This is a genomic window from Kitasatospora sp. NPDC004272 (assembly GCF_053603035.1).
This window is the reverse complement of sequence record NZ_JBSGET010000004.1, coordinates 50,838-102,500: the sequence shown is the minus strand read 5'-3', so window position 1 is coordinate 102,500 and position 51,663 is coordinate 50,838. Positions and strand designations below refer to the sequence as shown.

At 73.5% G+C, this 51,663-nt stretch carries 76 protein-coding genes (2 of these 76 running past the window's edge); 20 read left to right on the top strand and 56 right to left on the bottom strand.

Annotated elements, in window-relative coordinates:
- The 29 genes from ACWEO5_RS02945 to ACWEO5_RS02805 form a co-directional block, all read right to left on the bottom strand.
- On the bottom strand, positions 1-302 hold the 5' portion of the coding sequence (locus ACWEO5_RS02945; RefSeq protein WP_452159571.1) for a hypothetical protein. The gene continues 118 nt to the left of window position 1, outside the view; the window shows 302 of its 420 coding nt (coding positions 1-302); it begins with the start codon at positions 300-302; its stop codon lies off the left edge, out of view.
- Positions 303-327: 25 nt separating this feature from the next.
- A complete protein-coding gene (locus ACWEO5_RS02940; protein ID WP_452159569.1) occupies positions 328-498 on the bottom strand; it encodes a hypothetical protein in 171 nt (56 codons plus the stop codon).
- 72 nt (positions 499-570) lie between these two features.
- A complete protein-coding gene (locus ACWEO5_RS02935; protein ID WP_452159567.1) occupies positions 571-768 on the bottom strand; it encodes a hypothetical protein in 198 nt (65 codons plus the stop codon).
- Between the two features lie 71 nt (positions 769-839).
- Positions 840-1,028, bottom strand: coding sequence for a hypothetical protein (locus ACWEO5_RS02930; RefSeq protein ID WP_452159565.1), 189 nt, complete (start codon positions 1,026-1,028; stop codon positions 840-842).
- Entirely contained in the window at positions 1,007-1,483 is a 477-nt protein-coding gene (locus ACWEO5_RS02925) for a hypothetical protein (protein ID WP_452159563.1), read from the bottom strand. The genes ACWEO5_RS02930 and ACWEO5_RS02925 overlap by 22 nt, the downstream gene beginning before the upstream one ends.
- A 137-nt stretch (positions 1,484-1,620) precedes the next feature.
- Complete coding sequence (locus tag ACWEO5_RS02920) at positions 1,621-1,938, bottom strand: hypothetical protein (RefSeq protein ID WP_452159561.1); 318 nt, start codon at positions 1,936-1,938, stop codon at positions 1,621-1,623.
- Complete coding sequence (locus ACWEO5_RS02915; protein WP_452159560.1) at positions 1,935-2,189, bottom strand: hypothetical protein; 255 nt, start codon at positions 2,187-2,189, stop codon at positions 1,935-1,937. Before ACWEO5_RS02915 ends, ACWEO5_RS02920 begins: the two co-directional genes overlap by 4 nt.
- Positions 2,190-2,295: 106 nt before the next feature.
- Entirely contained in the window at positions 2,296-3,000 is a 705-nt protein-coding gene (locus ACWEO5_RS02910; RefSeq protein WP_452159558.1) for a hypothetical protein, read from the bottom strand.
- Positions 3,001-3,159: 159 nt separating this feature from the next.
- Positions 3,160-3,651 carry a hypothetical protein gene (locus tag ACWEO5_RS02905; protein WP_452159556.1) on the bottom strand — a complete coding sequence of 164 codons (492 nt, stop codon included), beginning with the start codon at positions 3,649-3,651 and terminating at the stop codon, positions 3,160-3,162.
- Positions 3,648-4,223, bottom strand: coding sequence for a hypothetical protein (locus ACWEO5_RS02900; RefSeq protein WP_452159554.1), 576 nt, complete (start codon positions 4,221-4,223; stop codon positions 3,648-3,650). Before ACWEO5_RS02900 ends, ACWEO5_RS02905 begins: the two co-directional genes overlap by 4 nt.
- Positions 4,216-4,455 carry a hypothetical protein gene (locus tag ACWEO5_RS02895; protein WP_452159552.1) on the bottom strand — a complete coding sequence of 80 codons (240 nt, stop codon included), beginning with the start codon at positions 4,453-4,455 and terminating at the stop codon, positions 4,216-4,218. Before ACWEO5_RS02895 ends, ACWEO5_RS02900 begins: the two co-directional genes overlap by 8 nt.
- A 295-nt stretch (positions 4,456-4,750) precedes the next feature.
- Positions 4,751-5,065, bottom strand: a complete 315-nt coding sequence (locus ACWEO5_RS02890) for a hypothetical protein (RefSeq protein WP_452159550.1) — start codon at positions 5,063-5,065, stop codon at positions 4,751-4,753.
- Positions 5,066-5,190: 125 nt separating this feature from the next.
- Positions 5,191-5,724: a hypothetical protein gene (locus ACWEO5_RS02885; protein ID WP_452159548.1), complete on the bottom strand. Its 534-nt coding sequence runs from the start codon at positions 5,722-5,724 to the stop codon at positions 5,191-5,193.
- Between the two features lie 233 nt (positions 5,725-5,957).
- On the bottom strand, positions 5,958-6,359 hold the full coding sequence (locus ACWEO5_RS02880; RefSeq protein ID WP_452159546.1) for a hypothetical protein: 402 nt from the start codon (positions 6,357-6,359) through the stop codon (positions 5,958-5,960).
- Positions 6,360-6,828: 469 nt separating this feature from the next.
- Positions 6,829-8,163, bottom strand: coding sequence for a hypothetical protein (locus ACWEO5_RS02875; protein ID WP_452159544.1), 1,335 nt, complete (start codon positions 8,161-8,163; stop codon positions 6,829-6,831).
- Complete coding sequence (locus ACWEO5_RS02870; protein WP_452159542.1) at positions 8,163-8,966, bottom strand: ParA family protein; 804 nt, start codon at positions 8,964-8,966, stop codon at positions 8,163-8,165. The genes ACWEO5_RS02875 and ACWEO5_RS02870 overlap by 1 nt, the downstream gene beginning before the upstream one ends.
- Positions 8,967-9,265: 299 nt before the next feature.
- Complete coding sequence (locus ACWEO5_RS02865; RefSeq protein WP_452159540.1) at positions 9,266-9,547, bottom strand: hypothetical protein; 282 nt, start codon at positions 9,545-9,547, stop codon at positions 9,266-9,268.
- Positions 9,548-9,669: 122 nt separating this feature from the next.
- Positions 9,670-9,915 (bottom strand): hypothetical protein, encoded by a 246-nt coding sequence (locus tag ACWEO5_RS02860; RefSeq protein WP_452159538.1) that lies wholly within the window; start codon positions 9,913-9,915, stop codon positions 9,670-9,672.
- Complete coding sequence (locus tag ACWEO5_RS02855; RefSeq protein WP_452159536.1) at positions 9,912-10,199, bottom strand: hypothetical protein; 288 nt, start codon at positions 10,197-10,199, stop codon at positions 9,912-9,914. Before ACWEO5_RS02855 ends, ACWEO5_RS02860 begins: the two co-directional genes overlap by 4 nt.
- Positions 10,200-10,239: 40 nt before the next feature.
- Positions 10,240-10,917 carry a DciA family protein gene (locus ACWEO5_RS02850; protein WP_452159534.1) on the bottom strand — a complete coding sequence of 226 codons (678 nt, stop codon included), beginning with the start codon at positions 10,915-10,917 and terminating at the stop codon, positions 10,240-10,242.
- Between the two features lie 73 nt (positions 10,918-10,990).
- Positions 10,991-12,205 (bottom strand): hypothetical protein, encoded by a 1,215-nt coding sequence (locus ACWEO5_RS02845; RefSeq protein WP_452159532.1) that lies wholly within the window; start codon positions 12,203-12,205, stop codon positions 10,991-10,993.
- 974 nt (positions 12,206-13,179) lie between these two features.
- Entirely contained in the window at positions 13,180-13,992 is an 813-nt protein-coding gene (locus ACWEO5_RS02840; protein ID WP_452159530.1) for a hypothetical protein, read from the bottom strand.
- 140 nt (positions 13,993-14,132) lie between these two features.
- A complete protein-coding gene (locus tag ACWEO5_RS02835) occupies positions 14,133-14,855 on the bottom strand; it encodes a hypothetical protein (RefSeq protein ID WP_452159528.1) in 723 nt (240 codons plus the stop codon).
- 48 nt (positions 14,856-14,903) lie between these two features.
- Positions 14,904-15,209: a hypothetical protein gene (locus ACWEO5_RS02830; RefSeq protein ID WP_452159526.1), complete on the bottom strand. Its 306-nt coding sequence runs from the start codon at positions 15,207-15,209 to the stop codon at positions 14,904-14,906.
- A 40-nt stretch (positions 15,210-15,249) separates the two neighbouring features.
- Complete coding sequence (locus ACWEO5_RS02825) at positions 15,250-15,729, bottom strand: helix-turn-helix domain-containing protein (RefSeq protein WP_452159524.1); 480 nt, start codon at positions 15,727-15,729, stop codon at positions 15,250-15,252.
- Positions 15,722-15,994: a hypothetical protein gene (locus ACWEO5_RS02820; protein WP_452159522.1), complete on the bottom strand. Its 273-nt coding sequence runs from the start codon at positions 15,992-15,994 to the stop codon at positions 15,722-15,724. The genes ACWEO5_RS02825 and ACWEO5_RS02820 overlap by 8 nt, the downstream gene beginning before the upstream one ends.
- Before the next feature lie 96 nt (positions 15,995-16,090).
- A complete protein-coding gene (locus ACWEO5_RS02815) occupies positions 16,091-16,378 on the bottom strand; it encodes a hypothetical protein (RefSeq protein WP_452159520.1) in 288 nt (95 codons plus the stop codon).
- Positions 16,375-16,689 (bottom strand): WhiB family transcriptional regulator, encoded by a 315-nt coding sequence (locus ACWEO5_RS02810; protein WP_452159518.1) that lies wholly within the window; start codon positions 16,687-16,689, stop codon positions 16,375-16,377. Before ACWEO5_RS02810 ends, ACWEO5_RS02815 begins: the two co-directional genes overlap by 4 nt.
- Positions 16,690-16,821: 132 nt before the next feature.
- Entirely contained in the window at positions 16,822-17,277 is a 456-nt protein-coding gene (locus ACWEO5_RS02805; RefSeq protein ID WP_452159516.1) for a plasmid partition protein ParG, read from the bottom strand.
- Positions 17,278-17,707: 430 nt separating this feature from the next.
- On the opposite strand from ACWEO5_RS02805, the gene ACWEO5_RS02800 reads away from it, so the two are divergent.
- From ACWEO5_RS02800 to ACWEO5_RS02750, 11 genes are all read left to right on the top strand, one after another.
- On the top strand, positions 17,708-18,349 hold the full coding sequence (locus ACWEO5_RS02800) for a hypothetical protein (protein WP_452159514.1): 642 nt from the start codon (positions 17,708-17,710) through the stop codon (positions 18,347-18,349).
- Between the two features lie 3 nt (positions 18,350-18,352).
- Positions 18,353-18,988, top strand: coding sequence for a hypothetical protein (locus ACWEO5_RS02795; RefSeq protein ID WP_452159512.1), 636 nt, complete (start codon positions 18,353-18,355; stop codon positions 18,986-18,988).
- A gap of 2 nt (positions 18,989-18,990) precedes the next feature.
- Complete coding sequence (locus tag ACWEO5_RS02790) at positions 18,991-19,365, top strand: hypothetical protein (RefSeq protein ID WP_452159510.1); 375 nt, start codon at positions 18,991-18,993, stop codon at positions 19,363-19,365.
- Positions 19,362-19,766, top strand: coding sequence for a hypothetical protein (locus tag ACWEO5_RS02785; protein ID WP_452159508.1), 405 nt, complete (start codon positions 19,362-19,364; stop codon positions 19,764-19,766). The genes ACWEO5_RS02790 and ACWEO5_RS02785 overlap by 4 nt, the downstream gene beginning before the upstream one ends.
- Positions 19,763-20,182, top strand: coding sequence for a hypothetical protein (locus tag ACWEO5_RS02780; RefSeq protein WP_452159506.1), 420 nt, complete (start codon positions 19,763-19,765; stop codon positions 20,180-20,182). Before ACWEO5_RS02785 ends, ACWEO5_RS02780 begins: the two co-directional genes overlap by 4 nt.
- Positions 20,179-20,640: a hypothetical protein gene (locus tag ACWEO5_RS02775; protein WP_452159504.1), complete on the top strand. Its 462-nt coding sequence runs from the start codon at positions 20,179-20,181 to the stop codon at positions 20,638-20,640. Before ACWEO5_RS02780 ends, ACWEO5_RS02775 begins: the two co-directional genes overlap by 4 nt.
- Before the next feature lie 111 nt (positions 20,641-20,751).
- Positions 20,752-21,543: a hypothetical protein gene (locus ACWEO5_RS02770; RefSeq protein ID WP_452159502.1), complete on the top strand. Its 792-nt coding sequence runs from the start codon at positions 20,752-20,754 to the stop codon at positions 21,541-21,543.
- Between the two features lie 54 nt (positions 21,544-21,597).
- Positions 21,598-22,071, top strand: a complete 474-nt coding sequence (locus ACWEO5_RS02765; protein ID WP_452159500.1) for a hypothetical protein — start codon at positions 21,598-21,600, stop codon at positions 22,069-22,071.
- Positions 22,072-22,114: 43 nt separating this feature from the next.
- Complete coding sequence (locus tag ACWEO5_RS02760) at positions 22,115-22,924, top strand: hypothetical protein (RefSeq protein ID WP_452159498.1); 810 nt, start codon at positions 22,115-22,117, stop codon at positions 22,922-22,924.
- The gene (locus tag ACWEO5_RS02755) at positions 22,921-23,130 is read left to right on the top strand and encodes a DUF6011 domain-containing protein (protein WP_452159496.1); all 210 of its coding nucleotides are present in this window, start codon (positions 22,921-22,923) and stop codon (positions 23,128-23,130) included. Before ACWEO5_RS02760 ends, ACWEO5_RS02755 begins: the two co-directional genes overlap by 4 nt.
- A 154-nt stretch (positions 23,131-23,284) precedes the next feature.
- Complete coding sequence (locus ACWEO5_RS02750; protein WP_452159494.1) at positions 23,285-23,452, top strand: hypothetical protein; 168 nt, start codon at positions 23,285-23,287, stop codon at positions 23,450-23,452.
- A gap of 7 nt (positions 23,453-23,459) precedes the next feature.
- On the opposite strand, the gene ACWEO5_RS02745 is transcribed toward ACWEO5_RS02750, so the two are convergent.
- Complete coding sequence (locus ACWEO5_RS02745; RefSeq protein WP_452159492.1) at positions 23,460-24,608, bottom strand: protein-L-isoaspartate O-methyltransferase; 1,149 nt, start codon at positions 24,606-24,608, stop codon at positions 23,460-23,462.
- 654 nt (positions 24,609-25,262) lie between these two features.
- Entirely contained in the window at positions 25,263-25,748 is a 486-nt protein-coding gene (locus ACWEO5_RS02740; protein ID WP_452159490.1) for a hypothetical protein, read from the bottom strand.
- Between the two features lie 278 nt (positions 25,749-26,026).
- Here ACWEO5_RS02740 and ACWEO5_RS02735 point away from each other — a divergent pair, with 278 nt between their 5' ends.
- Together ACWEO5_RS02735 and ACWEO5_RS02730 are read left to right on the top strand one after the other, a co-directional pair.
- Positions 26,027-26,821, top strand: a complete 795-nt coding sequence (locus ACWEO5_RS02735) for a hypothetical protein (protein WP_452159488.1) — start codon at positions 26,027-26,029, stop codon at positions 26,819-26,821.
- A 78-nt stretch (positions 26,822-26,899) separates the two neighbouring features.
- The gene (locus ACWEO5_RS02730; protein WP_452159486.1) at positions 26,900-27,463 is read left to right on the top strand and encodes a hypothetical protein; all 564 of its coding nucleotides are present in this window, start codon (positions 26,900-26,902) and stop codon (positions 27,461-27,463) included.
- Positions 27,464-27,557: 94 nt separating this feature from the next.
- Here ACWEO5_RS02730 and ACWEO5_RS02725 read toward each other — a convergent pair whose 3' ends face one another.
- From ACWEO5_RS02725 to ACWEO5_RS02690, 8 genes are all read right to left on the bottom strand, one after another.
- A complete protein-coding gene (locus tag ACWEO5_RS02725) occupies positions 27,558-28,763 on the bottom strand; it encodes a hypothetical protein (protein ID WP_452159484.1) in 1,206 nt (401 codons plus the stop codon).
- Between the two features lie 113 nt (positions 28,764-28,876).
- Entirely contained in the window at positions 28,877-29,290 is a 414-nt protein-coding gene (locus tag ACWEO5_RS02720; RefSeq protein ID WP_452159482.1) for a hypothetical protein, read from the bottom strand.
- Complete coding sequence (locus ACWEO5_RS02715; protein ID WP_452159480.1) at positions 29,287-29,553, bottom strand: hypothetical protein; 267 nt, start codon at positions 29,551-29,553, stop codon at positions 29,287-29,289. Before ACWEO5_RS02715 ends, ACWEO5_RS02720 begins: the two co-directional genes overlap by 4 nt.
- On the bottom strand, positions 29,546-30,049 hold the full coding sequence (locus tag ACWEO5_RS02710; RefSeq protein WP_452159477.1) for a hypothetical protein: 504 nt from the start codon (positions 30,047-30,049) through the stop codon (positions 29,546-29,548). The genes ACWEO5_RS02715 and ACWEO5_RS02710 overlap by 8 nt, the downstream gene beginning before the upstream one ends.
- On the bottom strand, positions 30,046-30,486 hold the full coding sequence (locus tag ACWEO5_RS02705) for a hypothetical protein (protein ID WP_452159475.1): 441 nt from the start codon (positions 30,484-30,486) through the stop codon (positions 30,046-30,048). Before ACWEO5_RS02705 ends, ACWEO5_RS02710 begins: the two co-directional genes overlap by 4 nt.
- Positions 30,483-31,127, bottom strand: a complete 645-nt coding sequence (locus ACWEO5_RS02700; protein WP_452159473.1) for a hypothetical protein — start codon at positions 31,125-31,127, stop codon at positions 30,483-30,485. Before ACWEO5_RS02700 ends, ACWEO5_RS02705 begins: the two co-directional genes overlap by 4 nt.
- 74 nt (positions 31,128-31,201) lie before the next feature.
- The gene (locus tag ACWEO5_RS02695) at positions 31,202-31,672 is read right to left on the bottom strand and encodes a hypothetical protein (protein WP_452159471.1); all 471 of its coding nucleotides are present in this window, start codon (positions 31,670-31,672) and stop codon (positions 31,202-31,204) included.
- 229 nt (positions 31,673-31,901) lie between these two features.
- Positions 31,902-32,588: a hypothetical protein gene (locus ACWEO5_RS02690; protein ID WP_452159469.1), complete on the bottom strand. Its 687-nt coding sequence runs from the start codon at positions 32,586-32,588 to the stop codon at positions 31,902-31,904.
- 197 nt (positions 32,589-32,785) lie between these two features.
- Between ACWEO5_RS02690 and ACWEO5_RS02685 the strand changes: the two genes are divergently transcribed.
- Entirely contained in the window at positions 32,786-33,220 is a 435-nt protein-coding gene (locus ACWEO5_RS02685) for a hypothetical protein (RefSeq protein ID WP_452159467.1), read from the top strand.
- Positions 33,221-33,268: 48 nt separating this feature from the next.
- Positions 33,269-33,907: a hypothetical protein gene (locus tag ACWEO5_RS02680; protein WP_452159465.1), complete on the top strand. Its 639-nt coding sequence runs from the start codon at positions 33,269-33,271 to the stop codon at positions 33,905-33,907.
- Between the two features lie 211 nt (positions 33,908-34,118).
- Here the strand turns inward: ACWEO5_RS02680 and ACWEO5_RS02675 are convergent, their stop codons facing one another.
- Entirely contained in the window at positions 34,119-35,168 is a 1,050-nt protein-coding gene (locus tag ACWEO5_RS02675) for a threonine/serine dehydratase (RefSeq protein ID WP_452159463.1), read from the bottom strand.
- A 24-nt stretch (positions 35,169-35,192) separates the two neighbouring features.
- Positions 35,193-35,999, bottom strand: a complete 807-nt coding sequence (locus ACWEO5_RS02670; RefSeq protein WP_452159461.1) for an L-gamma-glutamyl-L-propargylglycine hydroxylase BesE — start codon at positions 35,997-35,999, stop codon at positions 35,193-35,195.
- Between the two features lie 126 nt (positions 36,000-36,125).
- On the opposite strand from ACWEO5_RS02670, the gene ACWEO5_RS02665 reads away from it, so the two are divergent.
- From ACWEO5_RS02665 to ACWEO5_RS02655, 3 genes are read left to right on the top strand one after another with little or no spacing between them, the layout of a single operon-like run.
- Entirely contained in the window at positions 36,126-36,719 is a 594-nt protein-coding gene (locus ACWEO5_RS02665; RefSeq protein WP_452159459.1) for a TetR/AcrR family transcriptional regulator C-terminal domain-containing protein, read from the top strand.
- On the top strand, positions 36,716-37,126 hold the full coding sequence (locus ACWEO5_RS02660; RefSeq protein WP_452159457.1) for a hypothetical protein: 411 nt from the start codon (positions 36,716-36,718) through the stop codon (positions 37,124-37,126). Before ACWEO5_RS02665 ends, ACWEO5_RS02660 begins: the two co-directional genes overlap by 4 nt.
- 40 nt (positions 37,127-37,166) lie before the next feature.
- The gene (locus ACWEO5_RS02655; RefSeq protein ID WP_452159455.1) at positions 37,167-37,664 is read left to right on the top strand and encodes an ATP-binding protein; all 498 of its coding nucleotides are present in this window, start codon (positions 37,167-37,169) and stop codon (positions 37,662-37,664) included.
- A gap of 202 nt (positions 37,665-37,866) precedes the next feature.
- Here the strand turns inward: ACWEO5_RS02655 and ACWEO5_RS02650 are convergent, their stop codons facing one another.
- On the bottom strand, positions 37,867-38,094 hold the full coding sequence (locus tag ACWEO5_RS02650) for a DUF4158 domain-containing protein (protein ID WP_452159612.1): 228 nt from the start codon (positions 38,092-38,094) through the stop codon (positions 37,867-37,869).
- 252 nt (positions 38,095-38,346) lie between these two features.
- Between ACWEO5_RS02650 and ACWEO5_RS02645 the strand changes: the two genes are divergently transcribed.
- Positions 38,347-39,318 carry a hypothetical protein gene (locus ACWEO5_RS02645; protein WP_452159453.1) on the top strand — a complete coding sequence of 324 codons (972 nt, stop codon included), beginning with the start codon at positions 38,347-38,349 and terminating at the stop codon, positions 39,316-39,318.
- A gap of 93 nt (positions 39,319-39,411) precedes the next feature.
- Here the strand turns inward: ACWEO5_RS02645 and ACWEO5_RS02640 are convergent, their stop codons facing one another.
- Complete coding sequence (locus ACWEO5_RS02640) at positions 39,412-39,822, bottom strand: ATP-binding protein (RefSeq protein ID WP_452159451.1); 411 nt, start codon at positions 39,820-39,822, stop codon at positions 39,412-39,414.
- A gap of 130 nt (positions 39,823-39,952) precedes the next feature.
- Between ACWEO5_RS02640 and ACWEO5_RS02635 the strand changes: the two genes are divergently transcribed.
- Positions 39,953-40,720, top strand: a complete 768-nt coding sequence (locus ACWEO5_RS02635; protein WP_452159449.1) for a GntR family transcriptional regulator — start codon at positions 39,953-39,955, stop codon at positions 40,718-40,720.
- Between the two features lie 73 nt (positions 40,721-40,793).
- Here the strand turns inward: ACWEO5_RS02635 and ACWEO5_RS02630 are convergent, their stop codons facing one another.
- The 13 genes from ACWEO5_RS02630 to ACWEO5_RS02570 all read right to left on the bottom strand — a co-directional run.
- Complete coding sequence (locus ACWEO5_RS02630; protein ID WP_452159447.1) at positions 40,794-41,180, bottom strand: hypothetical protein; 387 nt, start codon at positions 41,178-41,180, stop codon at positions 40,794-40,796.
- Complete coding sequence (locus ACWEO5_RS02625) at positions 41,167-41,592, bottom strand: hypothetical protein (protein WP_452159445.1); 426 nt, start codon at positions 41,590-41,592, stop codon at positions 41,167-41,169. The genes ACWEO5_RS02630 and ACWEO5_RS02625 overlap by 14 nt, the downstream gene beginning before the upstream one ends.
- A 34-nt stretch (positions 41,593-41,626) precedes the next feature.
- Positions 41,627-41,878, bottom strand: a complete 252-nt coding sequence (locus ACWEO5_RS02620) for a holin (protein ID WP_452159443.1) — start codon at positions 41,876-41,878, stop codon at positions 41,627-41,629.
- A 26-nt stretch (positions 41,879-41,904) separates the two neighbouring features.
- Complete coding sequence (locus ACWEO5_RS02615; protein ID WP_452159441.1) at positions 41,905-42,180, bottom strand: hypothetical protein; 276 nt, start codon at positions 42,178-42,180, stop codon at positions 41,905-41,907.
- 9 nt (positions 42,181-42,189) lie between these two features.
- Complete coding sequence (locus ACWEO5_RS02610; protein WP_452159439.1) at positions 42,190-43,071, bottom strand: glycoside hydrolase domain-containing protein; 882 nt, start codon at positions 43,069-43,071, stop codon at positions 42,190-42,192.
- 9 nt (positions 43,072-43,080) lie between these two features.
- The gene (locus tag ACWEO5_RS02605; RefSeq protein ID WP_452159437.1) at positions 43,081-43,908 is read right to left on the bottom strand and encodes an SGNH/GDSL hydrolase family protein; all 828 of its coding nucleotides are present in this window, start codon (positions 43,906-43,908) and stop codon (positions 43,081-43,083) included.
- Between the two features lie 136 nt (positions 43,909-44,044).
- Positions 44,045-44,626 (bottom strand): hypothetical protein, encoded by a 582-nt coding sequence (locus ACWEO5_RS02600; protein WP_452159435.1) that lies wholly within the window; start codon positions 44,624-44,626, stop codon positions 44,045-44,047.
- A complete protein-coding gene (locus ACWEO5_RS02595; RefSeq protein WP_452159433.1) occupies positions 44,626-45,717 on the bottom strand; it encodes a hypothetical protein in 1,092 nt (363 codons plus the stop codon). The genes ACWEO5_RS02600 and ACWEO5_RS02595 overlap by 1 nt, the downstream gene beginning before the upstream one ends.
- Positions 45,714-46,835 carry a hypothetical protein gene (locus ACWEO5_RS02590; protein WP_452159431.1) on the bottom strand — a complete coding sequence of 374 codons (1,122 nt, stop codon included), beginning with the start codon at positions 46,833-46,835 and terminating at the stop codon, positions 45,714-45,716. The genes ACWEO5_RS02595 and ACWEO5_RS02590 overlap by 4 nt, the downstream gene beginning before the upstream one ends.
- A gap of 10 nt (positions 46,836-46,845) precedes the next feature.
- Complete coding sequence (locus ACWEO5_RS02585; RefSeq protein ID WP_452159429.1) at positions 46,846-47,712, bottom strand: phage distal tail protein; 867 nt, start codon at positions 47,710-47,712, stop codon at positions 46,846-46,848.
- A 16-nt stretch (positions 47,713-47,728) separates the two neighbouring features.
- Positions 47,729-51,085 carry a phage tail tape measure protein gene (locus ACWEO5_RS02580; RefSeq protein ID WP_452159427.1) on the bottom strand — a complete coding sequence of 1,119 codons (3,357 nt, stop codon included), beginning with the start codon at positions 51,083-51,085 and terminating at the stop codon, positions 47,729-47,731.
- Positions 51,082-51,348 carry a hypothetical protein gene (locus ACWEO5_RS02575; protein WP_452159425.1) on the bottom strand — a complete coding sequence of 89 codons (267 nt, stop codon included), beginning with the start codon at positions 51,346-51,348 and terminating at the stop codon, positions 51,082-51,084. Before ACWEO5_RS02575 ends, ACWEO5_RS02580 begins: the two co-directional genes overlap by 4 nt.
- A 47-nt stretch (positions 51,349-51,395) precedes the next feature.
- Positions 51,396-51,663: the end of a hypothetical protein gene (locus tag ACWEO5_RS02570; protein ID WP_452159423.1), read on the bottom strand. It continues 272 nt past the right edge of the window; only the last 268 of its 540 coding nucleotides appear in the window; its start codon lies off the right edge, out of view; its stop codon occupies positions 51,396-51,398.

Sequence of the window (51,663 nt, the reverse complement as noted above, 5' to 3'; positions counted from 1 at the left end):
TCGGCGGCACGGTCGGCGAGCTGGGCTTGCAGCCGGTCGTGTTCGGCTTCCAGGTCCCGGATGCGGGCGATCAGCTTGCCCATGTCGGTGTGGGCGTTGAGGACGAACTCGCGGTCGGCATCGGCCTGGTCGCCCACGCCGAAGTCGAGGGTGCCGATGCCGTGCTCGTAGCCGGAGGATTCGGCGGCGACGAAGTCCGGGCCGTAGCGGGGCTGGAGGTACCAGGTGCCGGAGGTGGCGTTGTCGTGGCGGGCCTGGATGGCGTCGATGTCGGGGGTCGGGGCGGGCTGGGTGTCGGTCATCGCGGGTCTCCGGGGGTGGTGGCCGTCAGGCGGCGGGCTGGTCCTGCGCGAGGTTGCCGGGGAAGACGCCGACCTCGAAGCGGTGCTCGTTCGGGCAGGTCACGTACATGCGGGGCCCGGTGAGGCCGTACAGGGTCTCGACTTCGAAGTCGTTCATGCCGGGGTCGTCGCAGTCGGGGTGCGGGCAGACGATCAACGCGGGCTCCTCGGGTGGTTGGTGGCCTGGGGCGGCGGCACGGGGCAGCACCGCCCCAGGCGGTCGGTGGGGTTAGGAGATGGCGGGTCCGTCGCCGCAGCAGCCCCAGTGGACGATCCGGCCGGTGAGGCCGTGGCCGTACTCGCCGACCCCTGGGCACTTGGTGGCACGCTCCTCGCGTCGGAGTTCGGCTTCCTCGCGGGCGAGAGCGGCGTTGTCGGTGGCGTCGAACATGGCGTTCAACTCGGCGGACGTGAGCGGACGGTCCATCGGGCGCTCCTAGGCGGCGGTGGTGTGCGGCGTGTAGGCGGTGAGGAGCTGGCGCTCCAGGTGGCAGGGAGCTACTCCCAGCCCTCGTGGTAGTGGTCGATGCGGCAGTCGGTGCACAGCGGGCGCTGGCAGATCCGGCAGCGGGTGGTGGCCGGGGTGTGGTCACAGCGCCAGCAGGGTTCGGGATCGCCGGGCCCCGCGGCCCCGGAACTGGCCGGGGCCGCGACGGGCAGGCCGGTCAGCCACGGGTCGTCGGCCATCGAGTCACCTCCGCCCAGATCGCAGCAGCGACGGTCCCGGTCTTGTGCGCGTGCTCGGTGCCCGCCCACCGCGTGGGCCCGAAGGCTCGGCCGTTGCGCTCGGACCAGTAATCGACGCACGCCGGGGAGGTGGCGGTCTGGCTGTATCGCACGTCCGAGACGACGTAGCGCTTGCCCTTGACGGTGATGATGCGGCGGCCGTCGGTGGTGGTCTCCGGTTGCTCCTCAGCCTGCTTGGCGGTCAGCGTCTCGATCTCCTCCGGGGTGGCCGGGCGGATGTCGACGGTGCCCCGGCTGTCGCGGTAGTGGAGGGTCGCACCGTGGCGGGAGGTGGACATGCTGGGGACGTCCTTGCGCAGGGGACCGTTGCTGGCGGAGTTCACTTCGTCGATGGCTTCCTGGCTGGTGATCAGGGTCGGGACGCCGTTCTCGGTGCGGATGTGGGTGAGGTTCATGGGTGCTCCTCGGCGGTCGCCTGGTGGTGTCAGCGGCCGCGGAAAGGCCGTGGGAGAACACTAACCCTTAACGTATTGCATCTGCAATACGTTAAGGGTTAGTGGCTTACCCCGCCGCGCCCGGCCGCCTCGTGGTGTCAGCCGGTTGAGGTGGCGATGCGGCACCCGGCACGCCGCAGCAGTTCCTGGACCTCGACCTGGTCGAGGCCGGTGACGGTGGCGAGTTCGGCGGGGCTGCGGGTCCAGTCCGCCAGAGGCGCGATGAGTGCGGCACCGCGGCGGGCGGCGGCCTCGCTGGGGGCGTGGCCGATGACGAGGCCGCTGTGGTGGACGATGCGCCAGGGGTGGGTCGGGTCGGGCCAGCGGTGGACGAGGATGCCGGGCGCCACGGTGTCGGCGTCGACGGTGACCGGGGTCGCGGCGGCGTGCGGGAGATGGAGGGTGGTGGCGGTCATCGGCGTGGCTCCAGAAGGCTGGTGGGCGGCTCGTCCGCGCCGGCTTGGGCGGCGGGGCTGTGGCCGGTGCAGAGCCAGCCCGCGGGGTAGAGGCGGGCGGGCAGATGGCAGTGGCGGCCGTCGGCGGGCAGCCACTGCCCGCAACGGGCGCTGCGCGGGGCCGGGGCGCCGAGACGGCGCGCGGGCGCGGCGGAGGCGGCAGGGGCGGGCTGGGCCCGGGCGGTGGGCGGGGCGGGACGGGTGGTGGTCACGGTGGCGCCCTTCGGGCGGGCCCGCGCCGGGCGAACCGGTGCCGAGCGGGCTGGCGGTGCGCGGCGCAGCAGCCGGACGGCGGCGGGTGGCTGGCGGTGGTACGGGTCAGAGGCCGAGCGCGGCGTAGGCGGCGCGGTGCGCGGCGCGGGTGAGGGCGTCGTCGAGGTGGCTGCCGGTCAGGCAGTGCGGGATGCCGCAGGCGACGGTGACGTGTCCTTGGGGTTCGCGGCCGTAGTGGGCGGCGAAGACGAGGCGGGGCGGCATCAGGCAGCGGCCTCGCCAGGGCAGCATCAGGGTGCCGTCGCTCTTGACGGGCCCGGTCCACTGGGTGTGGTCGCCCTCGAGCGGCCGGGTCAGGGCGGCGAGCTTCTCCTCGACGGTGGCGTACCGGGCCCCGGGGCTGGCCTGAGGCCGCCCGGCGGCGCTGTCGGCGAGGTGGGCCGGTGCGACGCAGTGCGCTCTGCCGCAGGCGGGGACAGCGCGGCCGACCGGGTCGGTGCCGTGTTCGATGCGGTAGGCGATGCGGGCGGCGGTGTACCTCTCGCCGGAGTAGCGCATCACGGGGGTGCCGCTGTGGTGGCAGCTGCCGGTCCATTCCAGGTGGCCGTTGTCGACCGGGCGGGTGCGGGCTTTCCATGCCTCTTCGAGGGTGAGCGGTTGCGTGCGGGCGGGGGCGGCCGGGTGGCCGGTGGTGTTGCGGATCCGGCGGACGGTGTCCCTGCCGAGGGGCAGGGCGCGGACGATGTCGGCGGTGGTGGCGCCGGATGCGGCCATCTCGATGACGGCGGCCTTGTCGTGGGCGGTGGGCACGGGTTCCTCCTCGACGTGGTCGGCAGGCGGGGTGTGGCGGTCCGGGGCACCGCGGTGTGGGTGCGGCGGGCCGGTGGGGCTGCTCCGGTGGCCGGGGCCGGCGGCTTGCGGCGGGCGGTGTCGCCTTCCGGCCGGGCCCGTGGGTGGGGTGATGGAAGGTCAGGCGGCGCGGCGGCGGGCGGGGGAGAGGGATTCCTCGAGGCGGCGGCGGTTGAGGGAGGCCTGTTCGGGGGTGATCTCGCCCTTGGCGGGGTCCCAGTCGCGGACGGTACCGGTGGGGATCTCCTCGTCCAGGAGGCGCTGTCGCGGATCGGTGGACTTGCGGCTGGAGGGGACGCCGAGGCCGAGCATGAGGTAGGCGAGGACGGGGTCGACGGCGGCCGCGTTGCGCAGGCCGAGGTCGAGGAGGTGGTGGGGGGCGACGCAGCGGGTGTCGTCGCAGGAGGTGGTGACGCCGCCGACCGGCTGGCGGCCGTGGTGCTCCTGGAAGAAGAGGTCGCGGGCAAGGTAGCGGTAGCCGCGCAGGTGGAGGACGGGGGTGGTGCCGTCGTAGGGGCCGGTCCACACGAGGTGGGTGCCGGGGATGGGGCGGGTGCGGGTGTAGAGGGTCTCCGCGTGGAGGGTGATGGCGGCGGAGGAGGTGGTGGTCATGACCGGTGTCCGTTCGGGGTGAGTTGGCGGGTGGGGTCGAAGGCGTTCAGGTAGGGGGCGGGGACGCGGGTGAGGTCGGTGATGACGAGGACGAGCTGGGTGCCGGGGGTGGGGGCGCCGAGGCGGGGGTCGGGGCCCAGGAGGCGGGTGGAGTTGTCGTCGGGCAGCACTCCGGCGTCGATGAGCCCGTCCACGGCCGCCTTGGCCGCCGGGGCCCAGTTGCCGGGGTCGCGGCGGCGGCGCGGGCCGTCGGGGCGGACGATGTAGAAGACGTGGGCGCGCTGGAGCGCGGGGACGCAGGCGACCCCGGCAGCGACGCGGGCGGCCTCGCGCAGGGCGCTGATCAGCTTGGCCTTCTGCATCCGGTGCAGACGCTGGTTGGCGTTCAGCAGCTCGAGCCCGGGCGGGAGTTCGACGTAGAAACGCAGCGGGCCGGGCGACCCTGCCGTGTCGGCCCCGTCTGCCCCGGCCCCGTCTGCCGCGGTGCCCTCCGCGGCGGCGCCGGCCCCGGCAGGCACCGCGGGCTCGTCGACGGCGGGGCCGTCCGGACCGGCCGGGTGCGGCTCAGGCACGGGCGGGGCGGGGGTCGTCGTGCGCGGTGGAGCGCAGGAGGTCCGCGGCGCCGGGCTGCAGCAGGGTGCGCCGGTTGGTGGTGCCGGGGGTGTGGATGACCGCGGTGCGGCCGTGCTGGTGGATGAGGGCGGTGACGCGGGCGGCGAGGTCGATGGGGGTGGTGCCGAGTTCGGCGGCCAGGTCCGCGAGGGCGATCGGCGGCGGGACGGGGACGGGGTCGGGGGTGGTCATGTCCGGGCTCCTGTTCTGCGGGGCTGGTGCCGGTCGGGCGCACGGGTGGTCTTCACCGCGCGCCCGACCGGGCTCAAGGGGGATGTGCTGTCCGGCCCGGGGCGCAGGGGCACCCGGGGGCCCGGCTGCGGGCCGGTGGGGTACGGGTTCCACCATAGAACCCAACGTATTGCAGATGCAATACGTTAAGTGGGTCTGGGCATGCGAAAGGGCCCGCCCCGCCGAAACGGAACGGGCCCTGCGCTGATACGGCCCCCGGCCGCCGAGAGAAAGCACGCGGCGGCCGGACGGGCCGTCAGGCCACGACGGCCTGCTGCCGGGAGAGCACGAAATCGCGATGGACCTCGAGCGCGTCCGAGCGGGAGACCAGCCAGCCGCGCTGGCCCGGCACCATCCACGCCCTCTTGCCCGCCCGCTCGAAGTGCCGCTGCAGCGCCCGGCGGTCGACCGGGTACGGCGTGCGCTTCATCTCCTCGGCGAACTGGGCCCAGGTGACCAGGTCCCGCGGGGGCTGCTGGTCGACCTCGCCCGGGGCGGCCGGGGAGGCGACCGGTTTCGGGGAAGGACTGCGGGGGCCGACGGCGCTGTCGGCCGGCTGACGAGCTTTCATGTGCGGGTCCTGTCGGCAGGTCCGGCGCGGCAAGGGGACCGGCCGGTGAGGGTTCGCTGGGTGGCAGGTCGACGGGATCGGGGGTGGGCGGCCGGCTGCCCTGACGCGGCCGGCCGGGCCCGGGCTCAGGCCGCCCGGGCGGCGCTGCGGACGTGGTGCTCGGCGATGCGGCGCAGGCTCCAGGTGCGGTAGGAGTCGTCCTCCGCGCAGTGCAGGTTCGCGCAGGCGGCCCGCCAGCCGCCGAGCGGACCGCGGGCGGGGACCAGGCTCCAGCACTCGCAGCCGGGGCAGGACACCGCGGCCACAGCCCGCACCCCCGCCCCGGTGGCCAGCGCCGCCTTGAGCTCCTCGACGACCTGGAGCACCTGCAGTTCGAAGGCGGCCTCGCCACCGGCACGGTCGGCGATCTCGACCGCCTTCGTGTACACGTTGCCGATCTGCCCCATCGCACCGGCGCCGCCGTGGTGCTCGATGTACTCGGTGAGCTCCTGCTCGTGGTCCTGGGCGAGGGAGTACAGGCCCAGGTCGTACGGGGAGGCACCGCCGGTGCGCGTCGGGCGCCGGTCGGGCAGTTCGCTCTGCCGTCTGCGCAGCGCACCATCGGTCAGGCCCGCTTCAGCGGAGAGGACTTGGAGGATCCCGTACGTGCGCGCGCTCATCTGCTTCCCGCTTGCCCTCGGCGCCCAGGGGGCGCACAGGGTGGTGCACAGGGAGCGCGCCCGGAGCTGAAGTGGATGGGGTGGCCCACATCATGGCACGCAGCAGCACAGACAGTCAGGTACCAGACGCAACACCGGACCGTCTCGCTACAGTTGTTACCCCGCCGTTACCGCGCGCGGTGCGGAACCCGCCGCAACCCGCCCGCCCGCCGCTGCCGCTGGCGGGCCTGCGCTCAGCACTCCTCCGCGGTCTCCCGCAGCGCGTCCACCGTCGCCGCAGTACCGCGCAGGTCCGCGACCAGGTTCGCCATCAGCCTCGCGCCGACCTCGTCCAGGCCCTCGTCCGCCCCGGACTCCCGCAGCCTGCGAGCACCGATCACCATGCGCTCCATCAAGTCGGCGACGCCGGCCAGCGCAGCGCGCACCACCGGGTCGTCCAGGCTCGCCCCGTGCTTCGCCAGCGCTGCCTGCCAGGCCTCGGCGGCGGCGATCTCCTCGTCCGTAGGCCGTCCCGCAGCCAGCGGGGCGCATGGCTCCTGGCGGCGCTGGGCGGCGCGGCGGGAAGCGAAATCGATGACGTCGGCGACGGGTGCGGCGTGCTCATCGCCGAACGCGTGCGGCGCAGAGGCGGGCATGGCGTGTCTCCGCTCGTCCGGCTCGGGAGGGGGGCGCTACAGAGCGTCGGCGGTGCCGGTATCCGTCGGGCTCTGGTGATCAGATTGCCGTGCCGTGCTGCTGGGGGCCAGCGTTTGCCCGACCAACCCGCGTGTGTGGGCGTATCGTGGCTGGGCTCTGCCGATCCGTGACCGAAAGCACACCGGGCCGGGGTCGGATGATGTGCTGGTCGGCCAGCGCACGGTGAGGCGTGCTGGTCGGTGAAGGCCCCCTCCACAGCCCCGCAGGGCCGTGACCAGTGGAACCGCACGATCACAGTCCCGCCTGGTGCGGCGATTGTAGACACTGGCTTGCGTACCCGGACAGAGAGCCCGGGCAATCAGCACGAGACCTTCTCGAATGGCATATGCGGCCAGCCCGTCGCGCGGAAAGCGCCAGGGCCCCGTACCGCCGGGCAAGCGGTACGGGGCCCTGGTTGCTGGCGGCCGGTCAGGCCTTTGCGCTCACCGCCTCGCGGACGCGGCTGGCGATCGCGTCAGCGAGCTTGTACGCCTCCTCGTGGCTGAGTCGCTTGAGGATGGCCTCCGCGAAGGCGTCGACGTTGTGCCAGTCCACACCCTCCGCGGGGCTGGTGGGCTGGGGCTCGTCGCGCTGTCCCGGCACCGCGGACCCGTCGGCCGGGGCCCCGGAATTTACCGCGGTAAATTCCGGGCCGGACTCCTGGGCTGCTCCGGGCCGCTGGGCGCTCTCGCGGGTGTCGGCCGCCGGGGCCGGCTCGTCTCCGGCACCCGCGGCGGGATCCGGGCGGCCGCCGGAATTTACCGCGGTAAATTCCGCGGGCCCCGCAGCGGGCGTGTCCGGGCCTGCCGTCGCCGCCGCCGCCGCTGCTGCGCTCGCTCCCGGGACCACGCCGCGTTCCTCACTCGCGGTGGGTACCGGTGCAGGGGCGGGCGCCGGGGCCCCGGAATTTACCGCGGTAAATTCTCCCGTCCCCTCTCCGCCCGGGGCGGGCCCGGACGCGGGCGGGCGGGAGTTGGCGGCTGCGCCCTGCTGGTCCTGCTTCAGCGCGGCCTTGCGCGCGGCGGCTTCGCCCTTCTTCGCGGCGGCTTCGCCTTCGATCCGCTCCAGCTCGGCGAGCTGCTCGGCGCTGCTCATCGCCTCGATGCCCTTGACGGCGGCGAGCTTGCGGGCGGAACGGATCGCGATGCCCTCCTTGCCACCGGTGTGGCTGTGGAGGCGGACGAGGTCCTGGACCTCGGGGTGCAGGCGCAGCAGGCTCTTGCGCTGCGAGATCCACCCCTCGCTCCAGCCCTCGGCCGCGGCAGCTTCCTTCGCGGTCGGGTACTCGGCGACAACCTTCATGACGGCCTTGGCGTCTTCGATGGGGTCGAAGTCGCGGCGCTCGACGTTCTCGTCGTACGCGGCGCGGGCGAGGGACGCCTTGGTCTTGGCCACGGTGTCGTTGACCGCGCAGGCGAGCTGCGGGCGGCCCCACTTGACCGCTGCGGCGTGGCGGCGGCAGCCGTTGACGACGACGTAGTCGATGCCGCGCAAGGCCTCGCTCTCGGCGGGGTAGAGCTTGAGGTAGGCGGCCCTGGTGACGATGAGGAGGCTCTGCCGCTGGATCTCGGCGATCGACTTGAGGTCCTCGAGGTCGCCGATGGCGTCGCGGGGGTTGTGCGGGTTCGGGAGCAGCCGGTCGGTCTTGACGTAGATCAGGCGGCCCGTCTGCTGGTCGCCGGAGTCCGCACCTTCGGCTTCCACCTTGGCCTTGGCCGTTCCCCCCACCAGGGTGCTCATGGCGACGCGGCGGGAGCTGCTCATCAGGCGGACACCTCGATGCCGGCCTGCTCGCTGTTGGCCTGGACGGGGATCCAGCCGTTGCGCTGGATCCTGGCGACGATCAGCTGCATCTCCAGGGCGAGGTCGGTGAAGTCCTGCAGGCACTCCTGCCCGATCCGGCTCCTCTTGTACTGGGTGACGACTTCACCGCGGGCGGCCGCGTCGGTGTGGAGGCGGTAGTGGCGGATGACGGTGTTGGCCAGGGGCCAGCCGTTGTCCCGGACGAACTTCCGGGTGTCCTTCCAGCACGCCTTGCCGTCGCGGGGGTCCCAGTTGGAGACGACGACGGTGAAGGGGATGCCGCGCGGCTTGACGACCTGCTCGATGGTCTCCAGCGTCGGGATCCAGCCGAGGGGCTCGGTCTCGATCGGGACGATGATGTGGTGCGCGTTGTCGAGCGCGGCCCGGATCGCGTCAGCGACCGCTCCTTCGCCGAGCGGGTCGCCGGCGGTGTCCGCGCGGGCGGCGGGGTCGGTCCAGCCGGGGGTGTCGATGATGACGTACTCGACCGCCTCGGTGGCGCGCAGCTGCTGGAGACTGTCGAGGTCGTCGTAGGCCTCGGCGAACACGAAGGGGAGGTCGTCGCCGACCCGATTGGCCCACCAGGCGCTGGAGCCCTGGGGGTCGATCGAGACGGCGGCAACGGGCGCGATCTGCTGCTCGCCGGTTTCTGGGTCTTTGTCGTTGGAGACCAGCGCTGCTGCGGTGGTGGCCGCGAAGTTGACGGTCATCGTGCTCTTGCCGATGCCGCCCTTGCGGTTCAGGACGACGTAGACGAATGCCATGGTGGCTCTCTCCATCCGTGGACTTCCCAGGCTCCATGGCCTGGTACTTCGGACTCCGCGGCCTCACAGGGCAACCCCGGGCGCACGGAACTGAGACAGCATCCCAGATGATCGTCTGGGCAGGTCACCGACCCGCCAGCGTTGTGCCGGTCTACGCGTGGCTCCCGGAATTTACCGCGGTAAATTCCGGCGTGCCCGACGCCGGGCTGGCGCTGCCGGGCCGCGCGGGACCTCGCCCTGGCCTGTCCTGCGGCCCCGAAATTTACCGCGGTAAATTCTCCGGCCGTCCTGACCCGGCTTCACCGGTGCCGGGCCGGATGCTCGGCGGTCTCCAGGACGACGTGGAGCAGCGCCCAGGCGCAGCCGTCGACGGCGAGTCGTAACGGGGGCTGGTGGACGTCGAACGGCAAGGACAGGGCCCACACGCCGAGGGCGACGAAGGAGCCGTTGCCGGCGCCGACGACGAGGGTGCCGGGGAAGTCACGCAGGTGCTGGGCGATGCGGCGCGCTCCGGTGCGGGTGGCGGCGGCGGTGCCGGTGATGATGGCGGCGAACAAGGCGGCGCAGATCAGGTCGATCACGGGGTCTCCGAACGGGCGGCTGCCCTGGGGGTGATTGCCGGGCAATCACCCCCAGGGCATGGCGAAGGCCCGCGACCGGGTGGTCGGCGGGCCCGTGGATGCGGTGGTGCGGTGGCTGGGGGTCAGGGCGTCTTGGCGAGGAGCGTGTTGAGGCGGTCGCGGCACAGCCGGGTGTTGTCCTCGGCGTGGGTGAGGACCTTGCGGCGGGTGACAGGGTCGGGGATCGCGGCGGAGAAGTTGGTGCCGACGTCGCTGAGCGCGGCGAACAGCGACTGGACGAGGTCGAGCAGCGGCCCGACGCGCGGGTCCGCGGAGACGGGCGGGGCGGCCGGGGCGGCGGCGGTGGTGGTGATGGCGGGGGTGCTCATGCGGCTTGCTCCAGGTGGTCGGTGCCGACCGGGGCGGTCGGCGGGCAGGGGGCGGCGGGCGCCGGGTGGGGCGCGGCCGCGAGGTGTCGGCGGGTGTGGTCGTCGAGCAGGGCTCGTTCCTCGTCGGCCATGGCCTGCTCGACGGCGGTGAGGTAGTCGCGGCGGGCGGTGGCGGTGAAGGGCTGCGGGTGCTGGCGGTTGTAGGCGACGACGACGGCCCGGCATCCGTCGCTCATCGGGTGGATGTCGGCGTGCAGCAGGCACGGCTGGGCGCGTTCGGGCATGCGGTCTCCGTAGGGGATCAGGCGGCAGGGCGGGCAGGGTTCAGACGTCCGGGCCGAACGCGCGGTGCGCCTCACCGCGGTGCTGGACGCGATCGGCGAGCTGGGCCCGGGCCTCATCGACGGGCCGCTGCTCGCGCTCGGCTCGACGCCCGGCGAGCCAGGCCTTCAGCTCCTGCGGCATCGGCGCACCGCAGCCGACCCGGAGCCCGGGCACGTACCCAGAGGTCTTGGCCGCGGAGGCGCCTGCCGGAGCGTCACGGACCGGGCTGCTCCAGCCGCTCGGGTTGCTCTTCACCGACAGGACGTTCACCGCGGCGACGGCCTGCGCCCCGAGCGAGGTGTTGATCTGGGCAGCCAGTTCGCGGGCCTTCCAGCGGAGCATCGACGCGGCGGCCTGCGACACCGGGCGCAGGTGCAGGATGCGGCGCTCCTGGTCGAAGCGCTCGGGGACGGCGGCACGGGCCATGTCGTCGGGCACCAGCTGCGTCCACCGGTCCAGCAGGGAGCCGACCCGGGTGCCGTCCTGCCAGCCGCGGTCCTGGCTGACGGCGGCCAGCGCGTCGCCGAGCGAGACGGGATCGCGGCCCATCCCCCGCGGCCGCCCGGCCCCGCTGCGCTTGGCCGGCCGCTTCGCAGCCCCGCCGGCGCCGTTCTTGCGCGCGGCGGCCTTGGCCGCGGCCAGGGCGACGCGGGCCAGGTCCAGCCCGCTGGCGCTCACCGCGCACCGCCTTCGCCGTAGCGGGAGCGGACCGCGGTGCGGGCCGACGGCGGGGCCGTGTCCTGACGGTTGATCACCATGCCTGGGCTCCGATCGGGATGCGGTGGTGGTAGGCGGCGTCGGCACACAGCCGGGCGCCGTACAGGTCGATGGCGTCGTCCAGGCCGAACTCGTCGATGTGCTCCGCAACCAGGGCCAGGTCGTACAGCGCGTACAGCCGGGCCTGGCGACGGTCCTCCGCGGTACGCGGCGCGCACTGCAGCCCCGGCTCCACGGTGTCCAGGCCAAAGAGCTTCTCCAGGGCGAGGCGCTCGTCGCGGTGCTGCTCCAGGACGGCCTGGGCCTGCTCGCGGGCCTCGATCAGGGCGGCCCGCTCGTCGACGGCCCGGTCGGTGCGCAGCGCGGCGGCCACCGCCCGGTGCGGCCAGGCAGGCGTCCACGTGCCCAGCGGGCTCTGCGCCTGCAGCCAGCGCAGGATCCGGTAGTCGTCCCAGCCCTCGAGGACCGGATCGAGCAGCACCCACGACAGCTGGCGGCGGGTGGCCCGCTGGAGCCAGTTGACCAGGGGCCGCACCCAGGCGGCGACCTTCTTGGCCCGGACGATCGCGTCCCGGGTGACGGTCTTCCCCAGGACGGTGCAGCGCTTTCGCTGCCGCGCTTGCGCGGTAGCTGAAAACCCCCCACTCACCTGAACCTGACCCTCTTCCTCAATCACCCTGAGGGAAGGGGTCCACGGGGCCTGCGGGGCGGGCGCGGCAGCAGCCTTGAGGACGGCACGCTCGGCGGCCTGCTCGACCTGCCGGACGCGGCTGTCCTCCGTCACGCCCACGACCCGGGCCTCGTACCCGGAGCCCTCCAGCACGTTGCCCACCAGCTCGTCGAAGGCGGGCGGGATCGTCGCGGCGTACACCGCGGCGGTCGGCGCGTAGCCCTCCAGGCCCGCCTCGCGGCGCGCGTTGCGCAGCGACCCGTGCTGGGCCCAGGCCAGCCAGCCGGCCCGGCGCAGCAGCGCGGTGTGCTTGGCGACGGTGGAGCGGCCCAGGCCGGTGCGCGCGGTGACGACGTCCAGCCGGTAGCGCACGTGCCCGGTGCCGAAGTCCATCCGGCCAGCGAGGTCCTCGGCCACCGTCACGGTCACCGCGGTGGCGCCCGGCAGCAGGCCGGCCTCCAGGGCGCGGTGCAGCGCCTGCAGCCAGCGGCGCGGCGCGCTGCGGCGGGAGGCGGTCCCGGCGACGGTCTCGGCGAGGTCCGGCCGCCACGAAGCGGCGGAGGGGCGGGGGAGGGACACCACCGCGGTGGACCGGGTGCTGGTCCGTTCGACCCGCCTCGACTCGCTCGGGCGTTCGATAACGACGGTGGCTCGGGGTGTGGCGCTGGCCACATTGAGGCTGAAACGCGCACCTGACGGCACGTCAATGTGGCAGAGCGCACGACGCTCGTGCATCATGGGTTCAGTTCCTCCTGGGAACGCCAGAGCGCCCCGTGTGGTCTGGAATGGTGAATCCGAAGGAAGCCGCCCGGTTCAGGGGCGGTGAACGCGTCTCGCAGGGGCCGGGGTGGTAGCCGGGCCGTACGAGACTCCGCGGAGAGTGCCGGTTGGTAGCCGGTGCGCAACGCGGAAGAACAGGGCCGCCGGAGCCCCAGGTGCTGGTAACACCTGGGCGAGTGCGAGGCGGCCAGGGCGGGTGGACCCGAAGAGGGTGACCCCCGCCCAGTGATCGCTACGTCATCGCCATCTCCCCCGACAGGCCGTTGGTGCCCTGCGCCCGGAGCCGGGCCAGGGAAGCAGAACCGCGCCCCGAGCGAGACGCGGAATTTACCGCGGTAAACACGGTCGTCAGGACGGTCATCGGGCAGATGCCGGTGCGCTCCGGGCGGGGTCGGTGGCCCAACAGGCCCCGGGCACACGAAAACCCACCAGGCGTCAGCGGTGTGATCGTCACGCCGCGCCGGTGGGTCTGCCTAGCGGTGCACCGGGGTGCACGGGTACCATCGTCCATGACGACCGCCTCACGGTTGTCAATGGGGTCCGTTCCTCCACTACCAAGGCGCGCCAACGCCTGGGGGAAGTCAGGGCCCCAATTTTTCGTTTTGTCAGAACCGCTCTGGAGCAGTTCACGGTGTGTAGTAGCCACCGTGAGCGCCAGCGTACCGCGTCAAGGCCGCGAAGTGCAGCTTCTCTACGCCACGAGTTGATCGGCTGTCCGATCTGACCGGGAATCACCCTACAGGCCGTGCCCCGGCATCGTGCGAACCGGCAGCTCACCGGCCCTGTCGCGGCCCCGGCACGCCCCCGCCCGGCCCCTCCTCGGTGCTGTCCGCGGTCACCCGCTTGTTCAGGTACAGGCGCTGGGGCTGCGGACCGGCCAGCAGCTCGTCCTCGTTGTCGGCCGGCTCCCGGGGCTCGGGCAGCCGCATCGGCGACAGACCCAGGGGAGGCTTCTGGACTTCCTCGGCGCCGCCGCCCCCGTCCCCGTCCTCGAAGAGAAAGCCCAAGCTGCGCTCAACCGCCTCGGTCCACGCGGCGTACCAGCGCTCGCCGGGGGTCAGGGCCCTGATCTCGGCCAGGCGCCGGTGGAGCGCGCCGGGGGTGACGTAGCCGGACCAGCGGTCGTCGTCGAACAGGTGCACCCCGGCGTCGCGGTAGGCCTGGTCGACGAGCTGGGAGCAGATCATGTGCCGGGTGGAGGCGACGTAGGCGTGCAGGCCCGGCGCGGGCAGGCGCAGCCGGTGGGTGGCCAGGGCGAGGTAGTCGAGGAAGGAGTACGGCACGCCCTCGTAGGCGGCAGCCGCGGTGCAGATGTCCTGCCGCTGCTGGTCGGTCAGCAGCGGGGCCATGAACAGCACGTCGCGCTGGTCGTAGGTGTCCAGCGGGACGATCCGGGCGCCGCCGGGCATCGCCTCGATCAGCCGTCCACCGGGCAGGACGAGGAAGGCGTGCTCCCAGGCGCCGAAGCCGTCTCCGTTGAGCCACTGGCCGATGCGCACCAGGCGGCCGACGGCGCCGGCGATGGAGGTCAGCCCGATGTCGCCGGGCAGCGGGGGCGAGGTGAAGCGCGGAACGGTGAGGGTCACGGTGGCTCCTGAGGGCGTGTCCGACGTAAATGTCTAAGTAATACGTGGCTCCAGACCGCCGGGCCTGCGGCCCACAGCGGACTTCGCCAACTGCGGGGAGGGGCCCGCCTGGGTGCGGGCAGCCTGGGGGTGAGGGGTGGTCAGGCGGCGTTGGGCTGGAGGGCGCCGACGGCGATGCCGAGTTCCCGCCAGCTGTGCATCGGCACGGTGGCGGAGCAGCGTACGCAGCGGATCTCGCGGCGCTCGCGGTCCATCAGGAGCTTGCCCTCGCACGGCGGCGCGTCGGGGGTGTCGGTGGTGGCGTAGGGGCAGGGCTGCGGGAGGGGGACGAGGGAGCGGGTGTCGGCGGTGGCGGTGCGCATGTAGCCGACGAGGCGGCGGACGTCGGCGCGCAGGCTTGCGACGAGGTCGCCGGCTTCGCGGACGGCCCAGGGCAGGTGGTCGCGCAGGAAGCGCAGGATCTGGCGCAGGGCGTGGTCGGGGCGGCCGCGGAGGGGGGTGTCGCGCCAGCCGAGCTTCTCGCGCCAGGCGGCGTCCCAGACGGCCAGGCGGGCGGCGGCTTCGCCGGCCAGGAGGCTGAGGACGGTGAGGTTGCCGGGGGCCGCGCTGCCTTCGGGCGCGGTGCCGCCGGTGCCGGTGCCGGGGAGCTGGGGCTTGAGGAGGTGTTCGGGCAGCAGGCACCACAGCTCGGCGACGTCGTCGAGGGCGGCGAGGACCTGGTGTTCGCAGCGGGTGCAGACCTGGCGGCGGTCGCGCAGGTCGTCGGGCAGGAGCGCGGCGCGGCAGGCGGCGCAGCGCGGGATGTCCGGCTCGTCGGGGTTGTTGAGGCGGGCGGCTTCGTCGTAGAGGGCGGGGTTGCTCACCGTGGCCTCCGTTCGGTCGGTGGTGGGCGGGCGCGGGCTGGTGGCGGGTCAGGTGCGGGTGCTGGGCTGGGGGGTGGCGGCGTCGATGCGTTCGGTGAGGCGCTGGGCGTAGAGGGCGGCGACGTTGTGGGGCGAGCAGTAGTCGGCCATCTCGGCGGCGAAGGCGCGGGCGGCGTCGACCTGGCGCTGCAGGTCGGCGAGGGCGGTGCGGAGGGTGTCGGCGTCGGCGGTGGTGCAGGTGCCCGTGCCGATGCGCTCGAGGGCCGCGATCAGGTCGGTGGGCGGGGTGGCGGGGGCGGTGTCGGTCGTGGTGGAGGAGGTGGGCTCGGCGAGGGAGAGGGAGAAGGGCAGCACGAGGGGGGCCTTTCGATTCGGTGGGGCGGGTGGTGGTGGGTCAGCTGGCGTCGGCGAGCGGGCGCTCGGCGGCGAGCAGCGCGAGGGTGGTGCGGCCCGCCGCGGCGGGCGCCGGGTGCGGGGCGGGGGTGGGGAGGGCGGTGAGCGGGGTAGCGGCCGGGGCCGGTTCGGGGTGGGCGGTACGGCGCTGGGCGCGGGCGGCGGTGGCGGCAGCGGTGCACTCCGGGCGCCGGCATCCGCGGTGGGTGTAGCAGGCCTCGCTGCCGTGCCGGGCTGCGGCGCGCTTGGCCTTGCCCGCGGCGAGGGCGGCGGTGAGCGCGGCGGCGGCGGCCGGGTCGCGGTCGCGGGTGTTGTAGACGGTGGCGCGGGCGATGCCGGTGGCGGCGGCGGCCTGCTGGATGGTCAGGCCGTCGGCGAGGTGGGCGAGCAGGGCCTGGAGCCGGGCGCCGGTCAGCGCCGGGGGCTGGCCGCGTCCGCGCCGCCCAGAGGCTGCCGCAGCGGGGGGCTGGGGGTCAGTCACGGCCGCCCCCGTCCTCCCACGTCCACAGCAGCAGGTCGAGGTGCTCGCTGCGGTGCGGGTCGGATGTGCGGGCGAGGTGGGCCAGGGTGTGCAGGGCGCGGCGGGCCTGCTGGCGCTCGGCCGTGGCGGCGATCTGCTCGAGGCCGCGCTCGGCGCGGTGGCGGGCCAGGGCGCGGCGGGCGAGGGCCCAGCAGGCGGCAGCGGTCAGGCAGGCGCCGGCGAGGGCGGCGCTGGCGGAGCACAGGGCCCACATCGGCGTCCACATCGCGCGGTCTCCTTCCGGCGGGCGGGTACGGCGAAGGGGGCGGCCCGCGGTGCGGTGCCGCCCCCTTTCGCGTGCGGTGGGCGGGTGGGTGGGTGGTTAGCCGTGGTGGTCCAGGCGGCGGCGCTCGTCGGCGGGCAGTCGGCGGACGGCGGCGTTGATGATGCGTTCGGCCTGGACGACGGCAGGGTTGTGGCGGGCGACCGCGTCGGGCATGGTCTCGGCGTTGTGCATGCGCAGGGCCAGCTGCTCGGCGGTCGGGGGCCGGTGGTGGGCGGGGGCGGTGCGCCGGGTGCGGGCGAGGTGCATCAGGCGGTCGTAGAGCAGGTAGAGGGCGAGGCCGCTGACGGCGGCCAGGGGGTAGGCGAGGAGCTGGTGGGTGTTCATGCCGCGGCCTGGGCGAGCGCGGCGGCCTCGGTCTTGGCGGCGTCCTTGCGGCGGCGGCGCAGCAGGGTGGCGCGCTCGTCCTCGGAGTAGCCGCCCCACACGCCGTGGAACTTGTTCTCCAGGGCCCAGGTGAGGCACTCCTCGCGCACTGGGCAGCGCATGTTGCAGATGAGCTTGGCCTCTTCGATCTGCAGGAGGTGGACGCCGGTGTTGCCCTCGGGGAAGAACAGCTCGGGGTCGACGTCCTTGCTGCGGCACACGGCCCGGTGCAGCCAGGTCGGGTCCTCAAGGGGGTTGGGGGTGGCGGTCATCGTCTGCTCCTTCCTGCTGGTGTGGGTGTGGTGGTGGCGCTGTTCCCCGGGGCGGTTCAGGGTGTGCTGAGGGGAGCCGTCGGCGCGTGGCGCGCGGCTTGGTGGTGGTGCGCTGTGGTGGTGGCCGGGGTGTCAGTCCTGGCCGGGGGCCTCGTCGGCGGCCGCGGGCGGGTCGAAGCGGTCGAGGATGGCGGCGTAGACGACGGAGGGCTTGAGCCAGGACTCCGCGGCTGCCGCGCAGTGCTTCTTGAGGCGGTCGACCAGGTCGGCATCCGGGCGGACGTTGAGCATGGTGTCGAGCTGCTGGCCGATGCCGCGGGTGCGGCGGCGGGCGGAGACGGGCAGCGCGCCGGCGAGGAAGTCCTCGATGCCGTCGGCGATGACGGCGGTGACGGTGGTGCCCTCGTCCTTGGCCTTGGCCTTGATGCGGGTGCTGCGTTCCTCGCTCAGCCGGATGGGCACGTTCGTCGCCTTCCCCCCGGGCTTGCGGACGGCCGCGAGCTGCTGGATGAAGGCGACCAGCTCGGGGTCGTCCTTCAGCGCGGTGACGGCGGCCTCGACCAGTTCGCGGCGACTGCGCGGGGGCACTCGGGGTCCTCTCGGGGGGCGCCCGCGGCCGCGTCGGCGGCCGGGCGGGTGCTTCGGGTGTGCGGTCACCCCAGTCTCCCTCCCTTTCGTATTGCTGTGCAATACGTATCGGCGTGCCGGAGGTGTCCCGGCGGGCACCACACTACGCCTAACGTATTGCATTTGCAATACGTTAGGCGCTAGGGTCGGTACCGCACCGACCGAGACGACCGCACCACCCACCCGCTCCGAAAACGCCAAAGGGCCTCCACCAGCAACCTGGTGAAGACCCGTCGGAGCGGCCACTGTAGCAGCAACCTTGCGCACCGTCATCACCCGAACCACCGAAACCCCCACTCCCACCCCCGGGACCTGCGGGAGATCACAACCGGTACTCGGGTGGAAGCGGAGCGCATTGATTCGGACACGTCCCACCTGCGGGAGGAACCCGATGGACGACAGCACCGCCTACCTCAAGCGCACCGCCGAGCAGTACGCCCGCCAGACCGCCAACCACGAACTCACCGTCCTGCACGACGACGGCCTCTACCGCCACCTGCGCTACACCGACCCCGACATCGGCCTCTACCGCTACGAGGTCGTCACCTGGCCCAACGCCCTGGCCGTCAAGGGCGGCGGCGCCGACTACCTCTTCTCCCACTACCCCGCCCCCGACCTGTTCGAGCTATTCCGCCGCAGCAGCCACCACAGCAGCATCAACCCCGGCTACTGGAAGCAGAGCGTTGTGGCCGGGCAGACCCGGGCCTGGTCGCAGGAGAAGTTCCGCACCTGGCTCACCGCCAAGGCCGCCGCCGACGAGGCCCGCCACCCCGGCCTCACCGCCGCCGTCACCGAACGCATCCTCGAAGGCGACGTGTACGACCTCGACTACGAGGAGGGCGCCCGCACCGCCGTCGCCTGGTTCGACCACGACGACTACACCCTGCGCATGCCCGCCCCCTGGGACGAGGACTTCAAGGACTGGGCCTGGCAGTTCCTGCACGCCTGCCACACCGCCACCAGCGTCATCGCCGCCTACGACCGCCACCGGGCCGCAGCCGCCAGCACCGTCCTCGGCGAGCAGGAGGCCTGAGCCGTGCACGACGTCGATGCCCAGCTCATGGGCGCAGCCCGCGTCCTCGTTTCCGACCTGCCCGCTACCGCGGTGTGGACCATGCAACCCGAAGGCCACCCGGAGGCGGTCCTGTTCACCAGCCCCGACCCCGTCGAGGACACCCGCCGCCGCGCGCACCAGCACGCCCGGGACGTGTTCGACCGGATCGAGGAGACCGACCTGCTCCTCGCGCTGCCCCACGGCATCCCCATCCCGCTGAACCGGCTCACCCGCGCCCAGCAGCGCCGCGCCCGCTTCCTCTCCCCCTGCGCCGTGCACATCGACACTCAGGCCGGCACCGCGACCCGGCTGGCCGTGCGCCCCGCCACCGTCCACCTCGCCCTCGTCGAGGGCCCTCTGACCAGCACCACCCTCGGCAACGCCAGCATGTACGCCCCGTTCTGCACCCGCGCCGTCCTCGCACCCCACCCGCCCCGCAACCCCGAACTCCTCACCGAGGCCGACTTCTACGGCATCGGCGTCGCCCTCGAGACCGACACCGGGCCCCAGGTGCTGGTGCGGCCCACCCCCTGGGTCCGGCGCCGCCACAGCCCGGCCGGCTGGGCCTTCGAAGAATCCGCCTACCTCGCTGCCACCCTCGTCCCGAAGGAGGCCTGACGGTGGGTGCCCTCCACCTCGCGCACGTCCGCCACCTCCCCGCCGGCCGCCGCCGGCGGGGAGGTGGCGGCGGTGACGACGGCGAGCCCCCGTACGTCATCCCGTCCGGTTCGTGCGAGCCCTGCCGCGAACACCTCCACCACAAGTGCTGGGGCGCGAACCTCCTCGACGAGCAGCGCCCCGACTGCCCCTGCCCGTGCGAGGACCCCACCGACCCGACCGGGCTGCGCATGGGCCCCCGGGCGTGGGCCGACCTCGCCCGCCACCGCCCCGACCAGGTCGCCCACGCCGTCCGGCTCCTGCGCCTGCGCGAGGCCGGTGCGGTGTGGTTCTGCGCCTGGCGCGACGACGAATCCGGTCTGAGGAGCGCCCGGTGAGCGAACTCGAGGACCTGCGCGCCCGCGTGGAGCAGCTGCAGCAGGAGCTGGACGCCGTCCGTACCGTCCCGGCGCTGCCCGCCGAGCACCGCGGGCAGCCGATCACCTGGCGCCGCTGGGAACCGGCGGTGGTCATCCTGTGCGAGCGCAACGGCGACCTGAACGGCTGCGACCAGTGCGACCATCCGGGCCCGAGCCTGCTCGCCCTCGGCCTCGCCGCCCCGGCGGGCCGGCCCGAACGCCCGCCCGTCATCCGCTTCCACGCCCACCGCTGCCCCAGATGCCAGGAGATGCGCGTCTACGAGCGCTCCCACGCCCCCGGGCGCATCGGCGCGGTGGTGGACGAGATCGCCTACTCCCCGCCCCAGAACCCGACTACCCAGGCAGGAGGAGGCTCGTGAGCGAGAGCACCTTCGACGCGCTGACGATGGCCCAGATCCGGCACGAGCTGGCGCAGCTGGTGGCGATGGCCGACACCACCGGCCGACCGAAGCCCGACGTCATCAACCCGCCCGGGCACGCGATGGCCGGCTGGGAGTGGCGCATCGCCCAGGACGTCCCGGTGGACCGCCACCGCCCGCCGCTGTGGCTCGTGCGCACCGTCGACGACCCCGACGTCCGCGACTGCCTCTACGTGGCCGAGCCCGACCCCTACCGCGTCCACGACTGGCTGCAGGCCCTGGACTTCACCGCCATGACGCCCACCGACGCCCGGCGCCTGGCCATGGCGCTGCTGGCCGCCGCCGACCGCGTCGACGCGCAGGCCGCCGCCGTGCCCAGCCTGGTGGACCGGCGCAGGAAGAGGGCAGGAGCATGAGCTGGAACCCGCCCGACGAGGGCCTGTGCGCGGTGTGCGAGGAGACGGTGGCGCTGCGCCGGGACGGCCGGACGGTGAAGCATCCGCGGCCGTCCGAGCCGGACGCGCCGTACGTGTTCACCCTCGACCGCGGCCGACTCGTCGCCACCACTCGCTGCCCCGGCGCCGGGCAGCACCCCGCCGTCCGCTTCGAGATGACCTTCCCACGGTGGCTGCGCGCCCACCACAAGCGCCGCGACCACCGGGACAACCCGATCACCTTCCTCGCACAGCAGCTCTTCCAGCCCAGCGGACGCATCCCCGCGAAGACCGTCCCGGAGCTGACCTGGGCCACGCCCGACGAACTGCGCCTGCAGCTCACGGCCCCGCCGGGACAGCGCGCCTGGATCGCCGAGTACATCGACGCCGCGCAAGCCGCCTACGAGGCGTACACCGCGGAGGTGACGGCCCGTGGGTGAGCCGGAGCCGGACTACTGGTACTGCGATTGGTGCGGGAACCCCGTCGACGGGCCCGACGACGAGTGCTGTCCCGAAGGAACCAACGAACCCGCCTGGCAGGAGGAAACCCCGTGATCATCCGCACCGATCCCGACACCTGGTACCCCGACCAGCGGGACGCAGGACACTGCAGCGCCGGGAAGCTGACCGCCGGCCAGATCGTCATCTCCGAGCGGGCCCCGTACCGCGTCGTCGAGACCCGTCCCGTCGACACCGCGAGCTGGCCCGCCATGTACCTGGAGACCTGGACCGGGCAGAACTGCCCCGACCCTGGGACCTGGCCTCTGCGCCCTGTCGTCCTGGTCCTGCGCGATGAGCGCGACGACACCGCCAAGGTTGTGCACCTGCAGTGCCCCGCCTCGCTGGGATGGCGCACCCTGCCCGAGCACTACGCGGTGTGCCGACGTTGCGGGGAGCTGCCGCCCTGCCCGGAGGTCCACAACGCGAAGGTAGCCGAACGGGCCGGGGAGCGCTTCGAGCAGCAGATGGCGATCCTGCCCGGCTCCTGCCACGGATGCCTGGAGCCCATCACCAGCCGGCAGAAGGTTCACCGCTTCGACGGGCCCAACCTGATCCGGCCCGACCTCGGCGACGACTCCGCGGTCTTCCACCTCCGCGGCTCCTGCCGCTTCGAACTGCAGGCGTACGACCGGCGCTGGGCCGCGGCCGAGCCTGGGCGGCGCCGCAGTTTCTACTGCGAGGGGCACCTGATCTGCCACCACGACGACACCGCGACGTGCAGCAACCCACAGTGCCCCAGCACGGAGGTCGAGCACTACCAGGTCGAATGGCACCAGCCCGGCGTCCGCGCCACGTGGGCGGGCTGCTGGTGCCTCTCCGGAAACCTCACCGCCCAGCCCTGACCGCCCGCCGACCGCTGCTCCGCGGCCGGCCAACCCCGAAGGAGCCCCACCGCCATGACGATCCCCCTCCACCCCACCGACGGCCCCATCCAGGACCACTTCGGCCTCTCCTACGCCAACTACCTCGTCCTGCCCCGCACCCTCCTGCAGTCCATGCCGATCGAGTGGCAGCAGCGCTTCGTGGACTGCCTCGGCGAACTCGACGCCGCCTTCCAGCACGTGCCGCAGGCCGAGGCGTACGAGGTCACCCCCGGGACCCAGCACCTCGCGAACGAGCTGTCCGACGCGGACCTCCGCGCCGCCGGGTACAGCGTCGACTGGTACGGCGGCCAGACCCCGCCCGCGGGCATGGCCGGTGAGGAACTGGACGCCTGGCAGGCCGAGCACGAGAGGGACGAGCCGGTCTACTACGACCGGAACTTCAACGAGGTCGACCGCGAGACCCGCGTCCTGGTGCCGGGCCCGGACCCGGTGCCGCACTACAACCGCGGCCGCACCTACATCGAACCCCACCCCCACACCGCCTGACCCCGCCCCGCCCGGCCGCCGACACCACGACAGGAGCAGCACCGTGACCGCCACAACGCCCGACGGGTGGGTGACCTTGCCCATCCGCGGCCAACTGGACGCCGTCGGCCCGGCCGCCGACCAGGACGCCACCGGCGCGTACCCGCTCACCATCTCGGTGCGCAGCACCGCCGCCCCGGCACTGCTGCACCAGATCCTGACCACCACCGCGCACGCCGCCGCCGAGGAGCGGTGGCTGCGCGACCGGGCGGCCGAGCGGCTGCTGGCCGACCAGCTCGCCCGCGCCTACGACTTCCGCCCGCTGGCCGAGCTGGAGCAGGAAGACCCCGAGCGCGTCGGCGCACACCTCGAGGCCGCCGAGGCCCTGCGGCCGTGGCTGGCCGCCCTGCCCCGCGAGGACAAGCACCAGGCGTTCCTGCGAGGCTGGGAGCGGGCCAAGCAGACGGCCGCCGAGCAGCGCTCCGCGGACGCCACCCTCGCGGAGCAGCACCTGCTCCTCGCCACCGAACTGCAGGTGCCCTGCCCCGTCCCGGACGACCCGGACCGACCGGAGGGCGCCCCGGTGATGCGGCCGGAGCCGTTGGTCGTCCGCAAGAACACCAGCGGCTACCCGAAGGGCTGGGAAGACGGCTGGCTGGTCCTCAACCCGAACCTGCACCCGGGCGACCAGGTATGGACCGGCCGGGAGTGGAAGTACCGCGGGGAGCTCGCGCGGAACGCGATCTACCGGTGGACCCGCGAGGAGGCCATTGCCGAGGCGCAGCGCCTCGCGGCGGAGGAGAGCGCCCGGTACGGGCGGTGGATCGCCGCCCAGCGCCGCCTGGGCCCGGTCCTTGGTGGACTGGCCGAGTGACCGAACGTCAACTCGTCACCGAGCCGCCGCTGCCCGGCACCGCCGTCGAGCGCCACCTGGCGCCCGAGGTACGGTGCCGCCGCTGCCACCGCCCCCTGCACCGACCCGAGTCCCGCTGGGAGAAGCTCGGGGCCGCGTGCGCCGCCGCCCCGGACCGACGCCCCGTGGTCTACGACATCGACCAGGACCAACTGCCCGGCATCTGAGCGCCGGGCCCGTTCCGCCAGCGGGCCGGACGCAGCCGCGCGAGCAGTACGGCGGCCGGGTCGGGGCTCGCAGTGACCGGCGGGTGGGTGTCCCGGCGAATCCGGGGCACCCACCCGCCTTCCCGGCGTCCTGGTGGCGGCGTAGCCTCCCGCCATGGACAACGAAGCGCAGGTGAGCAGCGACGGCAGCGGCGAGTGGCAGTCGGTGGACAGCGGCTACGAAGGCGACGTACGGCGGATCATCGTCTACCGGGCCGACCCGGATGATCTGGTGGCGCGCCGCCGGGCGTACGAGCGTCTGGCCGACGGGTCGGAGGGCTGAGCGGGAGTCAGTCGGTGGGCCAGCGCGGGCCGGTGTCGGCGTTCCCGTGCCAGACCCACTGTGCGGTGGGCGTGACGGTCATGCCGTAGTCGTAGACCTCCGGTTCGCCCAGGGCCGTCCACTGCTCCCAGGCGGCGGCGAGGGCGTCGGCCAGGCGGCGCGGGCCGCCCTGGTGGGCGTACACGCCGGTGGTGTACGTGGACAGCGAGGCCCAGGAGGAGATGCCGTCGTGGAGCCACGCGGAGGTGCCGTCCTGGTCGTCGGCGGTGGTGATGTCCAGCTCGGGTAGGGCCACCCGCAGGTGGAACAGCAGGTCCGGATCGCGCAGCCGGGCCGGGTCGAGGCCGCTGCGGCCCTCAGCTTCCAGGGGGGTGCGGGCGTGGATGTCGGCGAAGGTACGCCGCGGCCGGCCGGGCCGGGTGCGGTCGGGCATGAACTGGGCGAGGCCCTGCATCCAGCCGCTCGCGTAGGTGTGGTCGTCGGCGACGGTCAGGGCGACGTGGCCCATGCGGCCCCAGGGCACGACCAGGCGGCCGCCGGGACGGGTCTGTGCGATCCAGGCCCAGGGCACGCGTTCGACGGCGTAGGTGGCGATCACCCGGTCGTAGGGGGCACCGGCCGGCCATCCGGCCTGCCCGTCAGCGCACACCGCATCCGCTTCCACTCCCGCCGCCCGCAGCCGCTCGGCGCCAGCGCGCGCCAGGGCGGGGTCGACTTCGAGGGTGGTGACGCGGTGCGCGCCAGCGCGGTGGGCCAGCAGCGCGGCGTTCCACGCGCAGGCGCTGGTGCCCAGCTCCAGCACCCGGTGCCCGGGTTCCAGCAGCAGGGAGTCGAGCATGTCGACCACGACGGCCGGAGCGGACAGGCTGGAGGTCGGCAGGTTGTCGGTGAGCTGGGTGACGGCCGGGATGCTGGGCCCGCGGTACAGGGCGGTGATCCAGCGTTCGGGGTCGGCGGCGCGGTCGATGCCCTGCCAGGCGTGCCCGTCCCACTCCCACAGCCGCCCGGGCGCGAACGCGTCGCGGGGCCAGCGGGCCACTGCCTCGCGGATCCACGGCGAGCGCTGCGGCCACAGCCCCGCCTCGGCCATCGCCGCATCCAGGCGCTGGCGCGCCTGCTCGACCGTGGTGGCGGCCCTGTCCTCGACGGCAGTCACCAGCCCACCCCCTACTTCTTGTGGGTGCCGGTGCCAGGCTGCGGCCGCTCGACCTTGCCGTCGGCGTTGCCCGGAGGCGGCGTGCCCTGGCCCGGGTCCGGCGCCGGCTTCGCGTGCTCGCCCATCATCACTCTCCCCTTGTCCGCGCGGCCGCTCCACACCGGCCGCCCGGTCCTCATCGTCCCGGCCGCGGGCCGGGCGCGGTAGGGCGCGTCGGGGTGGTCGGGGCGCGCGCCGGTTGACGCCGCTGGCGCCTCGGGATGCCCGTGTGCATGCCATTTCCGGGCAAAAGGGGTGACAACAGGGCGCGGCGGGTCTACGGTCGCCTGCACACGATCCGTCTGTACCGAGGAGGCCGCCGTGGCACGCCTGGACACCTACTGGGGCAACGTCGTACGCGACGTCTACTGGGGGCTGTGATGCCGGCCGACATCCACTGGGGCGGCTGCGCGCCCACCCAGGCAGACAGCATCTGGGGCTGAGCCCCCTCCTTCGACTCCGTCCGCAGCAGCCCACACCTGCCCGGACGGCCGGCCGACGGCTGGGCCACCGTCGGCCGACGGCCCCGGAGACCCCCGCGCACCCCCTGTCGCGGACGGGCCCCGGGGCCGCCCCCTCCCTTCCCGCCCTCGAACGGGCGCAGGCCAGGCCCGGCTACCAGGTCACCGGCACCACAGCCCCGGTCAACCGCGCCACCTCCCGCGGCCCCAGCCGCCCCGCCTCCCCACCGACGGCGGCACCGTAGACGACGAGCAGCTGCGCCGCGGCGCCCCGGCGCAGCTCGATCGCGGCGGCGTCCCACACCTCCCGGGCCGCCGCCGACCCGCGCGAGCGGAAATGCTCCCACAACCGGTAGGTGAGCGCGGTGACCTTGTCCGGGGTGTCCGCCAGGGCGGCGAGCTTCTTCACGGCCTGCTCCTCACCCAGGCCGTGGATGCTCAGACCGGCTGTGGGCCCGAGCATGAGCAGCATCCCGAACCACAGCTCCCCGCGCTCCACCAGGGTGTCGACCAGCGCGGTGCAGGCCTGCGGATCGGCGGTGCGCACGACGTCCTCCACCGCCTGCTCGAACAGTGCCTCGACGTCGAAGGCATGCGGGGCGGCGCCGCGGTGGCCGGCGGGTTCGTGGGTGCTGTTCACCGGGCGACCGTACCCCGCATCCCTGACCGGCGGCGGGCGGGCGCGTTCGGGCGACGCGCCTGCCGGAAGACCGCCCGCGCCAGACGGTCCGGCCGTTACGCTGGCCTGTGGCTGGACACGCACTGCCAGGTATGTCGCTGCCCGCTTCCCCGCCCACGCCGGGACGCACGGGCGCCGCCGACCAAGGGACCTTCGGGTGCCCGTGTAGCGAGACCTCTTCAGACCGTGCCGAGCACCGGCGGGAGAGCGTGGGCCCACCGCCGAGGAAACCGGACACCGTGTCACCGAAGAAGAACCGCAGCACCGCCAGCCAGAGCGCCCGCGAGGCCCAGGCCGCCGGAGCCACCGAGCCGTACAACGTCCTGCGCCGCGCCGCCAGCACCTCCGCCAACGACGCCGACGGCGAGCTCATCGCCCGGGCGATGGCCCGCGACTTCGCCCCCCAGCCCGCCGTGCCGCTGTGGGAGCCCGTCGCGCTGCGGCCCTGGACGCCGACCACCCTGGTGCGCATCAACGACGACTGGGACCGCGATCAGGCCAGCCGTGCCGACGGCTCCCGCTACGCCACCTACGTGCAGCAGCACGCCGAGGACTTCCAGCCCTGGGACGACGAGCCGAACCCGGTGGAGTTCGCCGTCGCCGCCTGGCGGGTGGCCACCGTCCCGGTCATGGCCCCCGGCTACGTAAGCGTCCGCCCCGACCTGCGCCGCATCACCCTGCACCGCGACGACTGGGATGGCGCCCTGGTCGTGCGCGCCGCCGTCCCGCTGCGCCACCACCACCTCACCGCGCGCCTGCCGTACTTGGACGACTGGGAGACCGACCGCGACCCGTTCTCGGGATACGACTACCGAGGCCTGCTCGAGCCGCACCCGGAACGCGCCTGGCGCAGCGCCGTGCTGACCACCGCCGAAGTCCACCACCGCGCCAAGGGCTGGCCGCTGCACTCCCCGGCCGTCGTCGAGGGCCCGGGCCTGGCCGCCGAGGCGCACGCCGCGCTGCTCGTCCTCGTCGAGCGCATCAACGCCGAGGTCGGCCCGCTCGTGCAGCAGCTGCTGTCCGGGGCCCGCTGAGCATCCCGTAATCAGCAGGAACCCGTCCGCCGGGCCCGCCGACCAGCGGGCCCGACCCAGCTCTCCGAGGAGGAGACCATGACCGAGACCACCGCTGCGCCACCCGCCCCGACCCGCGAGTCCCTGGAAGCCGTCGCCCGCGAGTTCAACGGCCTGCGCGCCCTGTACGGCCCGACCGTCACCCGCGAGGCCGCCACCCTCCTCGACGCCTTCTGCCGCGCCGCCCTCGACCAGGGCCGCACCGTGCTCGACGACGGCCACCAGCACCTCGCCGCCGCCGCGACCGAGACCGCCCTCGCCCCCTACCGCGGCCACCGCCAGGACGAGCGCACCCACGCCGAGCTCCAGACCCTCCTGGACACGCTGGAGAGCGCGCTCACCGCCACCGGCCTCACCCTCATGCCCAACCACGGCTCCCGCAGCGGGCACGCGGTGGCCCCGCTGCCCGACGGCCGCCTGCAGGGACCCGGGCTGTCGGTCAGCCTGCACCTGAACGGCGGATGGGACGTGTGCCTCAACCAGCCGGGCGCCAGCGTTCTGACCGTGTACGCCCCCGTCACCGAGGACGGCGCCCGCGAGGTCGCCCAGGTCGTCCACGAGGTCCTCACCGGCCAGCGTCGCCCCGACCTCACCCGCCGCTGAACACTCGCTCGGGCCTGCCCTCTCGCAGCGGGGCGGGCCCGAGCGGAAGTCCCTGACAACGTCAGGGACTTCCGCCGCGGCCGAGTGACACCCCCTACACCGCCGTCTCGCCGGGGATGACGAGCTTGTCGAGGGCCTCTTGGGCCTTGCCCGCGGTGGCCTTCCCGGCGCGGCGCAGCCCGGCCTTGGCGTAGTGCTCGACCATGCCGATGGTCTTCCAGTCGCCGTCGGTGATGACCTGGATCTCGGCGGCGCTGTGGCCGGCCGCGCCGAGGTCGGCGGGCACCCCGGCGCGCAGCCCGTGGCTGGTGGCGTCCACGGCGTCGAACCCGGGCGTGCGGGCGATCATCCGCTTGACGATCCGGTTGATGGAGTGCCCGGTCAGCCCGATGCCCTTCTCGGAGACAGGGGTGAGCGCGCCGCCCTTGGTGACGCCGCGCAGCAGCGGCATCTCCGGCTCGGCCTGGCCGAACTCGGCAAGCATCACCAGGTACCGCTCGGCGTAGTCGATGGTGGCCGGGTCGCGAACCGTGTACTCCTTGCCGGTGGACCACTTGTCGTTCTTGCTGGTGCGCTTGCCTGCGATCATCTGCCTCACCCGCCGGGTGCCCACCACGGTGCCGCTCTCGTCCTTCACCTCGAGGTCGACCTCCTCGAACGCCAACGAGTCGATGCGGTAGTTGGACTGCTCGGAGCGGCGGGCCCGGGTCCAGTACCCCAGGCGCAGGATCAGGTGGTCGCGCAGCCCGTCGAGGGTGTCGTCGGGGGTGTGCTCGCCCAGGTGCGTGATGCGCGCCCGGTCCAGCGGCGGGGAGGACTTGACCGGCCGCTGCTCCGGCCCGCCGGCGAAGCGGCGGGCCTGCTTGCGGATCAGCTCGGCCGTTGCCTTCTTCGGCGGCCAGTTCTCGTGGCCGGCGCGGGCGTTGCGGTCCCGGATCGCGGCCATCGCCAGGCGCAGCGAGGACACCGCGGCCCCGGGGTAGGTCCCGTCCTCCCGCTTCCGGCCGCCGTTGCGCCGCAGGTGGGAGATGTACGACACCATCACCTTCTCGGACGTCTTCGGGCCCGGGTTGCGCCGGTTCGCCGCGCACCACCGCTCGAAGTACGCCCACTGCTCGCGGTACGTGCTCGAGGTGCGCTCCGGCCGGGCGTCGGCCAGGTCGTCGGCGGCCTCGTCGGTGAGCTCGTCGTCCAGGTCGCCGAGCAGCGCGAGCTGCTGGTCCGGCTCGGCGTCGAGCAGCTCGCCGTCCAGCACGTCCAGGTCGTCGTCGGCGGTCGCCCGCGCGGGCAGCACCTCCACGGCACACTCTCCAATCTCGGTCGCTCCAGTCGCTGTCCCCGCGCCCCTCCATGATCCCGGCCCCGGCCGCACGTGCGCGCGAACGGGGCCGGGGCCGGGCGGGTGAGGGACGGTCAGCTTCCGGCCGGCACCCAGGCGATCGGGCCGAGCCGGTCCGGGAACAGGCGCGTGGCGGCGGGGCGGCGCCAGCGCGCGGTGTCGAACCCGGGCTCCGCCTTCCAGTGCTCGGCGGCGGCGGTCAGCGCCGTCCAGGCGCTGTCCAGCTGGACCAGCGCCGCGGTGCGCTGCAGCGGGTCGGCGTCGGCCTGCTGGAGGACGGCGAGGCTGCGCAGGGCCTGGGTGCGGACGGCGACGATCACCGCGTCGAGGGCCCCGGCGACCGGTTCGCCCGGCGGCCGGCGGCGGTCGTTGGCGTCGATCTCCGGCAGGACGCGGCCGAGCACGAAGTCCGTCATCGCGCGTACGTCGTCCGCCGTGACCTCGCAGGTGAACTGCAGCACCGCGGTGCTCTCCTGGCGGTCCGTCACCGGGTGCTCGTCCACGTCAGCAGCTCGCCGGTGTACGGCCACTCGCCGTACGGGATCGGCGGCAGGCCGCGGTTGTCCCGGACGGCTTCGTCGACGCCGCAGTCGCCGCAGATCCGCACCGTCCGGTCGAGGGCGATCCGGGAGCCGGAGCCGGTGTCGCCGGGGAACGCCGCGACCGGGTGTCGCCGGCAGCGGGGGCACTGGGTCGCGGGCGCCGGCGCGGGGACGGGCTCGGTGGCGGGCAGGCTGCTCTGGTCAGGCACGGTTCTCCTCGAGGTCAGCGGGTGCGGCCATCGCGCACCGGCCGTGGATGTAGGCCTCCGGCTCGCCGGCGGTGCCGACCCACACCCGCTCGGGGCAGTCCTCGGGCCGGTGGTGGCCGGGCGCGCCCGCGGGGGCCGCATACGACTCGATCCGGGCCAGCAGGCGGCGCAGCAGCGCCTCTGCCGTGTCCGGCCGGCCGTCGAGGGCCGCCACCGGCTCGCCGAGGCGCTCCAGCTGCGCGCGGGTGTCGTCCGCGATCATCCGCAGGATCCGGTGGGTGCGGTCGAGGTCCGGTTCGGCGGTGGGGTACGGGGAGTACCCGATGCGCATCGGGTCGCGGTCCCGCTCCCAGCCGCGGCCGTGGTTGACCATCGGCCAGCCGCCCGGGATCGACCGGTCGGCCTCGGCCGTGCTGTGCTCGGCCCCGGAGACGGTCAGCACCCGGCCGGAGGCCGCGTCGCGCCCGTACTGCGGCCACTGCTCGGCGGCGCTCACCGGGTCACCTCGGCGGCCGGGCGGGCGGCGGCGGTCGCCAGCAGTGCGCGGGCGGCGGCCAGGGCGTGCTGGTCGGTGTGCTGCTCCACCCAGGTGGCGCGGGCCTCCGCGTCCCGGGGCCAGGTGCTGCGCGCGGCCTCGACGGTGGAGCGGTGCCGGTGCGCGGCGTCGGCGAGCCAGGCGGCGAAGGTCCGGCCGGCGGCCGGGCCGACGAGCGAGAGGTAGGTGTTGACGGCCTCCAGCCGGTCGGCCCAGGTCTCGATCAGCACGGTGGGCCGGTCCGGGTCGTCCAGTACGACGGGGCTGCTGCTGCCGCGGGTGCGGCCGGGCAGCCAGGTGTCGCGGCCGTCGTGGACGGCGGCGTCGGCGGCGGCCAGCAGCAACTCGGCGGCCTGGTCGAGGACCTGATCGGGCAGCAGCCCGCGGGCGCCGCTCACCGCCGGTCCCGGTCGGTGGCGCTGGCCTGGCCGGCCGGGTCGGTGGCGGGGCGGGGTGCGGCGTGGGGCTCGAGGGTGTCGATGAGGGTGCGCAGGACGGCGGCGGTGGTGACGGCTTCGCGGTCCCAGGCGGCGGCCGGGTCCTCGTCGTTGAACAGGGTGGTGGAGACGCGCGCGAGGTGGCTGTCGGCGGTGTGCAGGGCGTCCTGCAGCTCGTGCAGGAAGTCGCGGGCGGCGGCCCGGGTGCAGCAGCGGACGTCGGCGCAGACGACCTCGGCGGTGACGGTGGTGTAGTCGGCGGGGTGGCCCTCGCCGCCGAGGGTGACGGTGACGTCGACGGGGCCCTGGTGCGAGCCGGCGAGGCGGCACTGTGCGAAGTCGGCGGCGAATTCGTCGCGCGCCTCCTCGACCAGGGCGTCGACGTGGCCGTAGTGCGCGGTGAGCACGCGGGCGGCCATGCCGGTCTCGGTGGTGTGGGTGGTGGTGGCGGGGATCGGGGGGCCGGCGCGGTGCGCGGTCGCCGGGGTGCCGGGGCGACCGCGGTCGAGTTCGGCGAGCCTGGCGGCGGTGTTCGGGTCGTCGCTCAGGTCCCGGTTCTCGCGCAGGTCCGTCGATCGTTCCTGGCCGGAGGTGGATTCCATGATCCGACCCTATCGCGGTTGTGTCCTCTAAATACTGTTAGAGGACACAACCCGCACGAACGGGCGACAGGCGGTCAGGAACGGTCCGACCCGGTCACCCGCCGACGCCGAACCCTGCCCCGGAACCAGTCCCACCAGCCGGGGCGCCCCTCCAGCACCCGTGCCACCGCCTTGTCGATCTCCTTCTGGCCCTCCCGGCACACCCAGTCCACCGCGTCCAGGCCCCCGAAGTCGAACTCGCCCGCCGCGTTCCTCGGGAAGCGCGCCTCCAGGTCCGGGTCGGCGATGTCCCCACCCGTCACCCACAGGCGCAGGAGCGGGAGTTCGACCTCGGCGGGCATGATCCGCACCCGCGCCGCGATCCTGGCGGACGGGTGCCGACCGAAGTGGTCGTCCAGCGTCTCGGCGAGCTCCGCGAGGTGGGTCAGCTCGAAGTCCGCCCGGCGCTCCCGGGCCAGCGCCCGGCTGGAGGCGAGCAGGGCCCACACCGCGACCAGCACGGCGGCCACCGCCGCCCAGGCACCCAGGCGCGTCTCCCAGTCCACCGGCCCACTCCACCACGGCGGCCGGCCCTGGCCCAGGAGCCGCGCAGCACCCGTAACCCCTGCGGCGGACGCCTCGTTCACCAGGCAGCGGAGCGGTCTTCCCGGACGGTTCCGTGCTCGTTGGGTACGTCGGCCCTGGCGCACACACTCCCCCGGGAAGGGGGCGCGGGGCCGAGGCACCCCGGTGAAGGGGCGGCACCTACTGGGTGCCGTCCCTTCATCGTGTCCGCTACGCCGTCCCGGGACGGCGGGTGCCGGGCCACACGATCGGCCGCTGGACGATCTCCTGCACCGCGTCCACGGCCAGCCCGGTCGCGGTGGCCACCGCCTGCGCGGACATCCCGCCGGCGGCCGTCGCCTCCACCACCAGCCACGAGCGGCGCTCCTCCACCCGGCGGGGGTGCTCGGGGCCCTCGGCGCCGTAGCGCTCCTGCCAGGCCCGCGCGGCGAGGTTCGCCCAGTGCCGCCCCTGCTTGCCGCTCGGGTCCGGGTCGGCGAAGTGGCCCGGGCAGCGCGAGCCCGGCCCGGCCGGTGCGGGCTCGTTGCAGTGGCGGTGTCCGCACAGCTCCGTGATCCAGATCCCGGTCTCCGCCCACGGGCCGCCGCCGGCCCGCAGCCGCCGCGAGCCGGTGCGCAGCGTGCCGTAGGAGGCCAACGTCGCCCAGCCGGACGCCGACTCGCCGTCCTCGATCACGAACGGCCCGCGCGGTCCCTCTCCCTGGGCCCAGTGCTGGCAGATGTGCCCGGCCACCGCGAGGGCGGTCAGCGGGTGCCACTCGACCGTCCGGCCGCGTGTGACCGGCAGGGTGCCGGGCAGTTCCAGCACCACCGGGTCGGGCAGCTCCTCGGCGGTGCCCAGCCGGTCGATCGACTCCATCGCCAGCCGGACCAGGTCCCGGGTCAACACGCTCTCCACCGCAGCCTCCTGAAGGTACGTCGAAGCACCGCGTGCTCGCGGCGCAGCGCCGGCCGAGCGGCCGGACATCCCTCCAGGGACGATGAAGCGGGCGACGCGAAGGCCGACCGCGGGCCCAGCGTAGCGCCGTACCCGCCACCAGTCTTACGGATTGGCTTTATTGGCTTTTGTTGTAAGAACCGGGCTAGCCTCCCGGAGTGGAGATTCGCATCATCGACCCGACCGCCGAGGATCTGGCGCTGCTCGCCCCTTTCCTCGAGCGCCACCGCGAGGCCATCACAGTCGAGCCGCCCCAGTGGACCGTTGCGTCCGCCCGGGCGTACTACCGCCGGCTCCCGTCCCGTGCCAGGCAGGTCCTGCGCCTGCTCGCCCATCCCGACCGCGACGGCCTGCTCTCCGCCCAGGACTTGCGCGACGAGCTCGACACCGACAACCTCCGCGGCTCCACCGCCTCGTTCCGGCGCATCCTCGTGGAGGGCGAGCGCGCCGGACGCTGGCCCGCCGGCCTTCCCGTCCCTGTGGAGTCCATCAAGCGCGGCGGCGCCGTCCGCCAGTTTCAGCTCACCCACCACCGCGACCACGAGGACCTGCTCGAGGTCTTCCAGGAAGCCGTCCACGGTGCTGTCAGCTGAACTCGCGTATTGGGTACGGCTGTCACACCCCGCTGCGACAATCCCGGCATGGAACCCTTCACCATGGCGACGTACTGGGAGTGCATCGAGTCGCCGGAGAGCGGCCGGTTCATCCCCACCGCCTTCACGTGCTGGCACCACCCAGACCCGTCCGACCCCGAGGCCGTCGAGCACGCGCGACGCTTCCGGGGCTTCATCCGGCAGCAGCGCATGCACGAGCACATGCGGCACTACCTCACCGGACCCGACGGCGAGCGGACGGCCTTCGAGCTGACCGGGGAGGTCGGCCGGTTCGTCAACCACCCGTTGGACGGTGCCCTGCTCGACCCCGACCGGCCGCCTCTGCAGCCGGGCGAACCGGGGCATGAGATCCCCGTGCTGGACCCGGTGCACCCGTCGTTGGGACACGACTTCGTGTCCGCCGAGCACGGGACCTGGGTGCTCGTCGCACAGCCGCTGCACCAGCGCCTCACCAGCGTCGACACGATTCTGCGCATGAGCCCGTCCGACTTCGGGATGGCCCGCTTCGAGCTGCGCTTCGACGCCGCCGCCGCCGAGATGTTCGCCAAGGACGGACGGCAGGAGTGGATCGACCGTGTGAATGCCGAGCCGGACCCGGCGCTGCGCGCCGGCCTGCAGTTCATCTTCGGCGTCGACCGCCCCGACGGCCGGTTGCGCCACCTCTGACCGCGATCACTGCACCCACGACCTTCCCCGCACGCGCGGGGGTCAACTCCTCTCCGCGTAAGCGGAGGTCGAGGCAGCTGCCTCCCTGACCGCGTCCGCGCGCCCGACGGCGTGCCGGAGAGGCCCCCATGCTCACGTCCAAGAGCCGCCCCGTACAACTGCGGGGTCCGGCCGGTCGGCCGAACCCCGCAAGTCGTCCTTCGCCCTCGGATCAGTGCCCGGCGGCCACCAGGTCGCTCGGGTCGGTGTTCGCGCCGCACAGCACGACGCACACCTTCTCGCCCGCCCCGGGCCGGTAGCTGCGGCTGGGGGCGGCCGGGCGGCGCGGCAGGTCCCGGTAGGGCACGTGTCGGTCGGCGGAGGTCAGCGCCGCCAGCGCGGTGGCCGCGCCGTACTCGACCGCGATGCGCCGGTGGTCCCACAGCGCCTGCCGGGCCCGCACGATCTCGGCGTCGTCGACCAGGACCGAGTGGACGGTGCCCTGCTGCGCCGCGGCGAGGGCGGCGGCGGAGGTGCGGCGGGCGCCAAGGGAGTCCGCCGCGATGGAGTCGACCGGCACGTCGATCGGGTGGCCGGCGGCGATCGCGGCGTTCAGGGCCCGGCAGTTCTCCGGCTCCACCGCCACGACGCGCACGCCGTGGTGCGCGGCGGCCGTTGCCACGCCCGCGAACAGGCCGCCGCCGCCGACCGCGACCACCACGGTGTCCAGGTCCGGGAGCTGCTGGCGGATCTCGTCCAGCAGCGTCCCGGCGCCGGCGGCGATCAGCGGGTGGTCGTAGGCGTGGGAGGCCAGCGCGCCGGTCGCCGCCGCGAACTCCTCGCACGCCGCGAGCGCCTCCGCGTACTCGGAGCCGACCAGGCGCACGTCGGCGCCGTAGCCGCGCAGCCGCGCCACCTTCACCGCCGGGGCGGTCTCGGGCAGGAACACGGTGGCGGGAATGCCCTGCTGCTGCGCGGCCCACGCGCAGGCGAGGCCGGCGTTGCCGCCGGAGGCGATCGTCACGCCGACCTCGGGCAGGGTGCCGGCGTCACGGTGCGCGGCCAGGAAGTTGATCGCGCCGCGGGCCTTGAACGACCCGGTGTGCTGCATGTGCTCCAGCGCGAACCACACCTCGGCGTCCTGCTGGGGCCGGTCGTCGAGGGGGTCGCGGTGGGCGGTGCGGATGGCGCCCGGGTCCGCCTGGGCCAGGACGACCGGGCGCACCGCGCCGGCGATCCGGTCCGCGGCCGACTTCACGTCGCCGTAGGTGAGCTCGTGCACTGTGCTGCTCCTGGTGAAAGAGGGTCACGACCACGCGATGAGCTGGCCGGTGGTGGTCAGGCCGAGGAAGAACGCGAACGCGATCCGCCGGCCCCCCGGGGAGGACTTCTCGACCGCGTGGAAGTTCGCGGGGTTGAACAGCAGCCCGTCGCCGAGCTGCGGGGTGAGGCTGACGGACTGGCAGTGCGCCACGGTCTCGCCGCGGTAGCCGTAGTCCTGCCGGTACATCTCGTCGGCGGGCTCCCAGCGGTGCCGCCACACCGTGGTCTGCCCGCCCGCGGCCGGGACCGACACCCAGACGTTGAAGGCGAGTTGGGCGATCACCTCTTGGTCGAAGGCGGTGGTGGGGAACTCCCGGTTGATGTCGTCGAAGTGGATCAGCGCCCCGGCGTTGATCTCGCGCAGGGTGCCGCCGAACACCGGCCGCCCGGCGATCGTCGCCGCCGTCACCGCCGCGCCCCAGGCGGACCCGAGGCGCTCGAGGGCGATGGCTATCGGGTCCGGGCGCATCCCGGCGCGCTGCCAGGCCGCCCGGGCGGCGTCAGCGGCCGGCCAGTACCGGTCGAAGTCCAGGCCGCCGTCCGGCAGCCGGTAGTCGTTGAGCGCCGGGCCGAACCGGACGATCGGGGTGGGCACCCGAGCCGGGTCGTAGTCGGCGGTGGGCAGCCGGTCCATCGCCGCCATCGCGGCGGCGCAGACCTGCGGGGAGAGGAAGTCGGGGACGCGGACAGCTGCGAGGGTGCCAGCCGCGAGCGCGGCCAGGTGCCGGTCGGTGAAGCGGGTGTCGTCGACCGCGTTGAACAGCGGGTCGAGGGCCGTGGTGCGGGTCATCTCGCCTCCGTAAGGGCGCGTGAGCCTACCGTGACAGGTACGGTGTACCGTACGCTGTCCCGCATGCCAAGGCAATCGGACGCTCTTGACCGCGCTACGCCCGAACACATCGCCGAACAAGCACTTTTGATCGTCGATCAGGACGGACCTGGCGCTCTTTCCTTCCGCACTCTCGCCACCGCGCTCGGCATCTCCGTCGCCTCCCTGCAGCGCCGCTGCGGAGACATCGCCGGCCTCCAGGACCTGGTCCTCGACCAGCTCGCCACCCGCCTGCCCGAGATCCCCACCGACACCGACTGGGCCACCGCCACCGAACAGCGCTTCAGGGCCCTCTACGACCTCCTCGCCAGCCACCCCGGACTCGTCGCCCTGCGCGGCAACCGCCCCTGGCTCGGCCACGAGATGCTGCGCCGCCTGGTCGAGCCGCAGCTCGCGCACTGCATCGCCGCCGGCATGAGCCCCGACGAGGCGATCGCCACCTACCGGCGCCTGTACCTGTTCACCCTCGGCGCCGCCAGCAACGTCAACCACCGCGACCCCAAGGTCCCCCAGTCCACCACCCGCCAGGCCCTCGCCTCCCTCGACCCCGCCGAGTTCCCCGTCCTGACCGGCCACCTCGCCACGATCATCCCCGCGGTCACCGACAAGGGCGTCTACTACACCGGCCTGCGCCAGCTCATCGACGCCGCCCGCCCAGCACCCCGTACGAGGTGCCCGTGACCGGCGAGATGCTGCACCGCTCCTACCGCGGACTCCTCCCCTGGCCCGAACTCCTCCACGGCCGCCCCACCATCGTCTACCCGGCCGGACTGGGGGCGCTTCCTCCCAGCCCGGCCGACGGCTGGCGCGGCCAGCACGACTTCGACAACGCCGCCGACCCGCACCCGGGCTGGAGCATCCTCCTCGACGGCGAGAACCAGCTCCTCCGCACCACCGGACCCAGCGGCCTCTGGTACCAGGGCTCCCTCGCCGTCACCCGCGACTGGCGCCGCACCGCCCACCGCACCCGCCAAGTCCTCCAGATCACCGGCAACTTCACCACCCCCCTCGACTTCCCCGCCGCCGCCCGCACCCGCGCACTGCTGTTCTGCACCAGCACCCTCACCTTCATCGGCGACACCTGGTAGCCCCGCACCCGGCACGGCGACTCTCCCCGAGGAGCGCACGATGACCACCCCCGACACAGGCCTGGTACACCGACACCCATCCGGCCCGCCGCGCCCCGCCCCCGCCCCGGCACCCCAGCTGTGGGCCCTGCCCTACGAACCCGCCTCCGTCGGCACCGCCCGGCGCCTGGTGCGCGACCACCTGATCCGCTGGGGCCTGGCCGATCTCGTCGACGCGGCCATGGTGGTCGTCAGCGAGCTCGTCACCAACGCCGTCAAGACCAGCTGCCGCCGGCGCCTGGAGCTCGGGGTCGAGCTGATCGCCGGCGTCACCGTCCGCCTCATGGTGCGCGACGGTTCCTGCGCGATGCCCGTCCTCATTGACGTCAACGACAACGCCGCCGACGGCACCGAAGGCGGGCGCGGTCTGGCGCTGGTTCACCACCTCACCGGTCAGCGCTGGGGCGTGATCCCCGAGAGCGGCGGCAAGAAGGTCTGGGCGATCGTCGGGGGCTCCGTCCCGGGGGTCGAGGAACATCGGAACGAAAACTGGCGCTAAGCCCGGATCGCCGCTGGTGGGCGGCTGACGGTCTGTCGGCGCTGGGGCAGCTGTGAAGCCTTCCTACAGATAACGCCCTATTATCTGTGGTATCACTGAGCGCGACCTGCGGGGACGCCTTCCGCACGCTGCGTGAAGCGGCCCTGTTATCTGGGCCCTGTTCTCCCGAAGCTGCCGCGAAGTGACAAGTAGCGCTCTGTGATCAGAGTGCCGCTCGGTCAGACGGTACGGGGCGGGGCCCGGGGATGTCGTCGGCCCGGAGGGCGTCGAGGGCGGCGTGGGCCTGCTCGATGGCTTCGGGGTACGCCTCCACCAGCTCCCGGTCCGCGTCGTCCAAGAAGAAGAACCGCTCCAGCTCCGCGCGGGCGGGCGCCCCTCGGAACGCCGCGTACCCCGCGGCCTGCTCATCCGTCAGAAACTCGACCGGCACCCCGGACCTCCAGGCAGTTGATCAACACGACCGCCGAAGGTTCAACCACCAAGGAACCGCAGGTCAACGGGCTCCGGAGAGCGGAGAAGGCTTAGCGCCAGTTTTCGTTCCGATGTTCCTCAACCCCCGTCCCCCACGCCCACACCAAGACGGCCGGCACCCTCGCTTCCTGACGCCACCCCAGAGAACCACACCGCCCCGGCTATCCGCGCCCGCTACAGCCCCGCCCCGCCGGACCGTACGCTGGCACCCATGACCACGGCGCCCGACACCCTGCTACTCGAACTCGACGCCCTGCAGCACCGCGCGGCCGCCGACCCCGCCATCACCACCTCCACCACCCGCACCGAACGCCTGCGCACCGTCGTCGCCATGCTCAAGCGGGCCACCGCCGACTGCGAACCCCACCAACTCGCCACCCTCACCGACCTCCTGGCCGACACCACCATCGGCCACCCCTCCAACCCCGCCAGCCTCCTCGGCCGCGCCGCCGCCGGCGCCTACCGCACCCGCCCCAACGGCCGCCCCCTCACCCCCGCCACCACCCGCGCCCTCATGGACGGCCTCGCCGACCTCAATCACGCCGCCGGCCACCCCCCGTACTGGTGGCAGCAACGCGGACAACGCCCCTGGAGCAAACACACCCGAACCCCCCTGCAACCCGACGGCCACCGCGCCCTGCGCCGCGCCCTGAGCATCCCCTACGGCGACACCCGCCGCGAACGCTTCCGGCTGCGCCAACTCGCCGTCCTCGAACTCCTCTGGGACACCGGCGTCGAACCCTACGGCCTGTCCCGCGCCGACACCACCGACCTCGCACCCGACTGCTCCCACATCACGCTGCGCTTCGACCCGCCCGGCCGCACCGAGGCGACGGTGCGCACCGTCCCGCTCGGGCGCACCGCGCGCGCGGCGCTCCGGCTGTGGCTGCCCGCGCGCCGCCAGGTCGTCGCCGAGCACCTCGTCGCCGGACCGGACCATCCCGCGAACCAGGCGCTGTTCGTCACCCTGCGGCACACCACCGGGACCTACGACGACGGCCGCCCCCGCCAGATCCCGCCGGGCCTACGCATCTCCGACGACGGGCTCGCCACCAGCTACAGTGCCGCAGCGCGCCGCCTCAACGAGGAGCACCACGGTGAGCCCGGCTGGCCGGTGCCGACGAACTTCTACCTGATCACCCGCGGCGGCGCAGCAGCGGAACCCCCGGCGACCGGGAGCTGAAGACAGAGCGACCGCAGACCGCAGCGTGTCCGCGAGGATGCGGAAGGCGCCGGGCCTGCGGCCTCTGCCGAAGAGTCTGGACCGGCGTATTACTTAGACATTTCCGTCGGACAGGCCCGTTGGGCTGCGCAGTTCGGCCCACAGCAGGCTGCCAGCGGCATCGATGCTGTGCCCGATCTCGGCCACGCCCGCCAGGACCGCGAGGCTGATCCTGCGCCCCTCGTCCAAGTCGGGCTCCCCCACCGGCGACTGGCTGGTCAGACCGTTGTGGTGCACCTCGATCCGGATGCGGGCGCCACGCAGCTTGAGCTGCAGCGAGAAGGCCGCGGGCTGACGGTGCACCGCGCTGGTGGCCAACTCGCTGACGGCCAGCACCGCGTCGTCGACGACGCCCGGCGGCACCCCGCGTCCCTCCAGGATTCCGCGGACCCGGCGGCGCGCTACGGGCACCGCGCCCGGGACGCCAGGTAGCGTGATGGCCAGATGGTCGGGCTCGTGGTCCACTGCGCTCTCCCGGGCACGTCAGGTGGCGGTTTGTCACCCTGAGTAAACTGCTACAGAACAGTTTGCCCACTCGGGCCGCACCGGGAAAGCTGACTCGGAACGGGGCGGTGCGGCATAGGGAGAACGCGTCTTGGCCAGGGAGCGGCGTCCGGCGGGTCCGTGGACCTACGTCACCCTGGCAGACGACCTCCGCCGCAGGATCCTCGAGGGCGAATGGGCCCCCGGTGAACGCCTCCCCAGCCACCGCCAGCTGTGCGCCGACTACGGCGTCGCCTCCAGCACGATGGCCGCCGCCCGCGGGATCCTCGTCTCCGAGTTCCTCCTCCACGGCCAGCCCGGCGCCCGCCTGGTCGTCCGGCGCCCGGAGCAGCGGCGCCGGATTGAGCGCAACGGCCCCGCCGCCCGGCCGGTGGCGCAGCCACTGCGGGCGCAGGAGGAGATGGCCGGCCCGGCCGGGGAGTGGTCGTCCCGGACCAGGCCCGTGGCCGCCGACCACGCCATCGCGCATCTCCTGCGGGTCGCCCCGGGCGATCGGCTGTACGAAACCCAGTACATTCTGCGCGAGGCCGGGCGCACCGTGCGGGTGGCCACGTGCTGGGAGCCCGGCCAGATCGTCAGCGGCACCCCGGTCATGCTCCCGGAGGAGGGCCCGCTCGCCGGCCAGCCGGTCGAGCGGCGCATGGCCAGCATCGGGATCGGCCCAGTGACCGCGACGGACACCCTCGCCGCACGGCCCGCGAGCCACGACGAGGCGCAGGCCCTGTCGACCCGGCTCGGCGCCCCCGTCCTCGAGGTGCACCGCATCTACGCTGACCCGGACGGCCAGCCCGTTCACCTTGAGCGCAGCGTGGTGCGCGGGGACCGCTCCGCCATGGTCTACCGCCTACCCACGACCTGACGCCGGGCGCGGGAAACGGCGAAGCAGCCCCACCCGGCCGGAGCCGGGTGGGGTGAAGTATGGGAACGCGGGATCACGAGCCCCGGATCAGGTGGAAGTCGGCGGGGTCTGGATCCGGTACGGCCGCGCCGAGGTCGCGCAGTGCGGTCTCCAGTCGCCGGATGTACCGGCGCAGCGCGCCGGTGCGCTCGTCCTGGAGTCGGGAGTGCTCCTGCTGGGCTGTCAGGGCGCTCTGCAGGGAAGTCTGCTCGCACTCCAGTTCGGACACGCGGCCGCGGAGCCGAATCATCTCTTGGGCGAGCCCGGCGATCGTGGTGAGGTCGCCGACCGTCGGGGACGGCGTCTTCTGCTCCTCGTCCTCGTGGTCGCGGGGCCGGGAGATCTTGGCGACCAGAACCGATCCGAGCGTGGCGGCCGCCACTGCGACCGCCCCCCACACCCCGTCGCTACTGGGGTCCATCCGCACGCTCCATCTCCAGGGCCCGGATGCGGCGCAGGGCCGCCGTGTACCGGGCCGACATCGTGGCCACGACCCCGAGCAGGGTCAGCGGCGCGCACCAGGCCGGGACGGACGTCCACGCCTGCGGGTAGTTGCCTGTGGCCCATGCCAGGACGTAGGCCCCGGCCCAGGTCATCGGGGGCAGCGCGGCGCCGGCGAAGCCGACCACGTCTCTGCCGGGTCGGCGCACCGAGGTGACGGCGGCCGTGAGCCCGCACAAGATCCACAGCAGGCCCCACCACGGCAGCGGGCAGATCGACGTCAGCACCTGGACGCCGCGCTGGACCCCGTACCGCGGGTCGGTGATGATGCCGATCCCGTACGCGATCCAGCCCGCTCCGGTGGCCCACAGGGCAGTGCCGCGGAGGCCCACTCTCCGCCGGTACCAAGCCCCCGCGGCACTCACGTCACACGCCCTTGGTGTCGGACGCCGCGCGGGCGTCCGCGTCGGATCGCGGCGTGTGTCGGGCCCGGTAGGCGGCCACGAAGGTGATCGCGGTCGGGATGGCGGACAGGACGAACGGGGCGAGCCAGCCGGGCAGCACGCTGACGAGGCTGGGCTGGTCCTCGACGGCGGTGAGGCCGGCGAGCAAACCGGTCGATCCGAGGTAGGCGCCGACGGTGGCGACCTTGACCTTGGTCTCGATGGGACCGGACATGAAGTACCTCCAGGGTTGACGGGGGTTCAGGCGTTGATCCACTGGCCGTCGCGCACCCAGCCGTGGAGGCCGCAGCACTTCCACAGCAGTGACGGCTCCAGGTGCAGCGGCTCGCGGGCGACGAGCGTGTGGTTCGCGGTGCTGGCGCCCTGCCAGCGGTCGTTGGTCGGGCACCAGTGCCAGAACCACGGGTTCGGTTCGGGTTCGGCGGACGGCCAGCCGCAGACGATGTCCGGGGTGAGCTGGACCATGTCGTCCCACCAGGTGCACCACTCGGTAGGCGACGCCGAACGGTCGCGCATGCCCACCAGTCAGGTTGTCTTCGGTGCGGCCGGGGCGGTGGTGCTGGCCCCGGCGATGTCGACCTGGACGTGCACGAGGTCGTGCTCCAAGCCGTCCTTGATGCCCTGGCGGACGGCCTCGGTGATCTGTTCGGCCGTCAGGCCGTCCTGCTGCGAGGCCAGCAGCCCGGAGAGCGCGGTGACGGCGCCCTGCAGCGCAGTCACCTGTCGCTGGGTGGCCTCGCAGGTGTTCTTGAGGCCCCAGATCATGCTGTTCCACTGGTCGGAGCGCTCCTGGGAGAGGGTGGTAGCCAACTCGTCCTCCTCGGTGATGGCGGTGGGGGTACGGCCGGGCATCCACTGCCCGAAGTCGCCCGTCACCGCGGTGTTGTTGTCGACCTGGACGCCGCCGATCCGGGTCATCCCGGCCTGGCGGATGTGCGCGCGCGGCTCCCAGCGGCCGCCGGACCACGCCTCGGCCTGCCAGTACCAGCAGGCGAGGCCCGAGTCGGCGGCGGCCGCGACGATGCGGATCCCGCCGTACACGCCGACCTGCTCGGCGCGCAGCACGTCGCGCACGCCCCGGAAGTACGGCTCAACCTTCGACCAGGTGGTGTCGGTGTCGACCGCGAAGTACACCGGCCTGCCGTCCGGCATGCCGCACGCGGCGGCCTGGCGGACGGCCTCACGGGCGTCCGCAGCCCCAGCGGCCCGGCCGTCCAGGGCCCGGCCAGCGGTGGTCTCCCAGACCACGCCGCACCAGATCCCGACGGCGGCGAGCGAGTTGGCCTCGCTGCGGCTCAGGTTCTTCGACGGGTCCGTGGACAGGTAGCGCATGACGAAGCTGACGCCCGCGGTGGCCAGCGCGGCCGGGGCGGGCTTGGTCCAGGGGTAGTCGACGCCGTACGTCATCGGTTCTCCTCAGCTCGGGCAGAGGGTGTTCTGCGGGATCGGCACGGGCAGGGGGTCGACTCCGGCGCGGGTGATGCCGTCCGCGGACAGCAGCGGGCCCATGCAGCGCCACCACACCCACGCCATGTAGCGGTAGCCGGTGTCCCCGGGGTGCAGGCCGTCGGTCAGCAGCGCGGACGGGATCGCGGCGGACATGCGCGCCAGCGTCACCCGGGGCCCGGCCGCCGCCACAATGCCCGGCAGCAGTGTGTCGAAGCGTTGGACGGCCATGCTCGCGACGTCCCGCCCCGTGCCGTACCACGGCGCGATCACGTCGCCCACGACGATCCGCACCGCCGGGGAGTCCGCCAGGATCCGGCCCAGCAGCGCCTGCATCCGGGACGTCATCGCCGTGGCGTCGGCGCCCTGCAGCGCGTCGTTGACGCCGATGTGCAGCAGCACCACGTCCGGCTGGTACGTCGCCATCCAGCCGTCGATCTGCGCGGTCAGGTCGTCGATCCGCCAGCCGCTGTGCCCTTCGTGGCGCGGGTTGGGCTCCTGGCCGCTCGACATCGAGCCGACGTAATTGGCGGTCGAGAGCTGCTGCACGTCCACCATGTACCGGGCCAGCTCCCACCGGTAGCCGTCCCCGGTGCTGCTGCCCACGCCTGCGGTGATGGAGTCGCCGAGCGGCATGATCCGCAGGTGCTGGCTCACGTCGATCGGCGGCAGGACCTGCGTCGCCGCGGGCGCGGTCGCACCGGCCGGCAGCACGCTGGCGGCGAGCACTACCACGGCTGCGAGCGCGGCCCAGGCGGCCAGGCGGGAGCGCGGGCGGCGGCGGGGTATGTCAGGCAAGGGGCTCTCCCGTGGAGATCTGGGGGCCCGGGTCGGGCTGCGGGGCATCTGCGGGGTCGGGCTGCTCGCTGAGCGGCAGTGGTAGGGTGACGTCGGCGGATCCGGGCGGTCCGGACGGGGTGGTCACTACGGGCTCCTAGGCTTGGATTTGGGAGGCGGCGAGCACCGCGCACCGGACGGCGCCGGTGCCCGCGGTGCGCTGGGCCTGGACGCGGATCTCGACCTGGCCGAGCAGCGGGCCGGGTAGCACGAAGGGTCCGATGGTCGCGGCGGCGATGAGGAAGGTGACGGGCAGGGAGCCGGTCACAGTGCCGTTGACGGTGACCTGGACGGTCCCGGTCGTGCCGGCGAGGTCCGAGGTGTAGCCGAGGCTGATGTACGCGTAGGCCTGGTGTTTCTTGATCGTGAAGCGGTGGATGTCCTCGAAGGTGGACGAGGTCGAGGCGAGCCAGTCGGTGTAGCGGGCCGGTGCCGGCATCATGGGGATGTACGGCCGTGCGAGCCCCGTGCCGGCCACCGCGTCCTCGGACACCACCGTCGTACCGGCAAGGTCCATCCACGCCCACGACGTCCCCAGCGTCGCGGCGACGCTGGAGTCCTGGCGGCGCAGGACGCTCATCAGCCGGGCCGCCCGCTCCACGCCCTGGCGCTGCAGCTGCCTGATGGCCTGCCACATCGTCTGCGGGGTCGGCGGCATCTGGTCCTGCACGATGCCCATCAGGCTCCCTCCAGCAGGATCGGGGTGACCTTGTCCTGCGCCGGGTCCAGGTCCCAGCCGTACACGCGCGCCCACACCTCGGTGCCCTGCGGGTGCCGGGGCGAGGATTCGACGTGCAGGGCGATCGAGTCGCCCAGCCCCCAGTCCGAGCCGAGCCGCGGGGCCTGGGAGGCGACGGCCTCCACCGTCCAGGCCCGGCTGCCGGTGCCGAGCAGGGCCAGCGCCGCTGTGGCGTGGGCGTCGAGCTGTCCGGTGGTCTGGATGCCGGAGGCGGGCTGGTAGCGGTGCTCCCACAGCGGCCAGCCGGCTGTGAGCAGGTCGGTGGCCACGTGGGGGGCGGAGGTGATCCGGTAGGAGCCGTCGGCCTCGCCGCGGGCGAGGACGCTGGTGGCGCCCCGGCCGTTCTCGTAGGACTCGGTGAGGGAGTAGTCGCTGACGCAGCCCGGGAAGTCGAACCACGCCCCGGGAGGGGCGAGTTGGACGCCGATGGTCGGCCGGATCCGCAGCACCCACTGCACCGCGGTCTGCCCGGCGTCCGCCCAGACGGTGTCCACCGTCCACTCCGGGGCGCCGTCCAGGCCGGCCAGCTCGCCCAGGCATGAGCCGATGCTCTTGTCGTCGGAGTCGAGGACGGCGTAGTCCGTCAGCGTGCCGGACGCCGTGACGTCCAGGGCCAGTGCCGGTCCCTGGGTGAGCGCCGGGGTGGCGACCTGCTGCATCACCGTGCTGATGTCCGTGGCGGTGGCCTGGACGGCGCCGGGGTAGCGGCGGTCCAGGTAGGCCTCCATGGTGGCGGCGGCGAGGCGGACGGTCGGGCCGGAGCCGCCGGTGCGGGGCAGGACCGCGCCGGACCAGATAGGCAGGCTGGTGGCTGGGTCGACGGCGACGAGGGCGGTGCGGCCCGGGTCGGTGGCGGCCGTCCACTCCGGGGGCGCGCCGGCCATGGAGAGGGCGAAGGTGGACGAGGTCGAGGCGCCGAGGCGGCGGCTCAGCGGCGGCGACAGCGTCAGCGCGGGGAGGTCCTCGGCGATGCGGCCCGACGCGAGGTCGACGGCCAGCCAGGTCAGCAGGTACGGCGTGCCGGAGGTCACGCCACCCGCTCCATCGACATGTAGGAGTCCGTCAACAGGGTGGTGGGGTTGGCGTTCGCGGTGGCCTGCGACCACTGCATCTGCAGGTTCCCGGCGGTCGAGCTGACGCGCAGCAGGCCGTCGATGACGGCGACGGTGGCGACGGTGCCGGTGACGGTGCCGAAGTCGGCCTGGTCGCCTACCTGTTGGCGGATGGTGTTGACCGACCCGGCGTTGCTGCTGGCGGTGGTGGGCTGGCCGATCGCAGACCAGGAGAAGGTGGCCCCGGTGGGTGCGGCGAACTTCACCCGGAAGTCGCCGCTCGTGTCGCCGAGGAGGAACAGCACGGCGTGCACGATGTAGACACTGTTGGCGAGTACGGGCAGGAACAGGTCGGAGTCGTTGCCGGGCGAGGAGCTGTTGATGACCTGCTGGTTGGCGTTCTTCCGGGCGTAGGCGATCTTGCCGATCTGGGAGCCGCCGAGCGAGTCCAGCAAGCTGGCCTTCGTTGTCCCGTTGGCCTTGAAGTAGCGGAAGGAGTCTGTGTCGGCGTCGTAGAAGACCTGCCCGGGCCCGCCCGAGGAGGGCTCCGCGGTCGAGGTGGTGGGCAGGATCCCGCCCGGGGCGACCGTGTACGGGCGCACCGCGGTCGACACGGTCGCGGAGCCGGTGCCGCCGCCGCCCGTCGAAGGCACCGTGATCGTCGCCAGCGGCAGGTAGATCTCCGTCGCGCCCGGGGACGGGGCGACCGGGGTCGCCGACGCGGTGCCCGCCAGGTAGACCAGGTCGGCCCGGCGCAGCCCGCTGGAGTCCACGCTCGTGTCCCACACCCGCACGTAGACCAGGTCGATCCTGCTGAAGGTCGCGTTCGCGGCGGCGAGGGTGCCGGGGCTGCCCGCGGGGATCTGCACCCGGTACACGCCCTGCCCGGCGCGGGTGACGATCGCGGTGCCCGCGGACACGTTGATGGTGCCGGCGGACAGGGTGACGAGCAGGCCCGGGTCGCCCGGGCGCACTCCGGCGCGGGAGCCGACGCTGGTGCCGTCGGCCATCGCCATCGCGGAGTCCAACTTGCGCAGCTCGCCCTCGTCGTAGCTGATCGTCGGCAGCCACGTCGGGTCGGTCGGGGTGGTGGCCACGTGGCCCTCCTTACATCCAGGCGGACCGGCACGTGGCCGTCAGCACAGCAGCGGGGTCGTAGGCGGCGGCAGTCCAGCTCACCTGCACGGACTGGCCGGGCGGGATCTCCGGCCACGTGCCGGACAGGTAGCGGCGGCGCGAGACCGTGCCGTTGAGGGTGACGGTGCGCGCGTCCACGTCGATGACGAGCGTGTCGCCGGCCGCCAGGGAGTCGGAGTACAGGAGGGCGTCGGATCTGCCGTCCTGGTACTGGGTCAGCACCGTCGGCGTGGGCGCCGGGCCGGTCAGCGTATAGACGGGCCGGGTGCCGATCAGCCCGGCGTTGGTGAGTGTCAGCGCTCCCGATGTCGATCCGGCGGTGATCGTGATCGGCACCGTGATCGGCAGCGTCAGGCCGCCGGTGGACACCGGCAGGCCCGCCGACACCTGCTGCAGGGTGGTGGAGTAGCGGCGCGGGTCGGCCGCGGTGAGCATCAGGCTGTACGAGGCGATCCGGTCGGTCTCCATCCGCCACAGCACCTCGCCGGAGCGCCGCACCAGGGCCTGCTTGGGGACGCTCTCGCCGACGACGAGCAGGGTGTCGGTCAGGGCCGCTGCTTCGGACAGCTGGTCCTGGGCGGCGTCCAGGGTGGCCAGGTCCGGGGCGGTGACGGTGCCGGAGATCGTGATGGGCCGGGCCGCCAGGTAGGTCGGCCCGGCCCAGGCGCCGTGGTCCTGAGCCCGGTCCGAGTACTGCGTGCGCACCGGGGATCCGTCCCAGCCGCGCAGGCCGGCCGGGCCCACCGTCCACGCGGTCCCGGCGTCGTCGACCTGGCCGAGGACCAGCGTGCCGAGGGTGACGGTCCGGCCGAGGACCTGTCCGGGTGTGTATCCCACTGTCCGTCACCTCCTGTCAGCCGTAGAAGTCCAGGAGCCGCATCAGGGCGGCGGCCTGCTCGCCCTCGGTCATCCGGGCGCCGTGCAGGTGCAAGTTGGTGGTGCGGGACTGGTCGTAGCTGCCCGCGCCGCCGGCGCCGACCGGGGCGAGCTGGCGGGCCGGGATCAGGTCCCGGGCCGAGGCGCCCGGGATCAGCCGCAGCCCGAACTCGCTGGCGACCTGGCCGAGGATCGACTCGGCCCGGCCCCGCTTGCGCGGGTCCATCGGGATGTACGCCTCGCGCCCGGCCTCAGCCCACAGGATCGGCCGGGAGGAGAACCCCGCTTCGCGCGTGGTCAGCCCGTTCGCGGCGGCGGTCATCCCGCCGTACGCCATGCCGGTGATCCCGCCCCACGCCTGCTGGATCGGCAGTGACTTCCCGCTGCTGGTCGTGACGTAGTCCTGGAAGACCGTCACCTTGACCTGCCGGCCGCTGATGTTGTTGATCACCTGCTGGATCCGGGTGGCGCCGTCGAAGGCATCGTTCGTCGGCACCGTGATCTTGACCTGCTTGCCGTCCGGCAGCTTCTCGACCTTGTAGCCGACCGCCTCCAGGTCCTGGATCGCGGCCTCGCTGGGCGCCTTGATCGTGACGGTCTTGCCCGGCGGGACGTTGGCCACCGCCTTCTGCACCGCCTCCAGGTCCCGGACGGTCTGCTGCGCGCCCGGGTCCAGGACCTTCGTGGTCACGGTCTCCGGCACCCGCGCGTACGCGGCCGTCAGGGAGTCGATCTGGGTGGCCGTCATCCCGGCCTGGCGCATCGTCTCCTTGAGGGCGGCGATGTCCTGCTCCAGGACTATCTGGGCCTGCTCGCTGGAGCCGGTGGACTTCTGCACGGCCTCGGCGTGCGACATCGCCGCACTCGCGGCGTCCAGGAACGCGGACTTCACCGCGCGGCCCTTCTCCGTGGTGATGTCCAGGCTGCGCCCGTTGTCCTTCACCGCGTCCCGCAGGTCCTGCAAGGATTTCTGGTAGCTGATCGCGGCCGACGCGGCGGAGATGTTCGCGCCGTTGAGCTTGTCGAGGCTGTCCTTGAGCTTGTCGGCCTCGGATCGGGTGTCGTCGAGCTGGGCGGCCGTGATCTCGGACGCGTCCCCGAGCGCCTTGGTACTGCCCGCGGCGGTCTCGGCCGCCGCGGCTTCGCGCTTCGCAGCCACCAGGGCGTCATCGGTGGCCGTACTCATGCCGTCCAGGGCATCGGTCACGGAGGCGAGCGCCTTCACCCTGTCCGGGCTGGACTCCGACAGCCCCTTCATCTGCGCACGGACGCGCTCCGTGGCCTCGGCGCTGCCGAGGATCGCCTCCGTCAGGTCGCTGGTGCTGATCTTGAGCGACTCCGCAGCCTTCAGCACACCACGCTGCTCAAGCTCGTGCGCCACCCACGCCCGGGTGTTCGCCCCGATCGCCGCGTTGTCGGCCTTCACCGCGTCGGTCAGCGACTCCTGCTTCTGCTGCGCCTCTGCCGACTTGGACCCGAAGATCCCCAGCGCGGCCGAGGCGACCGCCAGGACCACGCCGATCGTACCGGCGGCCTTGAGCGTCATCGACATCGCGGACGCCACCCGGGGCATCGTCGTCGCCAGCTCCGTCATGCTCGTCCGGAAAGCCATGATCTTGGGCAGGGCCAGCATCAGCCCGCCGACCAGCAGCGCCACCGCCCCGCCCACCGCCGCGATGACCACCGCGGACGTCTGCGCCCAACCCGGGAGCGCGGCGAAGGCGTTGACCACCGAGGTGAGCCACTGCACCAGGTCGCGCAGCACCTTGTTGGCCTCGGTGCCGCCCTGGATCAGCGCCACCTCCAGCGAGCCCCTGAGCTGCTCCAGGTCACCGGACAGGTTGTCCATCTGCACGGCCGCCATCCGGGCCGCGGCTCCCTGGTCGTCGACCGCGGCCCGGTACTGGTCGACGCCCTGGGCGCCCTGCTCGTACAGGATCGTGGCCGAGCGCACCGCGTCCGAGCCGAAAATGGTGCTCATCGCCGCGTTCCTGGCCTCGGGCGTGAGCTGCGAGAAGGATTCCTTCATCCGCCGCGCCAGCTCGGTCAGGCCGACGAAGCGGCCGGTCGCGTCGTACGCGGAGAACCCGATCTTCTGCATCGCGTCGACCGCCTCGCCGGACTGCGGAACCAACCTCTGGAGCATGACCTTGAGGGAGGTGCCGGCGTCACTGCCGATCAGCGCGTGGTCCGCGAACATCGACAGGACGCCGACGGTGTCCTCCAGGGACAGGCCGGTCTGGTGCGCGAGCAGGCCGCCCATCCGCAGGGACTCGCCCAATCCGTGCACGTCAGCGGCGCTCTTGTTCGCGCCGGCGGCGAGCACGTCGGCGATGTGGGTAACGTCCTTGCCCTTCAAGCCGAAGGTGTTCATGCTCTGGGCGGAGATCGTTGCGGACTCGGCGAGGTCGAGCTGGCCCGCGGCGGCCAGGCCGAGACTGCCCTTCAGCGCGCCGCCGGTGATGTCCGCCACCGACACGCCCGCGCGCGCCAGCTCCGCCTCCGCGTCCGCCGCCTGGGACGCGCTGAAGGCGGTATCCCGGCCGGCCTCCAGCGCCGCGGTGCGCAGCTCCTTCATCTGCTCGGTGGTCGCGTCGGCCACCGCGTACACGCCCGACATCGACTTCTCGAACTTCGCGGCCGTGTAGCTCGCGGCGGCGACCACGCCGATCATCAGCAGACCGGCCGTCCGCAGAGCCCCGAACGCCTTCTCACCCTGCTCGGCACCCGCCGCCATCGCGCCGAAGCCGGTAACGGCCGACGCCCGGGTGGAGGTTGCCCACGTCCGCGCCGCCGCCGCCATACGCCCGTAGGCGCCCACGGTGACGGCCGCGGTGCGCTCGGCGGCGGCCGCCAGCTCGGCCTCGTGCGCGACCACGCCCTCGCCGAGGGCGAGCCGGGTCTCCAGCGACAGCCGGATGCCCTGCGCGGAGGCCGCGTCCGCCGCGGTCATCCGGGTGTCGGCCGCCACCACCGCGCTCGCCGCTGCGGTGGCCGACTCGGCGATCGCACCGAATGCCCGGACACCGGACTGCCCGGCCGCGCCGAACGTCGCGGGGACCTCCCGGGCCGCCGCTTCCATCCGGCCCAGGCCGGCGCTCGCCTGGGTGCTGGATGCCCGCACCTCCTGGCCGAACGTCCCCACCGCGCGGGACGCGCGCTGCATGCTCGACTGGATTCCGGCCCCGGCCCGCCCGAACGCGGCCTGGGTCTCGCTGCCCGCGGCCGCCGCGGCGGCGGCGAGCTGCTCGGTCGACCGCTCGGCCTGCGCGGCGCCGAGGCGGTAGCCGGAGGTCTCAAGGTTCAGCCGGACGGCTACGGTGCGGTCTGTCACGACGCCCCCTTCCGTCGGGTCACGCGGACGTTGGCGCCGTGCTGGTCGCCGCCGGCCTTCTGCCAGCTCTCCAGGTGGTGGCCTGCGGTGGTGCAGGCGTGGCAGCGGATGACCTCGGCGGTGTACGCCTCTTCGAGGGCCTGGTCGGTGGACTCGGCCAAGGGCTGCCCGCAGCCCTTGCACGTCTCGGCCTCGACTTCGAGCAGGGCCATCGCCCACGCCCGGTCCTCATCCGTCCACAGCGGCTCACCGGCCTCCGGCACGCGCCCGAGGAACACCGACCGCGGCGTCGCCCAGGCCCGAGCGACCTCTAGTTCGCGCCGCCACGGCCCGCGGCGGTCGCGGAGGCGAGCAGCGAAAAAGGGACCTTCTGGACCGCCGTGGTGTTGATCTCCCACACCGCTTCCATCAGCTCACGCTGCTGACCGGTCGACAGCTGCTCGGCCAGCTCGCCGAACTCGGCGACCGACATGGCCGGGTCGATGGCGCACGCGGCGATGGCGGCCGGCCCGAACGTCTCCAGGTCGAACACGTCCTCGGGGGCGGTACCGGGGTGGTCGGCCAGCAGGTCTGACCAG

Excerpts from the sequence above, each read along its gene's own strand:
- ACWEO5_RS02875 (WP_452159544.1), bottom strand. The coding sequence starts at position 8,163 with ATGAGCAGCTCCCGCCGCGTCGCCATGAGCACCCTGGTGGGGGGAACG.
- ACWEO5_RS02730 (WP_452159486.1), top strand. The coding sequence starts at position 26,900 with ATGACCGAGACCACCGCTGCGCCACCCGCCCCGACCCGCGAGTCCCTG.
- ACWEO5_RS02630 (WP_452159447.1), bottom strand. The coding sequence starts at position 41,180 with ATGGACCCCAGTAGCGACGGGGTGTGGGGGGCGGTCGCAGTGGCGGCC.
- ACWEO5_RS02895 (WP_452159552.1), bottom strand. The coding sequence starts at position 4,455 with ATGACCACCCCCGACCCCGTCCCCGTCCCGCCGCCGATCGCCCTCGCG.
- ACWEO5_RS02885 (WP_452159548.1), bottom strand. The coding sequence starts at position 5,724 with ATGAGCGCGCGCACGTACGGGATCCTCCAAGTCCTCTCCGCTGAAGCG.
- ACWEO5_RS02820 (WP_452159522.1), bottom strand. The coding sequence starts at position 15,994 with ATGTGGACGCCGATGTGGGCCCTGTGCTCCGCCAGCGCCGCCCTCGCC.
- ACWEO5_RS02620 (WP_452159443.1), bottom strand. The coding sequence starts at position 41,878 with ATGTCCGGTCCCATCGAGACCAAGGTCAAGGTCGCCACCGTCGGCGCC.
- ACWEO5_RS02935 (WP_452159567.1), bottom strand. The coding sequence starts at position 768 with ATGGACCGTCCGCTCACGTCCGCCGAGTTGAACGCCATGTTCGACGCC.
- ACWEO5_RS02765 (WP_452159500.1), top strand. The coding sequence starts at position 21,598 with ATGACGATCCCCCTCCACCCCACCGACGGCCCCATCCAGGACCACTTC.
- ACWEO5_RS02880 (WP_452159546.1), bottom strand. The coding sequence starts at position 6,359 with ATGCCCGCCTCTGCGCCGCACGCGTTCGGCGATGAGCACGCCGCACCC.
- ACWEO5_RS02800 (WP_452159514.1), top strand. The coding sequence starts at position 17,708 with ATGGACGACAGCACCGCCTACCTCAAGCGCACCGCCGAGCAGTACGCC.
- ACWEO5_RS02655 (WP_452159455.1), top strand. The coding sequence starts at position 37,167 with ATGACCACCCCCGACACAGGCCTGGTACACCGACACCCATCCGGCCCG.
- ACWEO5_RS02815 (WP_452159520.1), bottom strand. The coding sequence starts at position 16,378 with ATGAACACCCACCAGCTCCTCGCCTACCCCCTGGCCGCCGTCAGCGGC.
- ACWEO5_RS02610 (WP_452159439.1), bottom strand. The coding sequence starts at position 43,071 with ATGACGTACGGCGTCGACTACCCCTGGACCAAGCCCGCCCCGGCCGCG.
- ACWEO5_RS02750 (WP_452159494.1), top strand. The coding sequence starts at position 23,285 with ATGGACAACGAAGCGCAGGTGAGCAGCGACGGCAGCGGCGAGTGGCAG.
- ACWEO5_RS02670 (WP_452159461.1), bottom strand. The coding sequence starts at position 35,999 with ATGACCCGCACCACGGCCCTCGACCCGCTGTTCAACGCGGTCGACGAC.
- ACWEO5_RS02860 (WP_452159538.1), bottom strand. The coding sequence starts at position 9,915 with ATGAGCACCCCCGCCATCACCACCACCGCCGCCGCCCCGGCCGCCCCG.
- ACWEO5_RS02870 (WP_452159542.1), bottom strand. The coding sequence starts at position 8,966 with ATGGCATTCGTCTACGTCGTCCTGAACCGCAAGGGCGGCATCGGCAAG.
- ACWEO5_RS02615 (WP_452159441.1), bottom strand. The coding sequence starts at position 42,180 with ATGCGCGACCGTTCGGCGTCGCCTACCGAGTGGTGCACCTGGTGGGAC.
- ACWEO5_RS02855 (WP_452159536.1), bottom strand. The coding sequence starts at position 10,199 with ATGCCCGAACGCGCCCAGCCGTGCCTGCTGCACGCCGACATCCACCCG.
- ACWEO5_RS02890 (WP_452159550.1), bottom strand. The coding sequence starts at position 5,065 with ATGAAAGCTCGTCAGCCGGCCGACAGCGCCGTCGGCCCCCGCAGTCCT.
- ACWEO5_RS02930 (WP_452159565.1), bottom strand. The coding sequence starts at position 1,028 with ATGGCCGACGACCCGTGGCTGACCGGCCTGCCCGTCGCGGCCCCGGCC.
- ACWEO5_RS02700 (WP_452159473.1), bottom strand. The coding sequence starts at position 31,127 with ATGGAATCCACCTCCGGCCAGGAACGATCGACGGACCTGCGCGAGAAC.
- ACWEO5_RS02905 (WP_452159556.1), bottom strand. The coding sequence starts at position 3,651 with ATGACCACCACCTCCTCCGCCGCCATCACCCTCCACGCGGAGACCCTC.
- ACWEO5_RS02680 (WP_452159465.1), top strand. The coding sequence starts at position 33,269 with ATGGAACCCTTCACCATGGCGACGTACTGGGAGTGCATCGAGTCGCCG.
- ACWEO5_RS02775 (WP_452159504.1), top strand. The coding sequence starts at position 20,179 with ATGAGCTGGAACCCGCCCGACGAGGGCCTGTGCGCGGTGTGCGAGGAG.
- ACWEO5_RS02600 (WP_452159435.1), bottom strand. The coding sequence starts at position 44,626 with ATGGGCATCGTGCAGGACCAGATGCCGCCGACCCCGCAGACGATGTGG.
- ACWEO5_RS02925 (WP_452159563.1), bottom strand. The coding sequence starts at position 1,483 with ATGAACCTCACCCACATCCGCACCGAGAACGGCGTCCCGACCCTGATC.
- ACWEO5_RS02920 (WP_452159561.1), bottom strand. The coding sequence starts at position 1,938 with ATGACCGCCACCACCCTCCATCTCCCGCACGCCGCCGCGACCCCGGTC.
- ACWEO5_RS02810 (WP_452159518.1), bottom strand. The coding sequence starts at position 16,689 with ATGACCGCCACCCCCAACCCCCTTGAGGACCCGACCTGGCTGCACCGG.
- ACWEO5_RS02645 (WP_452159453.1), top strand. The coding sequence starts at position 38,347 with ATGACCACGGCGCCCGACACCCTGCTACTCGAACTCGACGCCCTGCAG.